The following is a 57,671-nucleotide window of genomic DNA, read 5'->3' on the forward strand; positions in this document are numbered from 1 at the left end:
CTCCGAGGCGCCGAAGCGCAGCCGGCCCCGCACCCGGGTGCCGGTGAAGAACGCCGTCGCCTGCTCGTGCACCTCCAGCAGCCTGCGGGCGAAGCCCAGCATCGCCTCGCCGTCCTCGGTCAGCTCCACGGAGTGGGTGTCCCGGGAGAACAGCTGCCGTCCGGTGGCCTCCTCCAGCCGGCGCACATGCTGGCTGACCGTGGACTGGCGCAGCCCGAGCCGCCGGGCGGCCTGCGTGAAACTCAGCGTCTGCGCCACCGCCAGGAACGTGCGCAGGTGGGTGGGGTCGTACACGGCGGCAGCGTACTCCTTGTCATCGCGGAACACGATGACAGTCAGAGTGGTATGCGGGATTCCCGATCGGTGCGGGGAAGAGGACGATGGAGAGGGGTCCTCCGGGCTCCCGCACGTACGTGACGAACTGCAAGTGGAGCACCGTGAAACGCCTGCGCTGGCCGAGCTGGATGCCGATCGACCCCTACATCGTGCTGCTGCTCGGCACGGTGGGCCTCGCGGCGCTCCTCCCGGCCCGGGGCACCGGCGCCGACGTCGCCTCCGGGGCTTCCACCGCGGCGATCGCCTTCCTCTTCTTCCTCTACGGCGCCCGGCTCTCCACCCGTGAGGCGCTGGACGGCCTCAGGCACTGGCGGCTCCACGTCACCGTCCTGGCCTGCACCTTCGTCATCTTCCCGGTGCTCGGTGTGGCCGCCCGCGGCCTGGTGCCGGTGGTGCTGACCCAGCCGCTGTACCAGGGGCTGCTGTTCCTCACCCTGGTGCCGTCCACGATCCAGTCGTCGATCGCGTTCACCTCGATCGCTCGCGGAAACGTGCCTGCCGCCATCTGCGCGGGCTCGTTCTCCTCGCTGGTCGGCATCCTCGTCACCCCGCTGCTGGCGGCCGGGCTGCTGGGCAACGACGGCGGCGGGTTCTCCGCGGACTCAGTGGTGAAGATCGTGCTCCAGCTGCTGGTGCCGTTCCTGGCCGGGCAGGTGCTGCGCCGCTGCGGAGTCAAAAGGGGCCGCGCGGAGCGCGTCGAGCAGGGTGGTGGCGGGCGACGGGCGGGCGACTTCGTCGCCCGGCACAAGAAGGTCCTCGGCCTGGTCGACCGCGGCTCGATCCTGCTGGTCGTCTACACCGCGTTCAGCGAGGGCATGACCCGGGGCATCTGGCACCAGGTCAGCCCCGTCCGGCTGGCCGCGCTGCTCGGCGTCGAGGCCGCCCTGCTGGCCGTCATGCTCGTCCTGACCTGGTACGGCGGCCGGGCGCTCGGCTTCGGCCGGGAGGACCGGATCGCCATCCAGTTCGCCGGGTCCAAGAAGTCCCTCGCCTCCGGTCTGCCGATGGCGAGCGTCCTGTTCGGCGCCCATGCCTCCCTGGCCGTGCTGCCGCTGATGCTCTTCCACCAGATGCAGCTGATGGTGTGCGCGGTCATCGCCAAGCGGCGCTCCCACGACCTGGACGAGCCCACGCAGGCGTCAGCCGCCCACGTGGTCCAGGGGCAGCCACAGGACCGTGTCCTTCGCTGACCGCGACACCTTCGGGTCGGCGAGTTCCTCGTCGGTCAGGGCGCGGTCCCAGACATGGACGTCGTCGATCGCTCCGGTGAAGAAGGCCCGGCTGTCCATGCGCTGACCGATGTGCACGCCGAAGGGCGAGTTGCGGCTGACGGAACCCGGCACATCGGCGACGGTGGACTGCATACCGTCGACGGACAGCGACAGCAGGCCGCCACCGCGCCTGAGGACGGCGTGATGCCACTGGCCGTCGTTGTACGCGGTGTCCGTGCGCACGTACGCGGTCTGCGGTGCGGCCGCACCGTTCCGCACGGTGATCAGGCCCTGCAGGCGGTGGTTCGCCGGCTCGCCGCGCACCCACACCTGCGGCTGGGTGGTGCCGACGCCACCCATCCAGAGCAGCGGCTGCTCGCCGGTCGTGGCCGTGTACCGGAACCACAGGGAGGCCGTGAAGTCCCCGCTGCCGAGCGGAAGCCCGGGGCGGTACGGCAGGCGTACGGCATCGTCGCTGCCGTCGAACTCCAGCGCGCCGCCCACCACGCCGTCCGTCTCCTCGGCGCCGCCGAGCACCGCGGCCGGGCGGGCGTGCGGGGCGAGGTCGGCGGTGTGCGGGTCGGGGCCGCGGCGCGGGGCGAGCCAGTCCTCGGTGAAGCGGGCGAAGCGGATCTCGTCGCGTGCGTCGACCGCCCCGCCCTCGTACATCAGACCCGCCGTGTCGTGGTCGACGCGCACCAGGTCGGAGTAGCCGGACCAGTCCGTGGTGACGACCGTGCCGCGGTCCACGCTGTCCCAGGTGCGGCCGCCGTCGTAGGAGGAGCGGATCATCATCGTGCGGCGCCGGTCGGGGTCGCCGGGGCAGGAGAGCAGGATGCGGTCGCCCAGGCGCAGGATCGAGCCCTGCACCTGCGGGGTGTAGAGGTCCGGGAGGTCGCGGAAGGGCGCGGCGAAGCTGCCGCCGCCGTCCCGGCTGACGGCCTGGGTGCGGTGGCCGAGGTCGGTGCCGTCCTGCTCCCGGCCGCTGACCAGGACCGAGCCGTCGGTGCGTTCGGCGAGGGTGAGTTCGGAGGGCTTCTGCCGGAAGGTGCCGTCGGCGGCGATCGGCCAGGTGTCGGTGGCGCCGATCCGCCAGTGGCCGCCGTGGTCGTCGCTGACGATGAGCGCGGCGTGGTTGGCGGTGACCCGGCTGCCGTTCCACGTCTCGGTGTTGACCCCGAAGACCAGCCGGCCGGCGTACCGGCCGCGGGTGAGCTGGATGCCGTGCACGGGGCCGGTCGCGTACCAGGAGTTCCAGTCCGCGGGCAGGATCTCCGGGCTCAGATCGCGCGGCTCGGACCAGGTCAGTCCGTCGTCGTCGCTGTACTGCAGATGCGGGCTGCGGTCACAGGGCACCGAGCAACTGGCGCTGTCCGTACGCCCGGTGTTGTACGTCTCCGCGAGCCAGATCCGGCCGGTGTCGCGGTCCACCATCGGCGCCGGGTTGCCGTGGGTGTCGCCCGCTCCCTCGTTGACCACCCGCAGCGGGCCCCAGGTGCGGCCGCCGTCGGTGGAGCGCTTGACCACGATGTCGATGTCGGCCGCGTCTCCGCAGTTGAGCACCCGGCCCTCGGCGAACGCGAGCAGCGTGCCGTCGGTCGTCCGGACGATCGCCGGTATGCGGAAGCAGGCGTAGCCGGGATCCTGGGACGCCTTGAAGAGGATCTGCTGCTCGAAGTCGGTTGCGTCGGTGGCGGGTTGGGCGTGTGCCGGGTGCGGCAGCACTAGCAGAGCGGCCGCCGTGAGGGCGGCGGCCAGGCAGCTTCTGAGACGGGCGCTGATTCTTGACGGCATGGTGCGACCTGCCCTTCATGCGTCGAGACATGTGGACATCCGGACATCCAACGTCCAACATGCGCCTCTCAGACGGTAGTTGGGGCCTCTGGCGCCTCACAAGAAGCGTGCAGCTACTTCAGAGGGCTCACGGGCGCAGAACGACCTTCCCGAGGTTGGCCCGTGTCTCGATCACCTCGTGCGCCTTCGCCGCGTCCTCCAGCGCGAACTCGCCGTGCACGGCGGGCTTCAGGGTGCCGTCGGTGAACAGCCGCCACAGCTCCTGCCGCCACTGCTCGTACAGTTCCGGCCGGCCGCGGGCGATCAGCGCCATCTGGAAGCCGATCACCGACTTGGCGCCGACCAGCAGGTCGTACGCCTGGATCGTGCCGCCGCCCGAGCTGTAGGCGACCAGACGGCCGTGCGGGGCGAGCGCGGCGAGGGCGGGGGTGAGTAGATCGCCGCCGACCGCATCCAGTACACAGTCGACAGGCTCCCCCCAACTGTCGTCGCCATATCGAATACAGTCGTCCGCGCCCAGCGAGCGGACGAAGTCCGCCTTCGCCGGATCGGAGACGGCGCCCACCACCCGGCCCGCACCCCGCGCCCGCGCCAGCTGCACCGCGAGGTGCCCGACCCCGCTCGCCGCGGCCGTGACCAGCACCGCCTCGCCCGCCACGGGGCGTGCCGCCGCCAGTGCGCCGAGCGCCACCAGTCCGGCGCGCACCAGGGCGACCGCGTCGACGGGGGTGGCGCCGTCGGGTACGGGGGAGGCCAAGGCCTCGTGCAGCAGGGCGAAGCCGGCGTACCCGTGGCCGAAGCACAGCCCGGTGACCCGGTCGCCGGCGCGGAAGCGGGTCACGCCCTCGCCGACGGCCACCACCTCACCGGCGATCTCGCCGCCCAGCGGGATCGGTTCGGCGGCCTCGGTGACCTTGCGGACGACGGGCAGGGTCACGCCGACCGCCTCGCAGCGCACCAGCAGCTCACCTGCGCCGGGCTCGGGGACAGGTGCCTCCTCCAGGAACAGGGGACCGCCGGTGGACTCGTACCGGACGCGACGCATCGCAACCTCCAGGAGCGGGGATGGTCGTTGGGAGTACCCATGAATTCGTTGGGAGTCCCAACGGTAGCGGTGGTTCGTTGGGAAGTCCAATGATTCTTCGGTAGGCTGCCCGTATGGCCGAAGCACCCCTCCCCGCCATCCGCGCCCTGCCCAGCTGGCTCCTCGGCCGGGCCGCGGCCCGCGGCCGCTCCCTGGTCGCCGACGCCCTGGCGGCCGAGGGCATGAAGATGTGGCACCACGTGGTCCTCTCCGCCGTCCGTGATCTCGCCCCCGTCGCCCAGGCGGACCTCGGCCGCAGCGTGGGCCTCGACCCCAAGGACCTGGTCGGCGTCCTCAATGACCTGCAGTCCGCCGGCCTCGCTGTACGCGCCCCCGACCCCAAGGACCGGCGCAAGAACGCCGTGTCCCTCACCGGCGACGGCGCCCGCCTGCTCACCCGCTGCGAGAAGGCCGCGCGCGAGGCCAACGACGAACTGCTCGCCCCGCTGTCGCCGGCCGAACGCGATCAGTTCATGGGACTGTTGATCCGGATTTCCGGCACGGACGGCTGATGACGGCTAACGTTCCGTCATGACCGCAGCTCCCGTGCTCGATCCGCAGCGCACCGCCCTCGTCCTCGTCGACCTGATGGACCGCATCGTCGCGCTGCCCCTGGAACCCCGCAAGGGCACCGAAGTGCTCGCCACCGCCGAGGAGTTGGTGGCCGCCTTCCGTGCCGCCGGGGCGCTCGTCGTCCTGATCCGGGTCGAACGCCCCGCGGTCGCCGAACAGCCGCCCGGCAGCGGGCTGGTGGCGGGGCTGCTCAGGGACGGCGACCTGGAGGTCGTCAAGCGCACCATCGGCGGCTTCCAGGGCACGGGCCTGGACGATCGGCTGCGCGAACGCGGCATCCGCACCCTGCTGTTCGGCGGCATCGCCACCAACCTCGGCGTCGAGTCCACCGCCCGCGCCGCCGCCGACCTCGGCTACGACCTCGTCTTCGTCGAGGACGCCATGGCCGCGTTCACCGCGCCGGAGCACGAGGCGTCGGTCAGGCTCGACTTCCCGCGGCTCGGCACGGTCGTGACCGCCTCCCAGGTGCGCCTCGCGACCCGCTGACCCCTCACACCAGCAGCCCGCCCCCGTCCACGGTCACCACCGACCCGGTGCTGTAACCGCCGCGCATCAGGTACAGGTACGCCTCCGCCACATCCGCCGGCTCGCCGACCCGCCCCACCGGCAGCGACTCGGCGGACGACCGGAACAGCCCCTCCCGCTCGGCCTCCGGCAGCTCCCGCCACAGCTCCGTACGCACCACCCCCGGCGAGACCACGTTGACCCGGACCGGCGCCAGCTCCAGGGCCAGCGCCCGGGTCAGCGACTCCATCGCCCCGCACAGCGCCGCCGCGGCCGTCGTCCCCGGCATCGGCCGCCGCCCGGCGGTCCCGGTGGTCAGCACCACCGAGCCGCCCTCACGGATCGAGCCGGCGCCGTACTTCACGGCCGTGTACGCACCCCACAGCCGCGTGTCGAGGAACCTCCGGGCCCGCCCGAGATCCGCCTCGGCCAGGCTCTGCAGCAGCAGCGACTCACCGGCCGTGTACACCAGGTGGTCGAAGCCGCCGATCCTCTCGAAGAAGCCGCGCACCGCGGCCTCGTCGTTCGCGTCCAGCACCCAGCCCTCGGCGTTCCCGGGCAGCCGCTTCAGCGCCGCGTCCACACTCTCCTGCCGGCGCGAGGCGACCACCACCTCGGCGCCCTCCCGCGCCGCACCCTCGGCAACCGCGAGCCCGATGCCCGACGTACCCCCGATGACGACGACGCGCTGTCCCTGCAGATCCATGATGCGTTCCTTCCTTGTCCTGCCTGGTGCGTCCAGCCTGCGATCGCGCCCGCCTCGCCGTCCAAGACCTCTTCCGTCCGCGGCGATACCCTGAAGGCATCGCCACCGGTACGACGGAAGGGGCGGCCATGGACCTGGACCTGCGGAAGGTCCGCTACTTCGTGGCGGTCGCCGAACTGCTGCACTTCGGCCGCGCCGCCGAGCAACTGCACATCGCCCAGCCCGTCCTCAGCCGTCAGATCCGCGCACTGGAGAAGGACTTGGGCGCGGAGCTGTTCGTACGCGACAGCCACGGCGTGACGTTGACGTCGGCCGGTCGTCAACTCCTGGACGACGCACGGCATCTGCTCGCGAGCGCGGACGCCGCACGCCGCCGGGTGCGGCGGGCCGCCCGCGGCCCGGGGCGCTTCGTCGTCGGGTTCCGCGCCGGGGTGGTCGTCACCCGCGCGCTGCGGGACTTCGGGGCCGCCCACCCGGACGTCGACGTCCACGCGCGCCGAGTCGAGTGGGACGACCAGGAGGAGCTGATTCTCGACGGCACCGTCGACATCGCCTACGTACGACGCCCGGTCCGGGACCGGGGACTGAGGCTGCTGCCGCTGTACGGCGAGGCACGCGTGGCGATGCTGCCCGCCGACCACCGGCTCGCCGGCAAGCAGGAGCTGTGCCTCGCCGACCTGGTGGACGAGCCGAGGCTCAGCTACGCCCACCCGGGCCCCGACGACCTGCCGATCCGCACGATCGAGGAGAAGTTCGAGTGCGTGGCGAGCGGAGCCGGCATCACGCTCGTACCGGAGTCCGTCGCCCTGCAGTACTCCCGCCCGGACATCACCTACGTGCCGGTGCCGGACGCGGAGCCCGACGAGGTGCTCCTGGCCTGGGAGGCACGCCGACGCTCACCGCTGATCGCCGGGTTCGTCACCGCCGCCCAGGCTCAGGCGGAAGCGGCCGGCTGAGGCGGGGCCCCTGCGGCGCAGGGGGCGCTCCCCGCCGTTCGGGGCCCCGCCGCCGTGTCGCGGGGGACCGGTCAGCCCTGGGCGGCCGCGGCCCGCAGGGCGATGCGGTCCTCGCCCGCGTACACGTTCATCGAGCTGCCCCGCAGGAAACCCACCAGGGTCAGACCCGTCTCGGCGGCCAGGTCCACCGCCAGCGACGAGGGCGCCGACACCGCCGCCAGCACCGGGATCCCCGCCATCACGGCCTTCTGCGCCAGCTCGAACGAGGCTCGGCCCGAGACCAGCAGGATCGTCCGCGACAGCGGCAGATCCCCGTTCTGCAGCGCCCGCCCGACCAGCTTGTCGACCGCGTTGTGCCGGCCCACGTCCTCCCGTATGTCCAGCAGCTCCCCGTCCTCGGTGAACAGGGCGGCCGCGTGCAGCCCCCCGGTCCGGTCGAACACCCGCTGGGCCGCCCGCAGCCGGTCGGGGAGGCTCGCCAGCAGCTCGGGGGTCACCCGGACCGGGGGAGTGTCGGCGATCGGCCAGCGCGCGGTCGTCCGCACGGCGTCCAGGCTGGCCTTGCCGCACAGCCCGCACGAGGACGACGTGTAGACGTTCCGCTCCAGGGTGAAATCGGGGAGGGCGATCCCCGGGGTGGTGCGGACGTCGACCACGTTGTAGGTGTTCGAACCGTCTACGGTCGCCCCGGCGCAGTAGACGATGTTCTGCAGATCGGATGCGGTGGCCAGTACGCCCTCGCTCACCAGGAACCCCGCCGCCAGCGCGAAGTCGTCGCCCGGTGTGCGCATGGTGATCGCGAGCGGCTTCCCGTTCAGCCGGATCTCCAGGGGTTCCTCGGCGACGAGCGTGTCCGGCCGGGTGGAGACCGCCCCGTCCCGGATGCGGAGCACCTTGCGTCGTTCCGTGACTCGTCCCATGTCCTGATCAGCCCCGGTTCTGTACGTGCTGGTAGCCGAAACGGCCCTTGATGCAGAGGTTGCCGTGAGTCACCGGATTGTCGTGCGGTGAGGTGACCTTCACGATCTCATTGTCCTGCACATGGAGCGTGAGGTTGCAGCCCACCCCGCAGTAGGCGCACACCGTGGTCGTCTCCGACTGCCTCGACTCGTCCCAGGTACCCGCCGCCCGCATGTCGAACTCGGATCTGAACGACAGCGCCCCCGTCGGGCACACCTCGATGCAGTTCCCGCAGTACACGCAGGCGGAATCGGTCAGCGGCGCCTCGTGCTCGACTGCGATCCGCGCGTCGAAACCGCGCCCGGCGACCGAGATCGCGAAGGTGTTCTGCCACTGGTCGCCGCAGGCGTCGACGCACTTGTAGCACAGGATGCACTTGTCGTAGTCACGCACATACAGCTCGTTGTCGACCTTCGGTTCCTCGTGCAGCCGGGCCGCGCCGGGGCCGAAACGGTCGGGCTTCGCCTCGTACTCCTTGATCCACTCGGCGACCTTCGGGGTCGTCGACAAGTCGACCGAGGATGCCAGCAGCTCCAGCACGATCTTCCTGCTGTGCCGGGCCCGCTCCGTGTCCGTACGGACCTCCATCCCGGGCTCCGCCCTGCGCGAGCAGGCCGGCACCAGCGTCCGCGACCCCTCCACCTCCACCACGCACACCCGGCAGGCGTTCTTCGGCCGCAGCGTGTCGCCCTCGCAGAGGGTCGGGATGTCCTTCCCCGCCGCCCGGCACGCGTCCAGGACGGTCGAGCCCTCCGGGACCCGGGCCGGCTCGCCGTCGATCGTGAACTCCAGCAGACGGCGCGGGATCCCCAGCGGTGTGACGGTCATTCGTATGCCCCCAGACGGTCGATGGCGGATTCCACGGCGTTCCACGCGGTCTGCCCCAGACCGCAGATCGAGGCGTCCCGCATCGCCCGGCCCACCTCGCGCAGCAGGGCGATGTCGTCGGCGGCCCCGGCCCCCGTGCGCTCCACGATCCGGCGCAGCGCCTCCTCCTGCCGGACCGTCCCGACCCGGCACGGCACGCACTGCCCGCAGGACTCGTCGCGGAAGAACTCGGCGATGCGCAGCAGCAGGCGGGGGAGCGGCACGGTGTCGTCGAAGGCCATGACCACGCCGGAACCGAGCGTGGTCCCGGCCTCCCGGGTGCCCTCGAAGGTGAGCGGGACGCCGAGTTCGTCCGGCCGTACGAAGCCGCCGGCCGCCCCGCCCAGCAGCACCGCCCGCAGCCCCTCCCGCACACCGGCCAGCTCCAGCAGCTCGCCGAGCGTCGCCCCGAACGGCAGCTCGTACACGCCGGGCCGCTCCACACTGCCCGACACGCAGAACAGCTTGGGGCCGGTGGACCGTCCGGTGCCGATCGCCGCGTAGGCCGGGGCGCCCATGGTGAGGATCGGCAGGACGTTGACCAGCGTCTCCACGTTGTTCTCCACCGTGGGCTTGCCGAACAGGCCCTTCTCCACCGGGAAGGGCGGCTTGGAGCGGGGTTCGCCCCGGTAGCCCTCGATGGAGTTGAACAGGGCCGTCTCCTCGCCGCAGATGTACGCGCCGGCGCCGCGCCGGATCTCGATGTCCAGGCGGTAGCCCTGGCCGAGGATGTCGTCGCCGAGCAGACCGCGGGCCCGGGCCTGGTCGATCGCATACTGCAGACGGTGTACGGCTCGCGGGTACTCGCCGCGGATGTAGACGAAAGCCCGGTGCGCGGATATCGCATACGACGCGATCGTGATCGCCTCCACGAGCGCGTACGGATCGCCCTCCATGAGCACCCGGTCCTTGAAGGTGCCCGGCTCGGACTCGTCCGCGTTGCACACCAGGTAGTGCGGGTGGTCCGGCTGGGACGCCGTGGCCTGCCACTTGCGGCCGGTCGGGAAGGCCGCGCCGCCGCGCCCGACCAGACCCGAGTCGGTGACCTCCCGGATCACCCCGGCGGGACCCAGCTCGAAGGCCCGGCGCAGCGCCGTGTAGCCGCCGTGCGCCCGGTAGTCGTCCAGCGAGGACGCATCCACGACACCGACCCGGCGCAGCAGCAGCGACGGGTCGCCCGCCTGGGGCACGGCCGCCACCGCCGGTGGCTCCTCGGGTGCCGCGTCCGGCGCGCTCGCCGCGAGGACGGCCGCCTCGACCGCCGCCGGCGCCGACACGGCCGTACGCACCGGATCGCCCGCCCGGATCGCCAGGGCCGCCGGGGCCCGCTCGCACAGGCCCAGACACGGGCTGCGCTCGACACTCACCCCGCTGCCCGGGCCGAGCCGCGCCTCGATCCCGGCACACAGGTCGCCCGCCCCGGCCGCCGTACAGGCGAGGTCGGTGCAGACGTGCAGCACGGTGGCCGGGCGGGGCCGGACGGAGAACATCGCGTAGAACGTGGCCACCCCGTACGCCTCCGCGGGCGGCACGGTCAGCCGCCGGCACAGATAGTCGAGGGCGCCTTCGCTGATCCAGCCGATCCGGTCGTTGACCGCGTGCAGCCCCGGCAGCAGCAGATCGCGCCGGTCGCGGGCCGCACGGCCGCCGCGCGCCCACCTCAGGTCGGCGTCCGTGCGGTCGGCGCCCTCCCAGGAGGACTCCGGGGGGCCCAACAAGGCGTCCACGGCGGCCCGTTCCTCGTCCGTCGGCTTGCTGTCGCCGAAGTGCAGATCCACGCCCTCACCCCACGTACGTAACGGCCGGCAGCTTCTCGATCCGGATCGCCGACGCCTTGAACTCCGCCGTCCCCGCGATCGGGCAGTTCGCCTCGATCGTCAGCTGGTTGGTGTCCACCTCGTCGGGAAAGTGCATGGTCATGAAGGCGAGGCCGGGCCGCAGCGCGGTGTCGACCCACACCGGCGCCACCACCGACCCGCGCCGCGAGGACACCCGCACCTCCTCGCCGACCACGACCCCGTACCGCTCGGCGTCCTCCGGGCACAGCTCGACGTACTCGCCGCGCCTGAGCGGAGAGGCGAAACCGCCGCTCTGCACACCGGTGTTGTACGAGTCCAGGCGCCGGCCGGTGGTGAGCCGGATCGGGTACTCCTCGTCCGTGAGGTCCACCGGCGGATCGTGCTGCACCAGCCCGAAGGGTGCCGCCGCTCCCCGCCTCTCGGGGTCCTTCTCCCACAACCGGCCGTGCAGATAGGTGGGTTCGAGCCGCTGGGTGCTCGGGCACGGCCACTGGATGCCCTGGTGCTCCGCCAGCCGCTCGTACGTCATCCCGTAGTGGTCCGGCGACACCGAGCGCAGCTCGTTCCAGACGGCCTGCGCGTCGGCGTACTTCCAGTCGTGGCCGAGCCGGGCCGCCAGCTCGCAGATGATGTCGATGTCCTCGCGGGCCTCGCCGGGCGGGGTGACCGCACGCCGGACGCGCTGAACTCGCCGCTCGCTGTTGGTGGTGGTGCCGTCGGTCTCCGCCCAGCCCGCGGTGGCGGGCAGCACCACGTCCGCCAACTCGGCCGTCTTCGTCAGGAAGATGTCCTGCACCACGAGGAAGTCCAGCGCCCTGAGCCGCCGTACGGCCTGCTCGCTGTCGGCCTCCGACTGCGCCGGGTTCTCCCCGATGCAGTACACGGCCCGCAGCGAGCCCTCCTCCATCGCCTCGAACATCTCCGTCAGGTTCAGCCCGTAGTGCGGCTGGATGACGGTGTCCCAGGCCGACTCGAACTTCAGCCGGACATCCGCGTCGAGGATGTCCTGGAAGCCGGGCAGCCGGTTGGGGATCGCGCCCATGTCGCCGCCGCCCTGCACGTTGTTCTGCCCGCGCAGCGGCTGCAGTCCGGAGCCGTAGCGGCCGACATGGCCGGTGAGCAGGGACAGGTTGATCAGGGCGCGGACGTTGTCGGTGCCGTTGTGGTGCTCGGTGATGCCGAGCGTCCAGCACAGCTGGGCCCGCTCGGCGCGGGCGTAGGCGTGCGCCAACTCCCTGATGGCGCGGGCCGGTACGCCCGTCACCTTCTCCGCGAGCGACAGTGTCCACGGCTCCACCAGCCTGCGGTACTCCTCGAAGCCCGACGTCGCCCGCTCGACGAACGCCTCGTTGACCAGGCCCGCGTGGATGATCTCCCGGCCGATCGCGTGCGCCATCGGGATGTCGGTGCCGACGTTCAGCCCGAGCCAGCTCTCGGCCCACTCGGCGGTGGACGTCCGACGCGGGTCGACCGCGTACATCCGGGCGCCGTTCCTGATTCCCTTCAGCGCGTGCTGGAAGAAGATCGGGTGGGCGAAACGGGCGTTGGAGCCCCACATCACGATGACGTCGGTGTGCTCGATCTCCTCGTACGACGACGTGCCGCCGCCGGACCCGAAGGCGGCCGACAGGCCCGCGACGCTGGGTGCGTGGCACGTCCGGTTGCAGGAGTCGACGTTGTTGGTGCCCATCACGACCCGGGCGAACTTCTGCGCCACATAGTTCATCTCGTTGGTGGCGCGGGCACAGGAGAACATCCCGAACGCCCCCCGGTGCCGGTCGAGACCTCGCGCGGCCCGGTCCAGCGCCTCCTCCCAGCTCGCCTCCCGGAACGGCTCGTCGCGGGAGTCGCGCACCAGGGGGCGGGTGAGCCGGGTGTACGTCTTCGGTTGCCGGTTCCTCATGCGGCGCTCCTCAGCGCGAGCAGGTCCGAGATGGCGTGCACCGTGCGCAGGGTGGGCACCGGCACGCCGGTGATCTCCGCCAGTTCGACGACGGCCGCGAGCAGCACGTCGAGTTCCAGCGGCTTGCCGCGCTCCAGGTCCTGGAGCGTGGAGGTGCGGTGGTCGCCGACGCGTTCCGCGCCCGCGAGCCGCCGTTCGATGGAGACGCCGACCTCACAGCCCAGCGCCTCGGCGACGGCGAGGGTCTCGCGCATCATCGTCTCGATGACCCGGCGGGTGCCGCCGTGCAGGCACATCTGCCGCATCGTGGCGCGGGCCAGGGCGCTGATCGGGTTGAAGGAGATGTTGCCGAGCAGCTTGACCCAGATGTCGCCGCGCAGGTCCTGCTCCACCGGGCACTTCAGGCCGCCGGCCCTCATCGCCTCGCTGAAGTCCAGACAGCGCGGCGAGATGCTGCGGTCGGGCTCGCCGATGGAGAACCGGGTGCCCTCCAGGTGCCGTACGACACCCGGCGACTGGAGTTCGGTCGCCGCGTAGACGACACAGCCGACGGCCCGTTCGGGCGCGAGGACGGCGCTGACGGCGCCGCCCGGGTCGACGCTCTCGACGCGGTGGCCGTCGTAGGGGCCGCCGTGCCGGTGGAAGTACCACCACGGGATGCCGTTCTGGGCGGCCACCACCGCCGTGCGCTCGTGCAGCAGCGGCTTGATCAGCGGCCCGCACGCCGCGTACGCGTTGGCCTTCAGGCCGAGGAAGACGAAGTCGGCCGGGCCTACCTCGGCCGGGTCGTCGGTGGCGTGGGCGTGCGCGGTGAAGTCGCCGCGCGGGCTGAGCACACGTACGCCGTGCTGCCTCATGGCCGCGAGATGCGGTCCACGGGCGATGAGGTGCACATCGGCGCCCGCGCGGTGGAGCGCGGCACCGACGTAGGCGCCGATCGCACCGGCGCCGAGGACTGCGACTTTCACGGGAGCACTCCGTTCGGTTTGAGGGATACCGCGGAGGTGGGGGGAGGAGGATCCGGAACCTGTGAGGGCCGGCAGTCAGCCCGACGGCTGAATCCTGTCGACGAAATATTGTCTACAGTATGGAGCCATGCGCCAGCAAGGGTCGTGCGGCGACCGTTGAGCGCATTCCGCATACCGTTCACCGCATACGGTCGACCCCGCGCCTTCTCAACTCCCGCGCCCCGCCCTACCGTTCGGGGTTCATGAGCAGCCCCCCACTGGCACCCCCGGGCTGGAGCCGCTGGCTCGTCCCGCCCGCCGCCCTCTCCGTCCACCTGTCCATCGGCCAGGCCTACGCCTGGAGCGTGTTCAAGCCGCCCCTCGAGTCCGCGCTGAAGCTCGACGGCACCCAGAGCGCGCTGCCCTTCCAGCTGGCGATCGTGATGCTCGGACTGTCGGCCGCGTTCGGCGGCACGCTCGTCGAGCGCAACGGGCCGCGCTGGGCGATGACCGTGGCCCTCGTCTGCTTCTCCTCCGGCTTCCTGATCTCCGCGCTCGGCGCCCAGACGAAGCAGTTCTGGCTGATCGTCCTCGGCTACGGCTTCGTCGGCGGGATCGGCCTCGGCATCGGCTACATCTCGCCCGTCTCCACCCTGATCAAGTGGTTCCCGGAGCGGCCCGGCATGGCCACCGGCATCGCCATCATGGGCTTCGGCGGCGGCGCGCTGATCGCCTCGCCCTGGTCGGCGCAGATGCTCGAGTCCTTCGGCACCGACCACTCCGGGATCGCGCTCGCCTTCCTCGTGCACGGGCTGTCGTACGCCGTCTTCATGACGCTCGGCGTGCTCCTCGTGCGCGTGCCACGCACCGAGAGGCCCGTCGAGGGCGCGCCGGCCGCGGGCGGCGGCGTGCAGGTGTCCGCCCGCAGCGCGGTGCGCACCCCGCAGTTCTGGTGCCTGTGGGTCGTCCTGTGTATGAACGTGACGGCCGGCATCGGCATCCTGGAGAAGGCCGCGCCGATGATCACGGACTTCTTCGCGGACAGCTCCACCCCCGTGTCGGCCTCCGCGGCCGCCGGATTCGTCGCGCTCCTGTCGGCCGCCAACATGGCCGGCCGGATCGGCTGGTCGTTCACCTCCGACCTCATCGGGCGCAAGAACATCTACCGCGTCTACCTCGGCGTCGGCGCGCTGATGTACCTGCTGATCGCCCTGGTCGGGGACTCGGCGAAGCCCCTGTTCGTGCTGTGCGCGCTGGTGATCCTCTCCTTCTACGGCGGCGGCTTCGCCACGATCCCCGCCTATCTGAAGGACCTCTTCGGCACGTACCAGGTCGGTGCCATCCACGGCCGCCTGCTCACCGCCTGGTCCACGGCCGGGGTGCTCGGCCCGCTGATCGTCAACTGGATCGCCGACCGGCAGAAGGAGGCCGGGAAGCACGGCCCGGCGCTGTACGGGCTGTCCTTCGGCATCATGATCGGCCTGCTCGTCATCGGCTTCGTGGCCAACGAACTCGTCCGCCCCGTCCATGCCCGCCACCACATCCCCGCCCAGAGGGAGGCCGCCGATGACCAGCGACAGCAGCCCGCCGCCTAGCCGCCGCGGCCTGATCGCCCTCGCCTGGCTGTGGGTCGGGGCGCCCCTCGCCTACGGGCTGTACGAGCTGGTACACAAGGCGACACAGCTGTTCACGGGATGAGTGCTCGGGCGTCCGAGCGTCTGAGGGAAGCCGACAACACGGGCGCCCGAATCCTGTGGCTTCACCTGCCGTCGTACTCGCGAGTCACTGATCAGACTGGTGGATCCCGCTACCCACGGCAACAAGGGGATCCCCGACATGCACGGCACGCGCATCGCCGCCATCGGTCACTACCAGCCCGCCAAGGTGCTCACCAACGAGGACCTGGCGGGCATGGTCGACACCAGTGACGAGTGGATCCGCAGCCGGGTGGGCATCCGGACCCGGCACATCGCGGGCCCGGACGAACCGGTCGACGAACTCGCCGCGCACGCCGCCGCCAAGGCCCTGGCCGCCGCCGGGCTCACCGCGCAGGACATCGACCTGGTGCTGGTGGCCACGTCCACGGCGATCGACCGCTCCCCGAACACCGCCGCCCGGGTGGCCGCCCGCCTCGGCATCCCGCAGCCTGCCGCGATGGACATCAATGTCGTCTGCGCCGGCTTCACCCACGCGCTGGCCACCGCCGACCACACGGTCCGGGCGGGCGCCGCGAGCCGTGCGCTGGTGATCGGCGCCGACAAGATGTCCGAGGTCACCGACTGGAGCGACCGCACCACGTGTGTCCTGGTCGGCGACGGCGCCGGGGCCGCCGTGGTCGAGGCGTGCGCACCGGGGCAGGAACCGGGGATCGGGCCGGTGCTGTGGGGGTCGGTGCCGGAGATGGGCAACGCGGTGCGCATCGAGGGCACGCCGCCCCGGTTCGCGCAGGAGGGGCAGAGCGTCTACCGCTGGGCCACCACCCAGCTGCCGCCCATCGCCCGGCGCGCCTGCGAGAAGGCCGGCATCGAACCCGCCGACCTCGCCGCGGTGGTGCTGCACCAGGCCAACCTGCGCATCATCGAGCCGCTCGCGCAGAAGATCGGCGCCGTCAACGCCGTGATCGCCCGCGACGTCACCGAATCGGGCAACACCTCGGCGGCCAGCATTCCGCTCGCGCTGTCCAAGCTGATCGAACAGGGTGCGGTCCGCAGCGGCGACCCGGCCCTGCTGTTCGGCTTCGGCGGCAACCTGTCGTACGCCGGGCAGGTCGTACGGTGCCCGTGACGTACTCGACTCCCGCTGCCTCTGGCTTTTGTGCACCGTAGACTGTAGACGAAAGACAATCCATAGTGGGCAGTCCACCGTGTACTGCATACAGGCTGCTGTCTACGGCTGCCCGCCCAGGAGGGGGACCGCGATGTTGCCGACCGGACTGCCGCAGGGAGCCGTGCCCAAGCTGGAACGGCCCGGCCCGTTGCGCGACCGTGTCTACGAGGCACTGCTGGAGCTGATCACCACCCGCGCCCTGCAACCCGGCCAGCACCTGGTCGAGAGCGAACTCGCCGGACACCTGGGCGTGTCCCGGCAGCCGGTCCGCGAGGCGCTGCAGCGGCTCAACACCGAGGGCTGGGTCGACCTGCGCCCCGCCCAGGGCGCGTTCGTCCACGAGCCCACCCAGGAGGAGGCCGACCAACTCCTGACCGTCCGCACCCTCCTGGAGGCGGAGGCGGCCCGGCTGGCCGCCATCACCGCCGACAAGGCGGGCATCAACGCCCTGGAGGAGCTGTGCGCCGAGGGTGAGAAGGCGGTCGCGGCCGAGGACGTGGACCGTGCGGTCGCCCTCAACGCGGCCTTCCACGCCAAGGTGATGGAGATGGCGGGCAACACGGTCCTCGCCGAACTGGCCGCCCAGGTCGACCGCAGGGTCCGCTGGTACTACACGCCGGTGGCGCGGCAGCGCGGCCGGCAGTCGTGGATCGAGCACCGCGAGCTGATCACCGCGATCGCCTTCAACGACGCACAGCGCGCCACCCACCTGATGCGCGAACACACGGAGCACACGCGGCGGTCGTACCACGAGCGCAACAACGCCTGAGTCCGAGAGGCCCCCGGAGACACCTCCGGGGGCTTCTCGGTCTGCTCACCGTTGTCCTGGGTGGAGCGGCGGGAGGTCCTGTTGTCAGGACGAGGTCCGCAGGCTCACCCCCGGTACGGCCGCAGCTCCGCTGTCCCGGCCCGGTTGCCGTAGCAGCAAGGCGATGGCCGCTGCCACCATCGACACGCAACCGGCCAGTGCGTACGCCCCGTTGTAGCCCCAGGCGCCGACCACCATCGAGCCCAGGCCGCCGCCGAACAGGCCGCTGACGAGTTTGCCGCTGTACACCAGGCCGTAGTTGGTGGCGTTGTAGTTCTCGCCGAAGTAGTCCGGGGTCAGTGCGGCGAAGAGCGGGTAGAAGGCGCCGCCGCCGAAGCCGGAGAGGAAGGCGAAGAACAGGAACAGCCACTCGCTCTTGATGTCGCCCGCCCAGATCACCCCGAACTGGGCGAGACCCAGGACGACGATGACGAACACGAGGGTCGGCCTGCGGCCCCAGCGGTCGGACAGCCAGCCCACGACACCCCGGCCGACGCCGTTGATGACCGCCATCACGCCCATCGAGGAGGCCGCGACCAGCGGGCCGAAGCCCACGTCCTTGGCGAAGTCGACCTGGAACGAGATACCGAAGATGGAGACTCCGGCGGTCATCACGATGGAGATCCACATCAGCGGGAGCATGCCCGTGCGGACGGCCTCCCGAGGCGTGAACTGCCGTACGGCAGGGGGGTTCTTGGCGAGGCTCGTCGCGTTCTTGGTGTCACCGGAGAACGTGAGCGGGTCGATGTCGGCCGGCCACCAGTTCTTCGGCGGGTCCTTGAAGAAGAACGCCGTGGCGAGGACCACGATCATGATGTAGCAGCCGATGAGGTCCAGGACCCGGTGGTAGTTCGCGGTGTCGAACGCGTAGTTGAAGATGAAGATGAACGGCAGGGAGCCGTACGCGAAGCCGCCGTTGACGAAACCCGTGCGGGCGCCGCGCCGTTCGGGGAACCACTTGCCGACCATGTTGATGCACGTCGCGTACACCAGCCCGGCGCCGATCCCGCCGACCACGCCGAAGCCCAGGATCGCCAGCCACACGTTGCCGAGGTGCGAGAGGGCGAGGAAGCCCACCAGGCACATACCGGATCCTGTGTACATCGCCCTGCGTGCGGTCAGCATTCCCTTCTCCCGCAGCCAGCCCGCCGGGAAGGCGATGCCGGCCTGGAAGAACACCCAGACGCTCAGGATCCAGAAGGTGTTGGACTGCGTCCAGCCGTGCGCGTGGGAGAGGGTGTCCTCCGCGGAGCCGTAGGCGTACTCGAAGACGCTGATCGCCATCATGGCGATCCACGGCAGGTACACCATCAGCTTGCGGGAGTGGCCGAGGATGTCCCGGTCGCTCTCCCCGATCCGGTACACGCGCCCGTGCCCGTCGGTCACTTCACGGTACGGCCGCGCGCCTGCGCCGGTGCTGTTCGTGGCTATCGGGTCTGCCGTCATGTCACGCCATCTCCTCGCCGAGCGGGTGCGGGTTGGGGACGATGCGCCGGGCGTTCGGCCTGCCCGGCGCCTTGAGGAAGAGGGCCAGCACCGCGGAGGCCAGGCCGATGGAGCCCGCGAGGACGAACGCGCCGTGGTAGTCCCACTCGCCGACGACGACCGCGCCCAGACCGGAGCCGACCAGGCCCGAGATCAGCTTCGAGCTGTAGACCATCCCGTAGTTGGTGGCGTTGTTGTTCTCACCGAAGTAGTCGGCCGTCATGGCCGCGAACAGCGGGAAGATCGCCCCGCCGCCGAACCCGGAGACCATCGAGCAGAACAGGAAGAACGGCATGCTGCCCATCTGGCCCGAGACCAGCACCCCGAACTGCGCGGCACCCAGCACCAGACACACGATGATCAGTGTGTTGCGGCGGCCGTAGCGGTCGGAGATCCAGCCGATGACCCCGCGCCCGGTACCGTTCACGATGGCCTTCAGGGACATCGCCGTGGCCACGATCCCGCCGGCGAAGCCCATGTCCTTGCCGAACGGCACCTGGAAGGCGATGCCGAAGATGTTGATGCCGGCCGTGCACAGCAGACAGAACCACATCATCCACAGCACGGGCGTGCGGGCCGCCTCCTTCGGCGTGTACTGCTTGATCGCCGGCGGGTTCTTCTCCAACGCCCGGCGGATCCTGGGGTCTTCGGTGGCCTTGAGCGGATCGACGTGCGGCGGCCACCAGTTCATCGGCGGGTCCTTGAAGAACCAGCCCGCCGAGGCCACCACCAGACACAGCCCGACACCGACCGAGGCCAGCAGCACCCGGTAGTTGCCCAGGTCCAGCACCGAGGTGAAGAGGAACACGAACGGCACGGACCCGTAGGCGAAACCGCCGTTCACGAAGCCCGTCTTGCCGCCCTTGCGCTCCGGATACCACTTGCCGACCATGTTCACGCAGGTCGCGTAGACCAGACCGGCGCCGATGCCGCTGCACATGCCGAAGCCGAGATAGGCGACGACCACGTTCGGCGCGAACGCCAGCGCCAGATAGCCCAGCAGCGTACCCACCGCGCCGATCAGCATGGCCGTACGGGCCGGAAGCCGTCCGCTCTCCCGCAGCCGCCCGGCCGGAAAGGCCACGGCCGCCTGGAAGAACACCCAGACGCCCATCAGCCAGAAGATGTGCCCGCTGCTCCACAGATGCGCCTCGTGGAGCGTGTCCTCCGCCGACGTGAACGCGTACTCGGCGGAGCTGATGCCCATCATGCCCACCCAGGGCAGGACGACCATCCACTTCCGGGTCCGGCCCATCAGATCGACGTCCGACTCGCCGATCCGGTACACGCGGCCGTTGCGGTCCGTCACCTCCCGGTAGGGGACGGACGTCGTACAGTCGGTGGTTCTCATCCCTGCTAGCACCCCTTGCGTCGAAAGCTCTGGCCAGCGCCCCCTGTCCAATGCCTTTCGTGCGCGCACGGGTCCCGGGCCCGGCCGACGCGCACCGTCGGCCGGACCCCTCCTCACTCACCTCATGAACCGCCCCCCAACAGTCCTGCCGCCCGCGCCCACCGGTATTTCGCGCCGAGCACGGCCACCGGCCGCTCGGTGGTGTACGGGTACGCCACGACCCCCCGCTCGAACAGGTACTGGCAGGCCTCCTCGACCTCGACGTCCCCGGCGAGGGACGCCACGACCGGCTTCTCGACGCCCCGCTCGCGGAACTCGGCGACCACGCGCGCGGTCAGTTCGGCGAACACCATCGGCGGGGTGACGATGGTGTGCCAGTAGCCGAGGACGAGCGCGTGGATCCGCGGGTCCTCCAGGCCGAGCCGGATCGTCGCCTCGTACGTCGACGGCGGCTCGCCCCCCGTGATGTCCACGGGGTTGCCGGCCGCCCCGAACGGCGGGATGTACCGGCGGAACGCCTCGTCCAGGTCGGGCGGGATCTCCATCAGGGACAGCCCGTTGTCGGTCACCGCGTCGGACAGCAGCACGCCGCTGCCGCCCGCCCCGGTGATGATCACGACGTTGTCGCCCTGGGGAGTGGGCAGGACGGGGAGGGCGCGGGCGTACTCCAGCATGTCGTTCAGGCCCGGCGCCCGGATGACGCCCGCCTGCCGCAGGATGTCGTCGTACACCGCGTCGTCGCCCGCGAGCGCCCCGGTGTGCGAACCGGCCGCCTTCGCGCCCGCCGCCGTACGGCCCGCCTTCAGCACCACGACCGGCTTCTTCGGCACGGTCGCACGGGCCGCCGCCACGAACGCCCGCCCGTCCTTGAGGTCCTCCAGGTGCATGGCGATGCACTCGGTGTGCGGGTCCTCGCCGAACCAGGTCAGCAGGTCGTCCTCGTCCAGGTCCGACTTGTTGCCGAGGCCGACGATCGCCGACACGCCCGTCTTCGTGGTGCGGGCGAAGCCCAGGATGGCCATGCCGATGCCACCGGACTGCGAGGTCAGCGCCACGCCCCCCTTCACGTCGTACGGCGTGCAGAACGTGGCGCACAGGTCCTGCCAGGTGGAGTAGTAGCCGTAGATGTTGGGGCCGAGCAGGCGGATGCCGTGCCGCTCGGCGATCCGCACGATCTCCGCCTGGAGTTCGTGCTCGCCGGTCTCCGCGAAACCGGACGGGATGAGGACGGCGTTGGGGATCTTCTTCCGTCCCACCTCCTCCAGGGCCGCGGCCACGAACGGGGCGGGAATGGCGAAGACGGCCACATCCACCTCACCGGGAACGTCCGTGACACTCTTGTACGCCTTGCGGCCCAGAATGTCATCGGCCTTGGGGTTCACCGGATGGATCTCCCCGGAGAAACCGCCGTCGATGAGGTTGCGCATCACCGAATTGCCGATCTTGCCCTGCTCGTTGGAGGCACCGATGACGGCGACGGAGGAGGGCTGCATCAGCCGGCGCATGGACGTGAGGATCTCGTCGCGGGTGTACGTCCTCCTCGGTACCGGCTGCTGCTCGGCGAGGATCACCCGGATGTCGGCCGCGACCGCGCCCTCCGCCGTCGCGATCACCGGGTTGAGGTCAACCTCGGCGATCTCCGGGAAGTCAGCGACCAGTTGGGACACCCGCCGGATCTGCTCGGCGACCGCCCACCGGTCCACCCCCGCCTGCCCGCGCACCCCGCGCAGGACCTCCGCCGCCCGGATGGAGTCGAGCATCGACAGCGCCTCGTCGGCTGACACGGGCGCGAGCCGGAACGTCACGTCCTTGAGCACCTCGACCAGCACCCCGCCGAGCCCGAACGCCACGACCTTCCCGAACGTGGGGTCGGTGACCGCGCCGACGATGACCTCCTGCCCCTGCGGCAGCAGCTCCTGCACCTGCACGCCCTCGATGCGTGCGTCCGCGTCGTACGCCCGCGCGTTCTCGATGATCCGGTGGAACGCGGCCCGTACGTCCGCCGCGCCCTCCACCCCGACGACCACACCGCCGGCGTCGGTCTTGTGCAGGATGTCCGGGGAGACGATCTTCATCACGACGGGCCCGCCGAAGCGTGCCGCGTACGCCACGGCCTCGTCGACGTCGGTCGCCAGCTCCTCGCCGGGTACGGCGATCCCGTACGCGTCGGCGATCACCTTGCCCTCGGGCGCGGTCAGCGCGGTACGGCCCTCGGCCCGCACGGCGTCGAGGAGCGAGCGCACCTTCAGCACCCGGTCTTCGGCCATCACGTCAGATCACTCCGTTCGACTTCAACAGGCGCAACTCTTCGTCGCCGAGGCCCAGTTCGCCGATGTAGACCTCTGCGTTGTGCTCGCCGAGCAGCGGTGAACCGGTCACCTCGACGGGGGAGTCGGAGAGCTTGAGCGGGCTGCCGACCGTGACGAACTCGCCGCGCTCGGGGTGCGGGACACGCACCACCATCTCGTTGGCGGCCAGCGACTCGTCCTCGATGATCTCCTTGGTGGACAGGATCGGCCCGCACGGGATGTTGTGCGCGTTCAGCCTCTCCAGCACCTCCCACTTGGGGAGCGTGGACGACCACTCCTCGATCAGCTGGAACATCTTGCTCAGCTTCGGCAGCCGGGCCTCGGGCGTCGCCCACTCGGGGTCGCCGGCGAGTTCGGGCCGGCCGATGAGTTCGCTGATCGGCTGCCAGCCGACCGGCTGCACGATGACGTACACGTAGTCGTTCGGGCCGCCCGGCGCGCACTTGACCGCCCAGCCGGGCTGACCGCCCCCGGACGCGTTCCCGGACCTGGGAACCTCGGTGCCGAAGTCCTCGTTGGGATATTCGGCGAGCGGGCCGTGTGCCAGGCGCTGCTGGTCGCGCAGCTTCACCCGGCAGAGGTTGAGCACGGCGTGCTGCATGGCCACATTGACCCGCTGACCGCGCCCGGTGTGCTCCCGCTGGTACAGCGCCGCGAGTATCCCCGCCACGGCGTGGACGCCCGTGCCCGAGTCCCCGATCTGGGCCCCCGTCGCCAGCGGTGGCCCGTCCTCGAAACCGGTGGTCGACATCGACCCGCCCATGGCCTGCGCGACGACCTCGTACGCCTTGAAGTCGGTGTACGGGCCGTCCCCGAACCCCTTGATGGAGGCATAGACGATCCGAGGGTTGATCTCCTTGATGCGGTCCCAGGTGAACCCCATCCGGTCGACCGCGCCCGGCCCGAAGTTCTCGACCATGACGTCCGAGCGCCGGATCAGCTCGGTGAGGATCTCCTTGCCGCGCTCGGTCTTGGTGTTCAGCGTGATGCTCCGCTTGTTGCAGTTGAGCATCGTGAAGTACAGCGAGTCGACGTCCGGCAGGTCCCGCAGTTGCTTGCGGGTGATGTCGCCGCTCGGCGCCTCCAGCTTGACGACGTCGGCGCCGAGCCAGGCGAGCAGCTGGGTGGCGGAGGGACCGGACTGCACGTGCGTCATGTCCAGGACGCGGATGCCGGTCAGTGCCTTGTTGGTCACCGGGGTCACCTCACTTGTACATGGTCTGGTTCATGGTTCCGGGGGCGTACGCGTCCGGGTCGACCCAGACGTTGATCAGCGACGGCTTGCCCGACTCGCGGGCCCGGCGCAGTGCGGGGCCGATGTCGGCCGGATCGCGGACCTCCTCGCCGTAACCGCCCAGCATCTGCGCGAACTTGTCGTACGCCACGTCGCCGAGGGTGTTGCCGACCCGCTCGCGCTCCTTGCCGTACTTGGCGGCCTGGCCGTAACGGATCTGGTTCATCGAGGAGTTGTTGCCGACGATGCCGACGAACGGGAGGCCGTAGCGGACGAGGGTCTCGAAGTCCCAGCCGGTGAGGGAGAACGCGCCGTCGCCGAACAGGGCCACGACCTCCTTGTCGGGGCGTGCCTGCTTGGCGGCGAGCACGAAGGGCACGCCGACGCCGAGGGTGCCGAGCGGGCCCGGGTCCATCCAGTGGCCGGGGGACTTGGGCTGCACGACCTGCCCGGAGAAGGTGACGATGTCGCCGCCGTCGCCGATGTAGATCGAGTCCTCGGTGAGGAAGTCGTTGATCTCGCTGACCAGGCGGTACGGGTGGATGGGCGAGGCGTCCGACCTGAGGCTCGGCAGCCGCTTCTGGAGGGCGGTCTGCTCGGCGGCGCGCAACTCGTCCAGCCACTCCTTGCGCTTCGACGCGCCCCCGTTGAGACGTCCCGAGGCCGCCTCGGTCACCGACTTCAGCACCAGACCGGCGTCGCCGACGATGCCCAGGTCGATGTCCCGGTTCTTGCCGACGGTCCGGTAGTCCAGGTCGATCTGTACGACCGTGGCGTCGGGGGAGAGGCGCTTGCCGTAGCCCATGCGGAAGTCGAACGGGGTGCCGACGATCACGATGACATCGGCGTTGGAGAAGGCGTACCGGCGGGAGAGCTGGAAGTGGTGCGGGTCCCCGGGCGGGAGGGTGCCACGGCCGGCGCCGTTCATGTACGCCGGGATGTTCAGGGTGCGGACCAGGTCGATGGCGGCCTCGGTGCCGCGGGTCGTCCACACCTGGCTGCCCAGCAGGATCGCGGGCTTCTCGGCGTGCACCAGCAGGTCGGCGAGCTTCTCGACGGCCTCCGGGTCGCCGGCGGAGCGGGTCGAGGCGCGGTAGGCGCCGGCCTTCGGTATCCGCGCCTTGTCCGCCGGGACCTTGGCGTCCAGTACGTCGCGCGGTATCTCCAGGAAGGAGGGGCCGGGCGCGCCGTGGTAGCACTCGCGGAACGCCATGGACACCATGTCGGCGGCGCGCGCTGTGTCGGGTACGGTCGCCGCGAACTTGGTGATCGGCGCCATCATGTCGACGTGCGGCAGGTCCTGGAGTGACCCCATCTTGTGCTGGGTGAGCGCCCCTTGGCCGCCGATCAGCAGCATCGGCGACTCCGCGCGGAAGGCATTGGCGACCCCGGTGACGGCGTCGGTCGTCCCTGGACCGGCGGTGACCACCGCGCAGCCCGGCTTGCCGGTGATGCGGGCGTAGCCGTCGGCGGCGTGGGCGGCCACCTGCTCGTGGCGTACGTCGACGACTTCTATGCCCTCGTCGACGCAGCCGTCGTAGATGTCGATGATGTGGCCGCCGCACAGGGTGTAGATGCGGTCGACCCCCTCCGCCTTCAGTGCCTTGGCAACGAGATGACCACCGGAGATCACGTCCTGGGTGTCGTCGGGCATGGCGAGGTCCTTGTCCCTTCGTACGGGGTTGGGAACGCACTCGTCGTACGTCGTCGACTGTCGGCAGTACATTGCATACAGTCGACGAATACTGTATGAAGCTTGTTATCCCGCATCCAGTGGGTGGTGTCCAGGGGGCGTGCGGCACTTTTAAGACAGGAGCCGGAATGGACCTGTACGAACACCAGGCAAGGGAACTCTTCGAGGAACACGGCATCTTGGTGCCGAGGGCCGAGGTGACGGACTCGCCCAAGGAGGCCCGCGAGATCGCCCGCAGGCTCGGCGGCCGGGTCGTAGTGAAGGCGCAGGTCAAGACCGGTGGCCGGGGCAAGGCGGGCGGTGTGAAACTCGCCGCCGATCCGGCCGCGGCGGAATTGACGGCACGCCAGATCCTCGGCATGGACATCAAGGGCCACACGGTCGGCAAGGTGATGCTGGCCCAACCCGTCGACATCGACAGCGAGTTCTACGTCTCCTACGTCCTCGACCGCGCGGCGGGCCGCTTCCTGGCGATCGCCTCGGCCGAGGGCGGCATGGAGATCGAGGAAGTGGCCGCGACCCGGCCGGAAGCGGTCGCGCGGATCCCCGTCGACCCGGCCGAGGGTGTCACCTCCGCCAAGGCGGGTCAGATCGCCGAGGCGGCCGGGCTGCCGCCGCAGACCGTCGACGTCCTCGTACGGCTGTGGCAGGTGCTGGTCCGCGAGGACGCGCTGCTCGTCGAGGTCAACCCGCTCGTGCGCACCGCCCAGGGGCACATCCTCGCCCTCGACGGCAAGGTCACCCTGGACGACAACGCCCGCTTCCGACAGGCACGTTGGGGGGACGGGACGCAGGAGCACCACGATCCGCTGGAGGCGGCGGCCGCCGCCCGCGGCCTCAACTACGTCAAGCTCGACGGCGAGGTCGGCGTCATCGGCAACGGCGCGGGCCTGGTCATGTCGACCCTCGACGTGGTCGCCGGCAGCGGTGCGCGGCCCGCCAACTTCCTCGACATCGGCGGCGGCGCCTCCGCCCGGATCATGGCCGACGGCCTTTCGGTGATCCTCTCCGACCCGGCCGTGAAGTCCGTCTTCGTCAACGTCTTCGGCGGGATCACCGCCTGCGACGCGGTCGCCGACGGGATCGTGGCGGCTGTCGACAGTATCCGGCTGACCAAGCCGCTGGTGGTCCGCCTCGACGGCAACAACGCCGCCCGCGGCCGCGCGATCCTCCAGGAGCGCGCGCACCCGCTGGTCGAACAGGCCACCACCATGGACGGCGCCGCCCGGCGGGCCGCCCAACTCGCCCGCACCGCCTGAGGAGAGGGAACATGGCCATCCACCTCACCAAGGAGAGCAAGGTCCTCGTCCAGGGCATGACGGGCGGCGAGGGCATGAAGCACACCCGGCGCATGCTCGCGGCCGGCACGCACGTCGTCGGCGGCGTCAACCCGCGCAAGGCCGGGCGGACCGTCGACTTCGACGGGCAGGTCGTTCCCGTCTTCGGGTCGGTCGCCGACGGTATACGGTCGACCGGAGCCGATGTCACCGTCGTCTTCGTCCCGCCCGCCTTCGCCAAGGCGGCCGTCACCGAGGCCGCCGACGCCCGCATCCCCCTCGCCGTCGTCATCACCGAGGGCATCCCGGTCCACGACACCGTCGCCTTCACCACGTACGCCGCCGAGCGCGGCACCCGCGTCATCGGCCCCAACTGCCCCGGCCTGATCACCCCCGGCCAGTCCAACGCGGGCATCATCCCCGCCGACATCACCAAGCCGGGCCCCGTCGGGCTCGTCTCCAAGTCGGGCACGCTCACCTACCAGCTCATGTACGAGCTGCGCGACATCGGCTTCTCCACCTGCGTCGGCATCGGCGGCGACCCCGTCGTCGGCACCAGCCACATCGACTGCCTCGCCGCCTTCCAGGACGACCCCGACACCGAACTCGTCGTCCTCATCGGGGAGATCGGCGGCGACGCGGAGGAACGCGCGGCCGCGTACATCCGCGAGCACGTCACCAAGCCGGTCGTCGGCTACATAGCCGGGTTCACCGCACCCGAGGGCCGGACCATGGGCCACGCGGGCGCCATCGTCTCCGGCTCGGCGGGCACGGCCCACGCCAAGCAGGAGGCGCTGGAAGCGGCCGGGGTCCGGGTCGGCCGGACCCCCACGGAGACCGCTCGGCTGGTACTGGAGACGCTTCGGCGCGGCTGACGCGCTTCCCGCCCTGCCTCCACCCCGCCCCACCCCGCCCCGACCGTGCACCGAGAGCGGAGCTGACGTATGGCACCCACCCTCACCCCGAACCAACCGCCCCCCACCCCGACCCCGGTCCTGAAACCCGGCACCTCTTACACCCACGCCTGGCAGCGGTGTCTCGCCGTGGCCCCCGAGGCCTTTCGGGACGACCGTGTCCTCAATCTCTGGGGCGCCGCCTGGCAGACCGACGGGCGGACCCTGCCCGCGACCACCCCGGTCGACGGCACCCCCATCGCCGGCGCACCGCGCCTCGACGGCACCACCGCCCAGCGGGCCGTACGCGCGGCCCTCGACCAGCACCGGGCCTGGCGGCACGTCCCGCTGCCCGAGCGGCGGGCCCGGATCGCCGCCACCCTGGACTCCCTCGCCGAGCACCGCGAACTGCTCGCCCTGCTCCTCGTCTGGGAGATCGGGAAACCCTGGCGGCTCGCCCTCGCGGACGTCGACCGGGCGATCGACGGGGTGCGCTGGTACGTCGACGGCATCGAGCCGATGCTCGCCGGCCGGGCCCCGCTGGACGGGCCGGTGTCCAACATCGCCAGCTGGAACTACCCGATGAGCGTGCTCGTGCACGCCCTGCTGGTGCAGGCGCTGGCGGGCAACGCGGTGATCGCGAAGACCCCGACCGACGGGGGCGTGGCCTGCCTCACCCTCGCCTCGGCGCTGGCCGCCCGCGAGGGCGTTCCCGTGACCCTGGTCGGCGGCAGCGGCGGCGAGCTGAACCGGGCGCTGGTGCGGGCGCCGGAGATCGGCTGTGTCTCCTTCGTCGGCGGCCGCGGCGCCGGTGCGGCCGTCGCCACCGCCGTCGCCGACCTCGGCAAACGGCACATCCTGGAACAGGAGGGACTCAACACCTGGGGCATCTGGGGCTTCTCCGACTGGCCCCAGCTCACCGCCCTGATCCCGAAGCTCTTCGACTACGGCAAGCAGCGCTGCACGGCCTACCCGCGCTTCGTCGTCCAGCGCTCCCTCTTCGACTCCTTCCTGGCCGCCTACCTCCCGGCGGTCGCCACCGTCCGCGTCGGCCACCCCCTCGCCGTCACCGACCCCGGCGACCCGCCGCCCGAACTGGACTTCGGACCGCTGATCAACGCGGCCAAGGCCAAGGAACTCACCGACCAGGTCGCCGAGGCCGTCGACCGGGGCGCCGTACCCCTGCACCGCGGCCGGCCCGACGAGGCGCGCTTCCTGCCCGGCCAGGACACCTCGGCCTACGTCCGGCCGGTCACCCTCCTCAACCCGCCGCCCTCCTCCCCCCTGCACCACGCGGAACCCTTCGGCCCGGTCGACACGATCGTCCTGGTGGACACCGAGGCCGAGCTGCTGGCCGCCATGAACGCGTCCAACGGTGCGCTGGTGGCGACCCTGTCCACGGACGACCCCGCCACCTACGGCCGGCTCGCCCCGCAGATCCGCGCCTTCAAGACCGGCCACGGCAGGCCGCGCTCCCGCGGGGACCGCGACGAGCTGTTCGGCGGGTTCGGCGCCTCCTGGCGCGGCGCCTTCGTCGGCGGCGAGCTGCTGGTGCGGGCCGTCACCCGGGGCCCGGCGGGGGAGCGGCTGCCCGGGAACTTCCCGGAGTACCAGCTCATGCCCTGATCGGGTGCGGACCGTACGCGTTCCGTCACGTCAGGTAGGAAGCGCGGCCGGGGTGCTCCAGGCGCCCCGGCCACCGCTCCACGGGACGGATACGCAGGTGAAACGCGCTCCGAAACCTTGGTATTGTTGTCCATGTCGCCGCGGGGAACAGCCCCCGCAAGGCGACAGACACCTAGTCCGGGTGGCGGAATGGCAGACGCGCTAGCTTGAGGTGCTAGTGCCCTTTATCGGGCGTGGGGGTTCAAGTCCCCCCTCGGACACAGAGTAGGGACGTTCGCGAGATCGTCCCGGTGCGTTCACGAACGACCGGTCGGGCCATGCGGCTCGCCGGTTTTTCGTCGTTTCTGGTCCTCGCCACGCCTCAGCGCACTGATGGCGGTATGAACGCGGATCAGCATGGTCGGACTGCGGTACCGCCGATCAAAACGAAGAGCACGACACAGGATGATTCCGACCGGTTGGACCAGGAGTGGTTGGTCCCCCGCTGGATCAGCACGTCCCCAGCGGTCATCTTTCGTTCAGCTGCGTCCAGCACCGCCCAGATCTCACCGCGTAGTACGACCACGTAGTCGAGTGAGGCAGTGCTGTGGAACATCCGGGAACGGATCTCGCCGCCGTCGTCCCAGTGGCTGTCCGGCGGGAACTCCACCACCCTGCAGACCGATCCGGTGGCCGGCGGGGAAATCGACACCTGATCCATGACGCCGTCGTCCATCGGACCGGAATTGTCCACCGGCACGTTCTCGTGGCGCCAGAAGTCGGTAGCAACGAACGTCGGAGTGTCGGCGACGACCTGCATGTGCGGGCACAGTTCGTCCGACAGGAACGTCGACCGGCCGCGCTCGTCCAGACCGGTCACGAGCCTACGAAACCGTTGCACGGAGGCTGCGGGGTCAATCTTGCGCTTGGACATCGGAATGTTCTCTGGCATGACTCGGCTCCCGGAGTGCCGGTGATCAGGGCACGAGTGAGAGGCCGCCGTCGGCGACCACGACCTGGCCGGTCACGTAGGTGCTGCGCATCAGGCCGATGACGATTTCGGCGATCTCCTCGGGGCGGCCTGTGCGGTGCAGTGGTGCCTTTTCGGTGACCAAAGATCGCAGCTCCGCCCAGTCCTCGGTCCAGCGAGTCTCAATGAAGCCAGGCGCCACCACATTGACCCGCACGTGCGGTCCGAGCGCCCAGCCGAGCAGCTTGCACATGTGGTGCACCGCCGCTTTGCTGACCGCATAGGGCAAGCTGCTGCCCCCGGTGTCCACACCGGCCAGCGCGCCCACGACGATCAAGTTGCCCTGCCCGCCTCTTTTCAGCAGCGATTCGGCAGCTCGCACGAAGCGCCAGGGCCCCAGCACGTTCATGCGCAGGATGTCCTCCCATACCTCGTCAGTGACGGCCTGGATGTCCGAATGCGGGATGCGGACAGTAGTGCCTGCCGCATAGACGACCGTGTCCAACCGTCCGTAACGGTTCTCCACCGCCGTGACGACGTGCTGAGCCGCGTCAGCCTCGCCGAGATCCGCTTGGAGGAACAAGCCGTCATGCAGGCTCGCCGCGACGGCCTTGCCCTCCTCGACGCTCTTCGACCCCACGACAACGACTCTGTAGCCCTCCTCGTCGAGCCGCGTGGCGACGGATGCACCGATCCCCGTCGATCCGCCCGCGACGACGGCCACCGGATTACCGCTCGCATTGGCTTTTTCTGCCATACCCGCGTTACTCCCTTGTGCCAGCGGGCTGCTCCCGCGCCACGCCTCGTTCGTTCGGAAAGGACGAGCCCGCAAGCTTCGCGTCTCGACCAACGAGTCACGGCTCCGACTCGTCGACTACGAGAGAAGGTCTGCCGGAATGTTGCAATTGTCGCTCGCACTGACCTCAGGGCAAGCTACTGACAGCCCATGGATGCGGCAGCTTCCCGCCGCCTGAAAGGTCGCGCTACCGATCAGACGGTGCCTGCGAGCCGCCACTCGGCTTGCACGCCGGCATGACCTTCAGGTTGCGGCGATAGAATTGCGTTCCGGTGAGTCGGTCCGGCCGATGAAACAACGCCTTCCACTTGATACGGCTGCGGAACTCCCTGGGCGCGGGTCCAGTCGAGTGCCGCGGGTCGTGGAGTGGGTGTGACGCATGCGCGATGCCATGTTCCACGACGCCCTCGAAGATCTCCCCGAGTCCGGGGACGAGGCGTACGCCACCGTCGACGCTCGCGGCGTGCTGACGAGCTGGGGCTCAGGCGCTCAGCGACTGCTCGGCCACACCGCGAGGGAAGTCCGCGGGCAATACGGTGCCGACCTTCTGTACACCCGCGCCGACGCCACTCGGCTCGCCGAGCGCGCCCGAGTACGGCGGACGGCCGTTCTCGGCCAGGTCGTCCTGCGGCATCGGGACGGTAGCCCCGTCGAGGTCGGGATGTGGGCCCATCCCCTGGTGACCACCTCCGGTGAGCCGTATTGGCTGCTTCAGGCGGAGAGCGCCGATGCCGTCCGGCGGAAGAACCTCGGGCGGGCACTGCTGAGGGGGCTGTTCACCGAATCCCCTTTCCATATCGACGTGTTCGATACTGACCTGCGCTACGTCGCACAGAACGCGCGACGTCTGAAGGGTTTCCGCGACCAGGACTTTCTCGGGCGGCCCATGTGGGAGGTGGCGCCGGTCGGGATGCTGGACATGGCGGCGTTTGAGGAGCGGCAACGGAAGGTCCTGGCCACGGGCGAGGCGCTGGTTGCCACGGAGGTCCGCGCCCGGCCTCCCGACGATCCGGATCGGCAGCAGGTCTTTTCGGAAACCATCGTTCCCTTGCGAAGCGAGTCAGGGGAAGTGATCGGTCTGGCGCACGCCGTTTTCGAGGTGACCGACCGGGTCCGGGCCCGCGAACGGTTGGCGCTGGTCAACGATGCGAGCGCGAAGATCGGCAGTAGGCTTGACGTCCTGTACACCGCCCGCGAGCTGACCGACGTGGCGGTGCCTGTCTTCGCCGACCACGCCTACGTCAACCTCCTGGACCCGGTCCTCGGCGGGCAGGAGCCAGTCGCCGGACCGATCGCCGAAGGAACAGCGCTGCGCCGTGCGGCGAGTTCCAGTGTCCCGGAGGGCCCGGGGGAGCCGGTGGTCGCCACCGGAGATGTCGACCCTTTCAGTTCCGGAACCGCCTCACTGTTCTCCCGGGCGCTGGTCAGCGGGGAACCCCTGCTGCTGGGAGGCGACCAACTGGGCGCTGAACTGGCCCTGGTCGACCCTCAACGGGCTGCGCTGGTACATGCCTACGGAGTGCACTCGTGGCTGCTGGTGCCGATGTACGCGCGCGGCGCCCCGCTGGGGACGGCGGTCTTCCTGCGCTTCAGGGGCGATCATCCGTTCGAGGCGGACGATGTACTGCTGGCCCAGGATCTCGTGGCGCGTGCCGCGGTGTGCATCGACAACGCCAGGCGGTACACCCGGGAACGGACGACGGCGTTGGCACTGCAACGCAGCCTGCTGCCCCAGCGGATGCCGGTGCTCGGTGCCGTGGAGACGGCGTCGCGCTATGTACCGGCAAGCGGCAGCACGGTCCTGGGAGGTGCCTGGTTCGACGTGATCCCGCTGTCGGGGGCACGGGTGGCGCTGGTGGTCGGAGACGTGGCCGGACACGGCCTGCACTCGGCGGTGACCATGGGGCGGCTGCGTACCGCAGTGCGCACCCTCGCGGATCTCGATCTGCCGCCGGAGGAACTGCTCACCCACCTGGACGACCAGGTGAACCGCTTCCAGGACGAGCACACGGAAGATTGGACCGGCGGCGCGGCTGGGACCCGTTGCCTGTACGCGGTCTTCGACCCCATCTCCCGCCGGTGTGCCGTGGCCCGGGCGGGTCATCGGCCACCCGCCCGTATATCGGCCGACGGGCAGGTCGAGGAGCTCGACCTGCCCGTCGGCCCTCCCCTCGGCCAAGGCGGAGCACCCTTCGACTGCGGCGAAGTGACCCTGCACGACGACGACCTTCTGGTCCTCTGTACCGGCGGCCCAGGGGACGCGTGGCACCCGAGCACCGACACGAACCTGACCTGGCTCCGCGAGGCCCTGCCCGACGGCCAAGGCACCGCTTCCGCCTCGCTCGACGACATCTGCAACGCTCTGATCCGGCATCTACCGCCGTCCCCTCCGCAAGATGACTTGGCGCTGCTCGTGGCGCGGGTCCGCGCGCTGGATCCGGACCGGCACATCGCGTGGGAGCTGCCGACGGATCCCGAGTTCGTGGCCGAGGCACGGAAGTTGGCCGGCCGCAGGTTGTCCGAGTGGGGATTGGAAGACCTGGAGTTCACGACGGAACTGATCGTCAGTGAGCTGGTCACCAACGCCATCCGCTATGGGAGCCCGCCGATCATGTTGCGGTTGATCCAGGACCGCAGCCTGATCTGCGAGGTCTCCGACGGCAGCAGCACCTCTCCACACATCCGGCGCGCGGTGGAGACCGACGAGGGGGGCCGTGGGCTCTACATGGTCGCGCAGTTCGCCCAACTGTGGGGTACTCGCTACCACGCCCGTGGCAAGACCATTTGGGCCGAGCAGCCGATTGGCCTGCCATGACCACACCCAGCAGCATAGTGAGGAACTTCAGGGAGAGGCTGGTGACCGAGGCGAGTCGACGCCACCCTCGATGATCACGCGGGAGTCATGTTTGCCCGGCGCCCACCCATCGCGGTTGAGTGAATCCGCAACTATCTGTGAAGTGATCTTGGTGTGGCCGGGAAGTGCACGCTCATTTGGCCGCATCGTCGCTGGTCAGTGGGACTCGTGAACGATCCACAGAGTGAAAGGCCTGGTCAACATGGTGACCAGGCCTTTTTCGTGCTCCTGAGGGATTCTTGAGTCGGCGAGGATTCGAGGGGAGCTGAGGATCATGGATGCACCGGCGGCCGGCCACCATGAACCGAGTGATCCCCTCGACACCGGAGAGGCCGTGGCGGTGACGGCTCCGGACGGAGTGCTCACGGGCTGGAGTGCCGGTGCGCGGCGGTTGCTCGGGTACTCCGCCGCCGAGGCGGTGGGCCGGCCGGCGGCGGACCTGCTCGCTTCGCCCCTCCCCGGGGCCGCTCTCGAGAGACTTGCCGGGCAGGCGGGCTGGGCCGGGCCGGTGGTGCTCCGCGACCGTGGCGGACGCTCCGTGGAGTGCAGCCTTCGGGCGCGTCCGCTGGCCACCGGTGACGGGCGGACCGGCTGGTGCCTGGAGGCCGTACCCGCGCAGGACGGAGAGACAAGAGAGGACGGCCGCGACACGGACACGCTGCTGCGCTGGTCGTTCGATCAGTCCCCGTTCGCCCTGGCCGTCTACGACCCCGAGGGCCGGTTCCTCCGGGCCAACCCCCGCATGGAGCAGCAGCTCGGAGCGTCGGAGCGGGAGCTTCGCGGGCTCCGGATCACCGAGCACATGCCGGACCCCCGGTTCCAGCGTCCTGAGCAGGCCGTCGACCGGGTGGCGGCGACCGGTGTGCCGGAGCACATCGAGAACCATGTGCGGGTACCGGGTGAACCGTACGCACACGCCTGGATCGTGCACGTGGACCCCCTCAAGGACCCGGCCGGACTGGTGCAGGGCGTGCAGGTGGCCGCGCTCGACTTCTCGGAGCAGTCCGCGGCCCGCGAGCGGCTGGCGCTGCTCAACGAGGCCAGCACGCGCATCGGCAGCAGCCTGGACGTGGCCCGTACCGCCCAGGAGCTGGCGGACGTGGCCGTGCCCGTGTGCGCGGACTTCGCCTCGGTCGATCTGCTCGACGCCGTGCTGCACGGCGACGAGCCCGCGCCCATCCCCGTCGGCGCCCCCCTGATGCTGCGGCGCACGGCGATCCGCTCCCACGTGCCGGGCATCGTAGAGGCCGGCGACCTGGCCCGCTACCCGGCCTTCTCACCCCTCGAACGCTGCCTGGCCACCGGCCGCGGCACCGTGCACCGGATCACCGACCCCGAGGTCGTACGGTGGCTGTCCCAGGACACCGACCGGGCCGACTGGGTGAACCGGAACCGCCCGCACTCGCTCATGGCGGTGCCGCTACGCGCCCGCGGCGTGAACCTCGGCGCCGCCCTCTTCACCCGTCTGGACCCGACGACCCCGCCGTACACGGAGGACGACCTGCGGATCGTCGAGGAACTCGCGGCACGGGCAGCGGTCTGCATCGACAACGCCCGCCGCTACACGCGCGAGCGCACCACCACCCTCGCCCTGCAGCACAGCCTGCTGCCCCAGGGGATTCCCGAGCAGGCCGCCGTCGAGGCCGCCGGCCGCTATCTGCCCGCGGGGTCGCAGGCCGGGGTCGGAGGCGACTGGTTCGACGTGATCCCGCTCTCCGGCGCCCGCGTCGCCCTGGTCGTCGGCGACGTCGTCGGCCACGGACTCCATGCCTCCGCCGCCATGGGACGCCTGCGTACGGCCGTCCGCACGCTCGCCGACGTCGACCTGCCCCCTGACGAACTGCTCGCGCACCTGGACGACCTGGTCATCCGCCTCAGCACCGGCCTGGAGACCGCGGCCGAGCCACCGACCTCCGACCTCGGAGCCACGTGCCTGTACGCGGTCTACGACCCGGCCTCCCGCACCTGCTCCCTAGCCAGCGCCGGCCACCCCTGGCCCGCTCTGGTCACCCCTGACGGCACGGTGGACTTCCTCGAACTGCCCACCGGCCCGCCCCTGGGCCTCGGCGGACTGCCCTTCGAGTCCGTCGACGTCGAACTTCCCGAAGGCAGCCTCCTCGCGCTCTACACCGACGGCCTGATCGAGGCCCGCGGCCAGGACATCGACGCCGGGCTGCGCGCCCTGCGCTCCGCCCTCGCCGACCCTGCTCCCTCGCTCGAGACCACCTGCGACATCGTCCTCAAGGCGCTGCTCGACGGGCGCCCCGCCGACGATGTCGCGCTGCTCGTCGCTCGCACCCGGGCCCTGGACAGCCGGCACATCGTCCAATGGGATCTGCCCGCCGATCCGGCTGTCGTGGCGGAGGCCCGCTCACGCACGGCCGCCCAGCTCCACACCTGGGATCTGGACGAGTTGGCCTTCGTCGCCGAACTCGTGGTCAGCGAGCTGGTCACCAACGCGATCCGGCACGCCGCCCCGCCCATCCGGCTGCGGCTCATCAAGGACCGAACGCTGATCTGCGAGGTCTGCGACGCCAGCAACACCGCACCGCACCTGCGCCGAGCCCGCATCTTCGACGAGGGCGGACGCGGCCTGATGCTGGTCGCCCAGCTCACCGAGCGCTGGGGCACGCGGCACGCCGCCACCGGCAAGACCATCTGGGCCGAGTTGCCGTTGGCGTCGGCGGCCCCCGTGGCGCCGACGTCCGGTACTACGTGAGCCTGGCGGTGAGCTGACCCAGCGTCTGTTGTGCTTCCGGCAGCGCGCGGCGCAGGAATCCGGGCTCCTGCTCCGCCAGCCGTGTCAACAGCTCGACGGCCTCCTGCGCGGCCGCTGCCGCCTCCGCCTGCTCGACCCCGGCATGCGAACGGGCGAAGGCGAAGGCATGGAGGGCGGTGCCGAGTTCCAGTGCCCGGGCCGTGGGCGAGGCCGCCGCAAGAGGGCGTACGCGGGCCAGGGCCTGGGCGGTGAGCTGCACGGCCTCGTCGGCGCGTCCCGCCAGCGCCAGACAGATGCCCAGATTGGCCTGAGCGGCGATCAGTTGCGGCTCGTAGGGGATCGGGTCCTCCTCGGCGAGAGGAGCGGCCACCGCGACCGCCTCCTCGGAGGTCTCGATCGCCTCCTCCAACCGCCGGGGGAGCCGCAGGAGCTGGGTGCCCGAGCTGGTGAGCTGGTGGCCGAGGAAACTGAGGAGGGGTGCCGCACCGCCGAGGGCGGGACGGCGTGCGATCTCGATGCCGCGATCGAGCAGGGCCAGACCGTCCGCCGGCTCGCCCAGCTCGCTGCGCACCGTACCCAAGCCGCTCAACGCGGCAGCGAGATTGAGTTCGTCCGCGGGGCTGGTCACCGGGAGCCGTTCGAAGATCTCCGCCGCCTCCTCGGCCGCGGCCTGGGCTGCCTCGGCCGAGCCGAGGGCGAGGTAGGACAGCGTCAGCAGCATCCGGACCGTGCCCAGGGCGGACTTCTGGGCCGCGCTCGGCTGCTCCCCGAGTCGCCGCAGCTCGTGCTCCGCCTCCTCCAGCGGCGGGACCGCCTGCGGGCGCAGCCCCGCTTGCGCGTGGCGCAGCCCCAGATTCGAGAGTGCTTCGGCGAGTGCGACGCGGGACTCGGGCCCGTCGGCCTGCTCCGCCAGTGCGCGCCGGATCGCGACGGCTTCCCCGGCGGCGTCGACGCACTCGTCGTAACGGCCGCTGTTGTGCAGGTGGTTGCTCAGGAGCTGCAACAGCTGTGCCCGCTGAGGGTCGTGAAGAACCCCGTCGGCCTCGGCGCGCTTCCGGCGGATCGTCAGGGCGCGTTCCACTGCCCGCAGCCCCTGCGGCCGCAGCGAGCAGGTCCCGGCGAGCCCACCGATCATGGTGAGCCGCTCGACCAGTTGGGCCTCGAACCGCGCGGGAGACTTCTCCGCCAGCCTCTCGTCGATGTCCACGGCCCGCTGCAGTGCGGCCACGGTCTCGGCCTGGCGGCCGAGGAAGTTGAGGCAGACGGCCTCGTGCATGCAGTAGCGCGACAGTCCTGGAAGGTGTGCGTCGGGGGTGGCCTCGGCCAGGGGGCGCTGCAGCTCGATGGTCTCCCGCACCGTGGCGAGCGCCTCCTCACCCTGACCGAGCATGCGCTGCTGGACCGCGAGGTTGTTGAGGCACAGGGCGAGTCCCGGGTTCGTGCTCGTCGGTGCCTCGGCCGCCAGGGCGCGGTACGTCTCCGCCGCGGAGAGGTAGTGGGCGACAGCCTCTTCGTGCTGCCCGGTGGCGGCCAGACAGCCGGCCAGGGTGGCGAGGCTCATCGCGACGTCGTCCTGGAACGCCGTCGGGTGCTCCGCCTCCAGGGCGGCGTAGAGGTCGGCGGCCTGTCGGGCGGCCGACACGGCTCCGTCGGGATCGCCCCTTTCCGCACGCTGGTTGGCGAGGTTGTGGAGAACCATGGCCTGCCGGTCGCGGAAGGCGCCGGGCTCGTCGGCGACCAGGCTCTCGCACAGCTCGACCGCCTCGCCAAGGGCCTCCTCCGCCTCGTCGTGGAGGCCGGCATCACCGAGTTCCAGCGCGAGCGAGTTGAGGCTGTTCACGAGATCCGAGCCGTGCGCCCTGGGCCGCTCACCGGCCGGCCTTCTGCGCAGGGCGACGGTACGGCGCGTCGCGGCCAGCGACTCCTCCGACCGGCCCAGCTCCCCCAGACGCTGGGCATGGACGCCCACACAGCCGGCCAGGGCCACGCCGTACGCGTCCGGGTGCTTCGCCGCGAGTTCCTCGTAGTTCTTCACTGCCTCCTCGGCGGCTTCCAACGCATCCTCGTAGTGCCCTGTGGCGGCACGATAGTTGGAGAGGAGCAGCAGATTGTTCGCGAGCGCGTCGTCCGCGTCCTCTGCCCCCAGAGCCACCACCTCTCGAAGGTGATGCGCCGCGCACTCGGAGGAATTCCGCGCGTCCTCGGGCCTGCCGAGACCACCCTCGGCCATCGCCCGGGTGTTCAGCGTCTGGGCCAGGCGCCGGCGCGGGCCGTGTGGACTCAGGCCGACGGGTGCCGCTTCCGCGTCCACGACGGCCTGGGCGATGTCCACGGCCTCGGTAGCGGTGGTCAACGCCTCGGCCCTCAGGCCGAGTTCGCTCTGACCGACGGACACGTTGTTGAGCGCGGCTGCCAGCTCCGCCCGCGCGCCGTCCAGGCCCTCGGCGACCAGCGGCCGGAGCAGATCCACCGCCGCCTGCGCCGCCGCCAGCCCTTCTGCTCGAAGTCCCATCTCCAGGCGGTTCTTGGAGAGTTGGCGGAGTCGTCGGGACAGCTCCAGTTCGCGCCGGGCCTGTGCCGCTCGTTTCTGTGCGACCGCCCGCGCCCGGAACAGTCTGCGCGCTCCGCGGGTCAGCGGTCCTGGGGAATCCACCGCGTCTGCCTTTGCCGCAGGATGCAAATCCGCGATGCGTTCGAGCAGGTGGACACCGAGTTCGGTCAGGTTGTAGGTGGAGTCCGGCAGGTGGTCGGCCAGGCGCTCCAGCTCGGTGATCGTGGTGTCAGGGGCCGCCGCGTGGTGGGTGAGCGCGGCGATCAGCGGCTCGGGGATCTCCACCTGGGTGGCGGCGTCCATCGCGGGGAGGGCCAGCCGGGGCAGGTGGGCGCCGCACATCAGCGTCACCTGCGGGGCGAGTGTCTCGCGCAACGGCGGGTGCCCGGCGGCCCGGGTCACAAAGGCCAGCAGCCGGGCGGCCTGCGGGTCCGTGAGGTCCGGGCTGTCGAGGACAGCCGTGGCCAGGTGAGGACGGGTCAGCAGACGGCGGCCGACCAGGCGCTCCGCCAGTCGGTCCGGCTGCAGAGTGCCCCAGGGACGGCCGGGATCACCCGGGCACAGGGCGCGGATCCAGTGGCTGGCCCGATCGAGGACGTCGGAGGTCTGCCCGTTCAGGGCGGGTACGCGGCTCAGCAGGGCGAGCCCATGCTGCTCGTCGGCCGGCTCGACCAGCATGGCGAATGCCATGGCGTCCTTGAGGCTACGCCGGGAGAGTCCCAGGCCGTGGGCGACGGCAGCCTGCTCCCAGTACCACGTCTGGTGCTCCAGCAGCCGGTCTTCCGCATCCAGTGACCGGTCATCCGTGTCCCTTGACCGGTCATCCGGCCCCGGCGCAGCCTCGGTCGCCGAGCCGGATCCCTTTGACGCGGCATCCAGAAGGTCCGCCAGGGCGGTCATGTGGAGGGTGAGCGCGTTGCTCCAGCCGCTGCCGCGCAGCTCCGGCGGCGTGATCGACGCGGCCAGCTCCGCCCAGTCGGCGCGAGGCCGCGGCCCGACCGAGGGCAGCGCGTCCGCGAAGGCCTGGAGCGCCTCCCGGTACGCCGCTTCGCGGGCCGTGGGGTTGGGCAGCAGCGCCGGGAGGTCGGTGACCTCGGCGGCCCCCAGCAGGTGCTTGCCGCTCCCCGGGCCGCGCCGGGCGCTCTGCCACCATTCGCCTGCGGTGCGGGCCAACAGCAGCAGTTTGAACGGCTCCGCGCGCATCGGATCGGCGGCGGCCTTCAGCAGGGCGTCGAGCTGAGGGACCCTGATCTCCGCCAGGTCCAGCACCACCAGCACCGGATCGACTGCGTGCCGCAACCGGTCCAGTTCCTCCGGAGGGGCGTCGAATCCGGGCCAGATCACCTGCCATGGCCGTGGTTTCGCCGCCCCCGGCCCTTTCCGACCCGTGCGGCCGAGATTCGCCTGCAACTGGAGTGCCAGGCGGGTCTTGCCCTGGCCGCCCGGGGCATGGACGAGCCAGACGCCGGGCCCGTCCTGCGCGCACCAGTCCTCAAGGCGTTGGAGCAGTTCCCCGCGTCCGTGGAAACCCACCACCTGACGTGAGGGCTCCAGCAACGCCGCCGGCGAGAGCAGCGTCTCCTCCTGCTGTCCCGCACCCGCCCCTGCCACCCCGCCGAGTTCGCGGAACTCGGTGACCTCCAGAGTCGTGGAGTCCGCCCCGTACTCCTTCAGGGCGCTGCGGAAGGAGTCGCTGCGGTGGAGCATGTAGGCGGGAACGGCGTGCAGTGTCCCGAACCCGGAGTGGGCCGGGTCGACCGCCATCACACCGATGATCTGCTCATCGCAGACCAGGGCGGCGCCGGACAGACGCGCCCACGGGGACCGGGACCCTTCGGCATCCGTCCAGGTCGGCGGGGTCTGGCTCAGATCCATGACGTAGCGGTTGGCGACGAGACCGCTGCCGGGGTTGATCCGACCGCTCAGCTGTTTCAGCTCGGGTGTGCCTTTCCCTTTTTGCGCGTTACCCGATGCCGGGGGGCGCTTCAGCTCGGCCACCTTGGGCACGCCCCAGGTCTGGCACTCCTGCTGGGGCAGCCAAGTGCCCAGCCGCCCCCACGGTTCGGCTCTGCCCGCGGGGGGCTGCCAGGCGGGGTCGTCGATCCGGGCCAGGGCCGCGTCGTCGCGTCCGTTCGGCGTGCCGCGCCAGACGACGGTCCCGTGGTAGACCAGCTTCCGTCCGGGGCGGAACAGCTTTACGGGTGTGCCCTCCGGGCCGACCACATGAGCGGATGTCAGCACCAGCTGGGGACCGACGACATAGCCGGAACCCTGGGCCTCCGACGAACCGACCGCCACCACGCGATTCCGATCCATGGTTCCCCCACAGGATCTGTTGGACTCGATCGAACTGCCGTGCTCCGACTCGGGTCCGCCACGGCGGAGTCGGAGGTGCGGGCGAGCTACTCCTCGGTCTCGCTCACGTCACCCGGGCCGAAGGGGTCGCTCGTGTCGACTCCGATCCGTGCCTCCGTACCGTCCGTACGGCGGGGCGTCAGCGTGAACGAGATCCGGTGCGTGTGGGCTCGGGCCACGCCGGCTTCCGCGTCCGCCGTGACCGCCCAGACCCGGAAGCCGCCTCTCGCCCTCGCGTCCGCGCGCAGCTCGACCTCGAACTCCATCTGTACCGGTCCGACGCTGAACTGCCAGTCCTGTCCCGCCCCTTGCGCGGCGGCTCTGGTCAGCTCCTCCCGCACCGCAGTGACCGCGTCAGCCAAGCCGATCTCCATGGAACGCCCCCCAGCGTTGGTCCAGCCGCCTTGTCGGCACAGCGTAGAAGCCTGGGGGCGGTCGCAGTGCCGAAATGGCAACACCCGGCGATCTCATGGGCGATGACGCCGTCCGCCGGGAAAATGCGTGGCCCTCTTCGTTGTGTCTTCCGTACTGTCGACGGCGACAGAACATCGCGCGCTGCCCTGTGGGGCGGTGCGCCTCCGTGATTCAAGAGGGGAGCCCGGCCGTGCGTGACCGTACCGCCGTCGTCGTTCCCCCTTCGCGGTCCGAGGTGATCCTGGTGTCCTCGTCCGTCCGGTGCCCGCTGCGCGGCCGGCACCGGATGCCCGTGACGACGCTCTGACCCGGTTCGCTCACTCGTACGACCCGTCTTGCGGGTCGGTCAGGCTCGGTGTGTCCTCGTCCGGGAAATCGCGCTGCCCTTTTTCCTGATCCTCAGAAAGGCCCTGGGCCGTGCGCACCAACCTCAGCAACCTCGCCGCCGTCCGTAACCTCGGCATCCTCGCCCACGTCGACGCCGGCAAGACCACCGTCACCGAGCGCTTCCTGTATGCGACGGGGACCACCCACAAGCGCGGCGAGGTCCACGACGGCACCACCGTCACCGACTTCGACCCCCAGGAACGCGACCGTGGCATCACCATCTTCGCCGCCGCCGTCAGCTGTGGCTGGGACGGCCACCGCATCAACCTCATCGACACCCCGGGCCACGTCGACTTCGCCGACGAGGTCGAGCGTTCGCTGCGCGTCCTCGACGGGGCGATCGCCGTCTTCGACGCGGTCGCCGGCGTCGAGCCGCAGAGCGAGTCGGTGTGGCGGCAGGCCGACCGGCACGGCGTACCCAGAATCGCGTTCGTCAACAAGCTGGACCGTGCGGGCGCCGACCTCGACCGGGCCGTCGACTCGATCCGGGAGCGGTTGCATCCCGCCCCGCTCGTCGTCCAGTTGCCGATCGGGGCCGAGGACGGCTTCACCGGCGTCGTGGACCTGGTCCGCATGCGCTCCCTGGTCTGGGACGGCGGTGACGGTACGGCGGTGGAGGGGCCGGTTCCCGAGGAGCTGGCGGTAGAGGCCCGGCGGCGGCGCCGGGTGCTGGAGGAGGCGGTCGCGGAGCTGCATCCGGCGGCGTTGGAGGAGTTCTGCGCCCGGTCGGTTCTGTCCGAGCCGACTCTGGTCGCCGCGCTCCGGGACCTCACCCGTACCGGGGACGGTGTGGTCGTGCTCTGCGGCTCCGCCTATCGCAACCGCGGCATCGAACCGCTGCTGGACGCGGTGGTTGCCTATCTGCCGTCGCCGCTGGACGTGCCCGCCGTACGCGGTGTCCACGAGGACACCGAACAGCGGCGGGCCGCCGACCCCGAAGCGCCGTTCGCGGCGCTCGCGTTCAAGGTGAACGCGGGCAGCACCGGGCGGCTGACCTGTGTGCGCGTCTACTCGGGCACCATCGAGAAGGGAGACACCGTGTGGGACCCCGGCACCGGGCGCACCGAGCGGGTGGCGCGGATCCTGCGGCTCATGGCGGACCGGCATGTCCAGCTGGACCGGGCGGTCGCCGGTGACATCGTCGCCCTCGCGGGCCTGAAGTCGGCGCGGGCCGGTTCGACGCTCTGCGATGCCGGCGCCCCGCTGCTGCTGGAGCCGGCCGTGGTCGCCGAGCCCGTGGTGTCCGTCGCCGTCGAGGCGCGCCGTGGCACCGACACCGGGCGGCTGGTGAATGCGCTGGCGCGGCTGGCTGAGGAGGATCCCTCGCTGGTGGTGCGCACCGACGACGAGACCGGGCAGACCGTGCTGTCCGGGATGGGCGAACTGCATCTGGAGGTCGCGGTGGAGAAGATCCGCCGGGACGGTGGACCGGAGGTTGTCGTGGGGCGTCCGCGGGTCGCGCACCGGGAGACCGTCGTGGGTGGGGTGCGCGGGCTGGTCTACCGGCACGTCAAACAGGACGGCGGGGCCGGGCAGTTCGCGCATGTCGTGTTCGATGTCGAGCCGCTCGGGGCCGAAGTCGGCGTCACCGGCTTCGAGTTCCGGTCCGTCGTGGTCGGCGGGCGGGTGCCGCAGGAGTATGTGCGGGCGGTGGAAGCCGGCTGTCGGGACGCGCTGGCCGAGGGGCCGCTCGGTGGTCACCCGGTGACCGGGCTGCGGGTCACGCTGACCGACGGCTCCACCCATGTGAAGGACTCCTCCGACATGGCCTTCCGCACCGCCGGGCGGCTGGGACTGCGCGAGGCGCTGCGCGTCTGTGCGGTCGCCCTGCTGGAACCGGTGGCCGAGGTCACGGTCACCGTGCCGGAGGACGCGGTCGGCGGGGTGCTCGGTGACCTGGCCGCTCGGCGTGGCCGGGTCACGGGGTCCGAGAGCCGGGGCGGCTCGGCGGTGCTGACCGCCACCGTGCCGCTGGCCGAACTGTTCGGCTACGCGACTCGGTTGCGGAGCCGGACTCAGGGGCGGGGTACCTTCACCGCCCGTCCCGCGGGGTATGCGGCGGCACCGCAGCCGGTGCCGGTCCGGTAGTCGTCACCCTCGCCTGTGTGGGCCGCGCCACGCGCTGCGCGTGGCGCGGCTCCATGCCTGCGGCGCAGCTGCGGGTGCGTGGGGGCCCGGGTCGCGCCTGCTGTGTGTCGTGGGTCGGGGCCGCGCCGGGGGGTGTCCGTCCTCGGTCCGGCGCACTGTGGGGCCGAGAGGTACCCCGGGTTTGCGCCGGCCGCTGCGGGCGGACACCCCCCGACACGTCCCCTTCCCGCCGTGCGCGGGTGCGGCGCCGTACGGGCGCGTCGTGTCGGGTCGACCGGGCGTTCAACGCTGTCTGCGTCGTGTCGGGACGACCGTGCGTCGAGCGCTGTCTGCGTCGTGTCGGGACGACCGTGCGTCCAGCGCCGCCTGCGCCGCGTCGGGCCAACTGTCCCTCCAGCGCCGCCTGCGCCGCGTCAGGCCAACCGTCCGTCCAGCGCTGCCTGCCAAGTCGGTGAAGGCATCGAACCGGCCATCGGCAGCCGCTGGCCGCCCCGGGTGAAGAACGCCGCCAGTGGGAGGACCGCCGCGCCCACGGTCACCGCGTCCGGTCCCAGGTGGCCCAGTTCGATGCCGACCCGGTTCGAGGGGAAGCGGAGGGCGTGTGCCAGGGCGTGGGCGCGGACCTCGTCCAGGAAGGCGCCGCCCAGTTGGAGGCCCGCCCAGCCGCCGATCAGGACGCGTTCGGGCTGGAAGAGGTTGATCAGGTCGGAGAGGCCGGCGCCCAGGTACTCGGCGGTCTCGGTGAGGACGGCCGTCGCCACCGGGTCGGGCTTGCGGTCGTTCGAGGGGCGTGCCGCGGCCAGTAGTTCGGTCAGGGCCTTCTCCTCGTCGGCCTCCGACGACGGCTGCCCGCCTGCCTCCTGCCAGCGTGCCACCAGGGCCTCCGCGCCCGCGTACGCCTCCAGGCAGCCCACGGCGCCGCAGCGGCATCGGCGCCCGCCGACCCGTACCGTCAGATGTCCCCACTCCACCGCCCGGCCCTGGGCCGCCTCCTCGGTGACCACACAGGCGCCGACGCCCGAGCCGAACAGGATGACCACCGCGTTGCGGGCGCCGCGTCCGGCGCCGAACCACATCTCCGCCTGCCCCAGGGTCTTCGCCCCGTTGTCGATGAAGTACGGCACATGAGCGGGTAGTTGTCCGGTCCGGCGGAGCATCCTCTCCAGTGGGACCGCGTCCCAGCCGATCGTCTGGCCGTGTACGACGGCGCCGTCCTGGCCCGCGTCCTCGATGATGCCGGGCACGCCGATGCCGACGCCCAGCAGGTCGGTGGGGGAGAGGCGGGCCGTGGTGAGCACCTCGGTGATGCCCTCGTGCACACGGCCTACGACGGCGTCGACGTCGTAGCCGTGTGGTCCCAACGGGCGCTCTGTGCGGGCAAGTTCACGTAGCCCGAGGTCGAACAGCTCCACGTGCACCCGGGTCTCGCCCATGTCGACCCCGATGAGCCGGCCGCTGTCCGGTCGTATCCGCAGCAGCCGGCGCGGTCGGCCGGCGTCGGAGCCGACGCTGCCCGCCTCCTCCACCAGGCCGTCGGCCAGCAGTTCGGCCACGACGTTGCTGACGGAGCCCGAACTCAGCCCGGTCGCCGGACCGAGGGCATGCCGGCTCATCGGGCCGTCGAAATACAACCGTTGCAGAACGGCGCCCCGGCTCTCCCGCCGCAGGTCACGCACCGTACGGCCGCCCTGCCCTGCCACCCGACCTCCCTGGTTCGCGCCCCATGTCGGCCCGCCGGACCGGATGTCGTTGCCGGATCCCTTGACGAGCGTTTCTCTTGAGGTTTAACTCACATCCTAAATTAAGCCATGAGGGGCTTCGGGAGCCGAACGGGGTGTCGGCTTCGGCGAGCGCCCCTCGGGGTTCTCGACTCCCCGAAAGGGACACCAGGAGCCATGCGCAGCATCCGAGCCGCGGCCGTAGGCGCCGTCACCATGTCTCTCGCCCTCGCGGCCACGGCCTGCGGAGGCGGTTCGTCCAGCGGCGGAGGGTCCAACGACTCGCCGAAGACGCTCACCTACTGGGCCTCCAACCAGGGGGCCAGTATCGCGGTCGACAAGAAGGTTCTGCAGCCCGAACTCGACAAGTTCGAGAAGCAGACCGGCATCAAGGTGAAGCTTGAGGTCGTGCCCTGGTCCGATCTGCTCAACCGGATTCTGACGGCGACCACGTCCGGTCAGGGCCCGGACGTGCTGAACATCGGCAACACCTGGAGCGCCTCCCTGCAGGCCACCGGCGCGCTGCTGCCGTGGGACGCGAAGAACTTCGAGAAGATCGGGGGGAAGGAGCGGTTTGTCGACTCCGCGCTCGGGTCCACGGGTGCGCAGGGCAAGGATCCGGCCGCCGTACCGCTGTACTCGATGGCGTACGCGCTCTACTACAACAAGCAGATCTTCGCCGACGCGGGCATCTCCAAGCCCCCGGCCACCTGGGACGAGCTGATCGCCGACGGGAAGAAGATCAAGGCCAAGGGCAAGTCGGTCCTCGGCGCCGAGGGCGCGAACGTGTCGGAGAACATCCACCACGTCTTCGTCTTCGCCAAGCAGCACGGCGCCGACTTCTTCACCGCCGACGGCAAGCCGGACTTCACCGATCCCAAGGTGGTCGACGCGGTCAAGCAGTACGTCGACCTGATGGCCAAGGACAAGGTCATCCCGACCGGCGACGCCGAGTACGCGCAGAACCAGTCCGTCAGCGACTTCGCCAAGGGCAAGCAGGCCATGCTGCTGTGGCAGTCCGCCGCTGCCAACCTCAAGTCCCAGGGCATGAGCGAGGACGCCTACGGCATCGCCCCCGTACCCGTGCAGTCCGGCACCCCCGGCACCGGCGCCCAGACCAACTCGATGGTCGCCGGCATCAACATGGCGGTCTTCAAGAACAGCCACAACCTCGACGGCGCCACGAAGTTCGTGAAGTTCATGACTAGTGACGAGGAGCAGAAGGTCCTCAACACGGCCTACAGCACCGTACCGCCGGTCAAGACCGCCCAGGAGGACGCCGCCTTCAACTCCCCGGACACGGCGGTGCTGAAGCAGACCCTCGCCACCAGCGCGGCCGCGCTGCCGCAGGTCGCCGCCGAGTCGCAGTTCGAGACGGCGGTCGGTACGGCCGTCAAGGAGCTGTTCGCCGACGCCGCCGGCGGACGCGCGGTGACCGCCGACTCCGTCAAGGCCGCGCTGGAGAAGGCGCAGCAGCAGATGCCGGCGGCCTGAGCACGATGACGACCACCGCTCTGAAGGAGCCGGTGCGCGATACCTCCCCCGGTGCGGCGCGCGAACCCCGCCGCCGCACCGGGCGGATCCGCCGCGTCGGACTGCCGTATCTGCTGCTCCTGCCCGCCCTGCTCCTCGAACTCCTCGTCCACCTGGTGCCGATGGCCATCGGCATCGTGATGAGCTTCAAGGAACTCACCCAGTTCTACATCCGCGACTGGGGCAGCGCCCCCTGGTCCGGCTTCGGCAACTACAAGGTGTCGGTGGACTTCGACGCCCCCGTCGGCGAGGCCCTGCTGCACTCCTTCTTCGTCACCGTCGGCTTCACCCTGCTGTCCGTCGCCCTGTGCTGGCTGATCGGCACCGCCGCCGCGGTGTTCATGCAGGACACCTTCCGCGGCCGCGGTCTGCTGCGCGCGCTGTTCCTGGTGCCGTACGCGCTGCCCGTCTACGCGGCCGTCATCACCTGGGTGTTCATGTTCCAGCACGACAACGGCCTGGTGAACCACGTCCTGCACGACCAGCTGCACCTCACCGACAAGCCGTCGTTCTGGCTGATCGGCGACAACAGCTTCTACGCCCTGCTGACCGTGTCCGTGTGGAAGGGCTGGCCGTTCGCCTTCCTCATCGTGATGGCCGGACTGCAGAACATCCCGCGCGAACTGTACGAGGCGGCCGCGCTGGACGGCGCCGGCATGTGGCAGCAGATCCGCCGCATCACCCTGCCGTCCCTGCGCCCGGTCAACCAGGTGCTGGTCCTCGTGCTGTTCCTCTGGACGTTCAACGACTTCAACACGCCGTACGTGCTGTTCGGCAAGGCCGCCCCCGAGGCCGCCGACCTCATCTCGGTGCACATCTACCAGGCCTCCTTCGTCACCTGGAACTTCGGCACCGGATCCGCCATGTCCGTCCTGCTGCTGCTGTTCCTGCTGGTCGTGACGGGCCTGTACCTCCTGTTCACCTCACGCGGACGGAGGGCCGCCGATGTCTGACTCCCCGATGGCGCCGCCCCGTTCGTTCCTGTGGTCCCGGCGGATCTTCCTCACCCTGCTCACCGGATTCGTGCTCGTGCCGGTGTACGTGATGGTCTCCAGCTCGCTGAAGCCGCTCGCGGACGTCACGGGCAAGTTCCGCTGGCTGCCCAGCGGGCTGACCTTCCGGCCGTACATCGACATCTGGTCGACGGTCCCGCTCGCGAAGTACTTCGTGAACTCGCTGATCGTGGCGGGCGCGGCCACGGTCTGCTCGGTGGTCATCGCCGTGTTCGCCGCCTACGCCGTCAGCCGCTACGACTTCCGCGGCAAGCGGGTCTTCACGGTGACCGTGCTGTCGACGCAGATGCTCCCGGGCATCCTCTTCCTCCTCCCGCTGTTCCTGATCTACGTCAACATCGGCAACGCCACCGGCATCGCCCTGTTCGGCTCCCGCGGCGGCCTGATCCTGACGTATCTGACCTTCTCCCTCCCGTTCTCGATCTGGATGCTGATCGGCTACTTCGACTCGGTGCCGCGCGACCTGGACGAGGCGGCGCTGGTGGACGGCTGCGGCCCGCTCGGCGCGCTGCTCAGGATCGTCGTACCGGCCGCCGTCCCCGGCATCGTCGCGGTTGCCGTGTACGCCTTCATGACCGCGTGGGGCGAGGTGCTCTTCGCGTCCGTCATGACCAACGACACCACCCGCACCCTCGCCGTCGGCCTCCAGGGCTACTCCACCCTCAACGACGTCTACTGGAACCAGATCATGGCCGCCTCGCTCGTGGTGAGCGTGCCGGTGGTCGCCGGGTTCCTTCTCCTGCAGCGCTATCTCGTCGCCGGACTGACGGCGGGCGCCGTCAAGTGACCAACACCCCGCATTCCGAAGGGACTTCCGTGTCCGAACGCATCGACCTCGCCGCACTACCGCACGACTTCCTGTGGGGCGCGGCCACAGCGGCGTACCAGATCGAGGGGGCCGTCGCCGAGGACGGCCGTTCACCGTCGATCTGGGACACCTTCTCGCACACCCCGGGGAAGATCGCGAACGACGACAACGGCGACGTCGCCTGCGACCACTACCACCGCTGGCGCGAGGACATCGGCCTGATGCGGCAACTCGGAGTCGACGCCTACCGGTTGTCCGTCGCCTGGCCGCGCGTGTTCCCGGGCGGGGACGGACCGCTGAACCCCAAGGGGCTCGCCTTCTATGACGAGTTGGTGGACGCCCTGCTGGAGGCGGGCATCACCCCGTCCGTCACCCTCTACCACTGGGACCTGCCGCAGGTGCTCCAGGACCGCGGCGGCTGGCCGGAGCGGGCGACCGCCCTCGCGTTCGCCGACTACGCCTCGACCGTCGCCGAACGCCTCGGCGACCGCGTCAAGTTGTGGGCCACCCTCAACGAGCCCTCCTGCTCGGCCTGGATCGGCCACCTGGAGGGCAAGATGGCCCCCGGCTGGACCGACCTCACCGCGGCCGTACGCGCCTCCTACCACCTGCTCCTCGGCCACGGCCTCGCCACCCAGGCGATCCGCGCCGCCGTCCCCGACGCGCAGGTCGGCATCGTCAACAACCTCTCCACCGTGCACCCCGCCACCGACCGCCCCGAAGACCTGGCGGCCGCCCGCCGCCACGACGGCCATGTGAACCGCTGGTGGCTCGACCCGGTGCACGGCCGTGGCTTCCCCGCCGACATGGTCGAGGCCTACGGAGTCGAACTGCCCATCGCCGATGGCGATCTGGAGACGATCGCTGCCCCGTTGGACTGGCTCGGCCTGAACTACTACTTCCCGGCGTACGTCGCCGACGACCCCGACGGGCCGGCCCCCCGCGTCCGCTCCGTACGCCGCCCGGACGTCCCGCGCACCGGCATGGACTGGGAGATCGACCCGAGCGGCATCGAGACACTGCTGCTGCGCCTCACCGAGGAGTACGGCGCACGGAAGATCTACGTCACCGAGAACGGCTCGGCCTACCCGGACGTGGTCCGCCCCGACGGCACCGTCGACGACCCCGAGCGCCAGGACTACCTGGAGCGGCACCTCGCCGCCTGCGCCTCGGCGGCGCGCAAGGGCGCCCCGCTCGCCGGCTACTTCGCCTGGTCGCTGCTGGACAACTTCGAGTGGGCGTACGGCTACGCCAAGCGCTTCGGACTCGTTCACGTCGACTACCGCACCCAGGTGCGCACCATCAAGGGCAGCGGACACCGGTACGCCGACATCGTGCGTGCCCACCGCGGCCAGGTGCGCCGGGCCGCCTGAGCCGGGGCCCGGAAGGCCGGTGGGCGCGGGTGCGGGAGCCCGTGCCCACCGGCCCGTACCTCACTTGGAACCTCTGAACTGTCATGCACGCGCCAACACCCGTCTCGTGAGGAGAGCCGCATGCCATCCCGTATCCCGCGCACCCTGCTCGCCACCCTGTCCACCGTGGCCCTGCTGGCATCGGGCCCGCTGCTGGCCACCCCCGCCCACGCCGCCACCGTCTCCTGGGACACCGACCGCGCGGCCGGCGCCTACGCCGTGAACCCGGCCGCCGTCACCGCCTCCGGCAGCGAGAACGCCGGCACCACCCCCGACCTCGCCGTCGACGGCAACGGTGCCACCCGCTGGTCCAGCAACTTCGCCGACGACGCCTGGATCCGCGTCGACCTCGGCTCCACGATCCGCATCGACCGGGTCGTCCTGGACTGGGAGGCCGCCTACGGCAAGCGCTACGTCCTGGAGGTCTCCAGGAACGGCACGGACTGGACCCCCTTCTACACGGAGACCGCCGGCACGGGAGGCTCCGTCACGGCCCACACCTACCCCCAGGAGGTCACCGGCCGCTACGTCCGCCTGCGAGGCCTCGAACGCGCCACGCCCTACGGCTACTCCCTGTGGAGCTTCAAGGTCTACGGCGGCGAACCGGCCCCGGCGTCCACGACCCGCACCAACCTCGCGCTGAACCACCCGGCGTACTCGAACTACTACCAGCACGCGGGAAACTCACCGGCGTTCGTCACGGACGGCGGCTGGCCGGCCGATCTCAAGGGAGACCTGACCCGCTCGTCGAGCGACTGGAACGCGGACCGGTGGGTGTCCGTGGACCTGGGCGCGCAGTCGACGATCGACACGGTGGACCTGTACTGGGAGTCGGCGTATGCGGTCGACTATGTGGTGCAGGTGTCGGACGACAACCGCACCTGGCGCACGGTCTACGAGCCGTCGTCCACCGACATCGCCGCCCGTCGCGCCGACGTCAAGTCCCCCTCCGACGCGGCCGGCCTGCACGACACGATCAAGCTTCCCTCGCCCGTGACCGGTCGCTACGTCCGGATGCTCGGCAAGGAACGCCGCTCCTTCTACAACCCCGCGCCCGCCACGGCCCAGTTCGGCTACTCCCTCTACGAGTTCCAGGTCTGGGGCACCGGCGGCAGCGCCGCGGCCGCCTACCCGGCTCTCCCCGCCGACCAGTCGGGCACGTACCGCACCACGTTCTTCGACGACTTCACGGGCGCCTCGCTCGACCGCTCGAAATGGCGGGTGGTGCGCACCGGCACGGAGATGGGCCCGGTGAACGGCGAGTCCCAGGCGTACGTCGACTCCACGGACAACGTCCGCACCGCGAACGGCAGCCTGATCCTGAAGGCCAAGTACTGCAAGGGCTGCACGCAGGCGGGCGGGGGAACGTACGACTTCACGTCGGGCCGCATCGACACCCATACGAAGTTCGACTTCACGTACGGGAGGGTCAGCGCCCGGATGAAGGTGCCGGTCGGCGACGGGTTCTGGCCCGCCTTCTGGCTGCTCGGCAGCAACGTCGACGACCCGTCCGTGTCCTGGCCCGCCTCCGGCGAGACCGACATCATGGAGAACATCGGCTACGGCGACTGGACGAGCACGTCCCTGCACGGCCCGGGCTACTCGGCGGACGGCAACATCGGCGCCCGCCAGACCTACCCGAACGGCGGCACGGCGGACCAGTGGCACACGTACGCCGTCGAGTGGACACCGACGGCGATGCGGTTCTACGTCGACGACCGCCTCGTCCAGGAGACGACCCGCAACGTCCTTGAGTCCACTCGGGGCCAGTGGGTCTACGACCACAACCAGTACGTGATCCTCAACCTGGCCCTGGGAGGCGCGTACCCGGCCGGCTGGAACAAGGTGACCAGTCCTTACTGGGGGCTGCCGCAGGCGAGTGTGGACAAGGTCGGGGGTGGGGGAGTGCAGGCGGAGGTGGACTGGGTGCGGGTCGAGCAGAAAGGCTGACCGTGTTCACGCCGCCGTGTGCTCGTCGCGCATGTTCCTGACGTACCGGCTCAGGGCGTCGGCGCTGTGGAAGACCCGGTAGTCGCTGGCCTCCAGCGCCTCCTGCTCCGCGGGAGTGGTGTCGGTCGCGAGCACGACGGGCGTGCCCACCTCTTCCTGGAGACCGTGCGGCCAGTAGGCGGCGGCGATGGTGATGGCCTCGCCGCTGCGCGGATCGATGACCTCGCTGTCCAGCTCGGGGTGGGCGAACCCGGCTTCCGCCAGTTCACCGAGGAGCGCGGCGAGCCCGGGGACCTCGTCCACCGCGGAGGGTTCGGTCACGGCCACCGCGGTCGGCGGGAGGGCGCTGCGCGTGGACGGGACGAGGTCCACGGGGGCCGGGCCGTCGTGCAGCGTCTCCAGGAAGTCGTTCGCGGCATAGGACAGCAACTCGCGCCGCGCCGCCAGGAAGTCCGGGTAGTTCTCCACGCGCCACAGTTCCGGATCCATCGGGATCCACTGGGACTCGAGCGCACCCGGGGCCCGCATCGTGATCTCGGGGAGGTAGTCCGCCGGATTCCTCGCCCCGACCCGCAGGTTGGTGTCCTGCGTGAGGAAGCAGAAGTTGGCGACCGCGTTGATCTCGGCCCGGTTGTAGCCGTGCTCGCGCAGGCGCGCCTTGGGAAAGATGTGGTGCACCTGGAGGGAGTTCAGCCGGCCGAGCATGCCGTCGCGCAGCGGCACTCCGCTGCCGAGGTCCTGAGCCTTGTGGACACGCGTGAGCATGTAGAGCAGTGGATAGAAGCGCGATCCCATGCTGGAGCCCACGAAGTCGTCGGGGCGCACCTCCAGGGTGCCCCCGCGGCTACGCCGCAGCACGTCGATGAGCCGCTCCACCCCGCCGTCGTCCAGCGCCTGCAGATCCTGGTTGAGGGCCGTTTCGGTCGCGCCGGTGTGCCGGCCCCACAGGAAGCTGTGCACGTACCAGTAGAACAGCCGGTCACGGGTGAGGGCGTCGGGGAAACGGCCGCCGTGCAGGTGCAGCAGACGGCTCATGACCGGGAAGGCGCCTCGGCCGCTCAGCACCTTGCCGTGGTCGAGGCCGAGCCGGCCGCCGAGCGTGTTGAGGACGTGGGCGACGGAGTCGATGGTCTCCTTCAGGCCCGCCTGGAAGTGCGGGACCCTCACCTCGGCCAGCTTCGAGAACTGCGCCTCCCCGGTGAGGACCGCGTTGACGTTGCGCAGCAGCCAGTCGAGCTTGAAGTCGAATCCCGCGGCGGACCAGCTCGCCAGGGCCTCGTTCATGGTGGGCCGGGCCTCGGGCCAGGAGGCGCAGATCGCGGCCAGGGCGAGATCGCCCTTGGAGAGCTTGGTGCCGCCCGAGTTGACCCGGTTGAAGATCTCGACGACGACGTCGATCGTCTTGTCCTCGCCCGTCACCTCGTCGATGTGGACGTCGCGTTCCTTGATCTGGGTGATGCGGTTCAGCCGCTCCACGTAGACGGCCTGCACCTGCGTGTCACCCTCGGCGAGCTGGGTCACGGTCAGCAACTGGCTGCCGAGACCGCCCTGGAGCAGCGCGGTGACGTCGACCCACTGGGGGTTGTCCTTCATCTTCGCCGGCGCGTAGAACTCGAACGCCTCGGTCTCCAGGTTGAAGTGAAGACCGGTCAGCGTGGACGGGTTGCCCTCGAAGAAGCGGGGAAGGTGGCCGCGAGTGACCCCGTAGAGCGTGGTGACCCGCTGCTGGCCGTCCAAGAGGAGATGGACCGTACCGTCCCTGCCGAAGTCGCCCCCGCGCGTCTGGGTCGTCTCGGCCTTGGTGCTCCACGTCAGGAAGCCGCCGATCGGATAACCGCGGTACAGGGACTGGAAGAAGCCGCGCACCTGGTCGCGCGTCCAGACGTAGCCGCGCTGGAATTCCGGCAGCGCGATGTCGCCGGAGTCCACCTTGTCGAGAATCTGGGAAATACGCACTTGCTTCCTGCTCTCCGGGCCCGGCGGCTTCCCCCCACCAGGATTTCCATGCGATCTGCACAAAGTATCAGTCGTCCCACGTCGACACGGGTGGAACGGAGGCGTGCGGTGCTGCGGCGATCAAGCCGGGGCCTGTCTCGTATAGCCGCGGCACACCCTGCTGGTCGTGGTGGACGGCGAGGGGGGCGTCGTCGGGACCGGGGCGCTGGACTCGCGGGGGCCGGGGTCGCCGCCGAATCCGCGGTGGCTGGCCGAGCGGTATCCGTCGGGGGAGACGGCGCAGCTGCGGCGGGTGTATGTGCGGCCCGGGCATCGACGGCGGGGTATCGCACGGGAGTTGGTGGCGCAGCTGGTGGAGTTCGCCGTCGCGGACGGCGGGTACCGGGCCCTGTATCTGCACACCGATCCCGCCGTGCCGGGTGCCGAGGCGTTCTGGCGGTCGATCGGGACAGCCGTGCACGACGTCGGGCCGTCGGCGGTGAACAAGGCATCGTACACTTCGAGATAGCGCTGGGCGAGAGGGGATGCGTCTCTCCCGTGTGCTCGCCGGGCTGACCCTCGTCCCGCTGCCGGCCGGCTGCCTCGCCTCTGGCGGAGACGCCATGCCACCCGTCCTCGCCGCGCTCCTGGTCGTCGGTGTGCTGGGCCTGGCCGCCGCCGCGTGCGCGATCGTACGAGGCCAGTCCGCGCGGTCGTAACCACACACCGTCGTACGCGCACGCGGAAGGGCCCGGACCAGCAACCGGTCCGGGCCCTTCGCGCCATCCCTCAGCGCGCCGCCAACTCCAGCACCATCGGCTCCGGCTCGGTGACCGTCTCCTCCGCGGTCGCACGCGAGTTCCGCCACAGCCACAGCACATCCCGGCCGAACGACCACACCAGCGAGCCGAGGGACAGGAGGGCGATGCCCAGGTTGGCCATGTGCGGCAGCAGGTCCGCGCCCGCCAGCAGCAGGCAGATGCCCTGGAGCGCGGCGACCGTCTTGCGCGCGAAGGACGGCGGCAGCGGGGCGTTCAGCCAGGGGGCGACGCGGGCCGCGGCGACGAACGCGTAGCGCATGCCGCCGATCAGCAGCACCCACGGGCCGAGTTGCATGGACACGTACACGCTCAGCACCAGGATCAGGAACGCGTCGACCTCCATGTCGAAGCGGGCGCCGAGCGCGCTGGAGGTGCCGGTGCGGCGGGCCACCTTGCCGTCCACGCCGTCCAGGAGCAGGGCGACGGCGGTCAGGGCGACCAGCAGGGTCACCGGCGGTGCGCTCTCGAAGGAGTCCGCGACCAGCGCGGTCACCCCGCCGACCAGGGTGGCCCGGCCGAGGGTGACCCGGTTGGCGGGACCGAAGGAGCTGAGCCGGGAGCGGTGCAGGGCGCGGGAGAGGACCGCCCAGGTGGCGAACGCGAAGGCGAGCCCGGTCAGCCAGCCGGCCGGCCCCATGCCGATGGCCGTGCCGAGCAGGGCCAGCAGCAGGATCTGGACGCCCGCTCCCACGGCGGTCTCCTGCTGGAGCCTTGCGTCATACATGTTGTTCAGGGCCACCGCGCATTCCTCCGGCCGAGTGACAGAGTCGATCAACGCCGCGTACTGTGCGCGGCCTGTGCACTTCTCGGTACGTGAACAACTTCCCTATCGTTCAGGAGGATGCCGATGAACCACTCGGCCCGCGCGTTCTGGCTCCGCTCACCGGGGCACGGAGAGATCCGCGACGTCGCCCTCGCGGGGCCGGCCGAGGGCGAGGTGCTGGTCCGCACGCTGTACTCCGGGGTCAGCCGCGGCACGGAGACCCTGGTGTTCCGGGGCGGGGTGCCGGAGTCCCAACACGCCGTGATGCGGGCACCGTTCCAGGAGGGCGACTTCCCCGGGCCGGTGAAGTACGGCTACCTGAACGTCGGCGTCGTCGAGGAGGGGCCGCGGGAGCTGGTCGGCCGCACGGTGTTCTGCCTGTATCCGCACCAGAGCCGTTACGCCGTTCCGGTGAGCGCCGTGACCGTCGTACCCGAGCGGGTACCCGCCGAGCGGGCCGTGCTCGCCGGGACCGTGGAGACCGCGGTGAACGCCGTCTGGGACGCGGCGCCGCTGATCGGCGACCGGATCGCGGTGGTCGGCGGCGGCATGGTCGGCTGCTCGGTGGCCGCGCTGCTCGCCCGCTTCCCCGGCGTACGGCTGCAGCTGGTCGACGCCGACCCGGCCCGCGCGAAGACCGCCGAGGCCCTCGGCGTGGACTTCGCCGCACCCGGGGACGCCCTCGGCGACTGCGACCTCGTCGTCCACGCCAGCGCCACCGAACAGGGCCTCACCCGCTCCCTCGAACTCCTCGCCGCCGAGGGCACGGTCGTCGAACTGAGCTGGTACGGCGACCGGCGCGTCGCCCTGCCGCTCGGCGAGGCCTTCCACTCGCGCCGGCTCACCGTGCGCAGCAGCCAGGTCGGCACTGTCTCCCCGGCCGCCCGCGCCGGCCGCGGCTACGCCGAACGGATGGCGCTCGCCCTCGACCTGCTCGCCGACCCGGCCCTGGACGCGCTCATCACCGGCGAAAGCGCCTTCGAGGAGCTGCCGGAGCTGATGCCGAGGCTCGCCGCCGGCGAGATCCCGGCCCTGTGCCACCGCATCAACTACACCGGCAGCGGCCTGACCTGAGAAAAGAGTGAGAGGAGGCTGAACACGGGGAAGCGAAGAGCCGTACTACACGGCATCCCCCCGGCAGGGAACCGCAGGGGGCACCAGACGCGCCGCACCTGGAGGGTCGTCCGTTGTTCAGCATCACCGTCCGCGATCACATCATGATCGCCCACAGCTTCCGCGGCGAGGTGTTCGGGCCCGCGCAGCGACTGCACGGCGCCACGTTCCTCGTGGACGCGACGTTCCGCCGCGAACAGCTGGACGAGGACAACATCGTCGTCGACATCGGCCTGGCCACACAGGAACTGGGTGCCATCACCGCCGAGCTGAACTACCGCAACCTCGACGACGAGCCCGAGTTCGCCGGGATCAACACGTCCACGGAGTTCCTGGCCAAGGTCATCGCC

The 57,671-nt window shown here is 70.7% G+C and carries 43 protein-coding genes, 1 tRNA gene and 1 pseudogene (2 of these 45 cut by a window edge); 24 read left to right on the forward strand and 21 right to left on the reverse strand.

Going from position 1 to position 57,671, the window contains the following annotated elements; genetic code table 11:
- Positions 1 to 294: the start of a LysR substrate-binding domain-containing protein gene (locus BEK98_RS35755; protein ID WP_094221018.1), read on the reverse strand. Its footprint begins 585 nt before the window's first position; only the first 294 of its 879 coding nucleotides appear in the window; its start codon is at positions 292 to 294; the stop codon falls past the left edge of the window.
- Positions 295 to 464: 170 nt separating this feature from the next.
- On the opposite strand from BEK98_RS35755, the gene BEK98_RS35760 reads away from it, so the two are divergent.
- Positions 465 to 1,526 carry a bile acid:sodium symporter family protein gene (locus BEK98_RS35760; RefSeq protein ID WP_179852088.1) on the forward strand — a complete coding sequence of 354 codons (1,062 nt, stop codon included), beginning with the start codon at positions 465 to 467 and terminating at the stop codon, positions 1,524 to 1,526.
- On the opposite strand, the gene BEK98_RS35765 is transcribed toward BEK98_RS35760, so the two are convergent.
- Positions 1,476 to 3,341, reverse strand: a complete 1,866-nt coding sequence (locus tag BEK98_RS35765; RefSeq protein ID WP_094220898.1) for a sialidase family protein — start codon at positions 3,339 to 3,341, stop codon at positions 1,476 to 1,478. The two genes, BEK98_RS35760 and BEK98_RS35765, sit on opposite strands and share 51 nt — an antisense overlap.
- Before the next feature lie 127 nt (positions 3,342 to 3,468).
- Entirely contained in the window at positions 3,469 to 4,386 is a 918-nt protein-coding gene (locus tag BEK98_RS35770) for a quinone oxidoreductase family protein (RefSeq protein WP_094220899.1), read from the reverse strand.
- A gap of 113 nt (positions 4,387 to 4,499) precedes the next feature.
- Here BEK98_RS35770 and BEK98_RS35775 point away from each other — a divergent pair, with 113 nt between their 5' ends.
- Positions 4,500 to 4,937, forward strand: coding sequence for a MarR family winged helix-turn-helix transcriptional regulator (locus BEK98_RS35775; RefSeq protein WP_094220900.1), 438 nt, complete (start codon positions 4,500 to 4,502; stop codon positions 4,935 to 4,937).
- A gap of 19 nt (positions 4,938 to 4,956) precedes the next feature.
- Positions 4,957 to 5,484, forward strand: coding sequence for an isochorismatase family protein (locus BEK98_RS35780; protein ID WP_208643323.1), 528 nt, complete (start codon positions 4,957 to 4,959; stop codon positions 5,482 to 5,484).
- 4 nt (positions 5,485 to 5,488) lie between these two features.
- Here the strand turns inward: BEK98_RS35780 and BEK98_RS35785 are convergent, their stop codons facing one another.
- Entirely contained in the window at positions 5,489 to 6,208 is a 720-nt protein-coding gene (locus BEK98_RS35785; protein WP_094220902.1) for an SDR family oxidoreductase, read from the reverse strand.
- A gap of 128 nt (positions 6,209 to 6,336) precedes the next feature.
- On the opposite strand from BEK98_RS35785, the gene BEK98_RS35790 reads away from it, so the two are divergent.
- Complete coding sequence (locus BEK98_RS35790) at positions 6,337 to 7,164, forward strand: LysR family transcriptional regulator (RefSeq protein ID WP_094220903.1); 828 nt, start codon at positions 6,337 to 6,339, stop codon at positions 7,162 to 7,164.
- Positions 7,165 to 7,235: 71 nt separating this feature from the next.
- Here BEK98_RS35790 and fdhD read toward each other — a convergent pair whose 3' ends face one another.
- The 5 genes from fdhD to BEK98_RS35815 are packed head-to-tail and all read right to left on the reverse strand — an operon-like array spanning position 7,236 to position 13,661.
- Positions 7,236 to 8,084, reverse strand: coding sequence for a formate dehydrogenase accessory sulfurtransferase FdhD (fdhD, locus tag BEK98_RS35795; RefSeq protein WP_094220904.1), 849 nt, complete (start codon positions 8,082 to 8,084; stop codon positions 7,236 to 7,238).
- A 7-nt stretch (positions 8,085 to 8,091) separates the two neighbouring features.
- Positions 8,092 to 8,952, reverse strand: a complete 861-nt coding sequence (locus BEK98_RS35800; RefSeq protein ID WP_094220905.1) for a 2Fe-2S iron-sulfur cluster-binding protein — start codon at positions 8,950 to 8,952, stop codon at positions 8,092 to 8,094.
- Positions 8,949 to 10,769: an NADH-ubiquinone oxidoreductase-F iron-sulfur binding region domain-containing protein gene (locus BEK98_RS35805; RefSeq protein WP_094220906.1), complete on the reverse strand. Its 1,821-nt coding sequence runs from the start codon at positions 10,767 to 10,769 to the stop codon at positions 8,949 to 8,951. Before BEK98_RS35805 ends, BEK98_RS35800 begins: the two co-directional genes overlap by 4 nt.
- 4 nt (positions 10,770 to 10,773) lie before the next feature.
- Positions 10,774 to 12,693 (reverse strand): molybdopterin oxidoreductase family protein, encoded by a 1,920-nt coding sequence (locus tag BEK98_RS35810; RefSeq protein WP_094220907.1) that lies wholly within the window; start codon positions 12,691 to 12,693, stop codon positions 10,774 to 10,776.
- Positions 12,690 to 13,661 (reverse strand): 2-dehydropantoate 2-reductase, encoded by a 972-nt coding sequence (locus BEK98_RS35815; protein WP_094220908.1) that lies wholly within the window; start codon positions 13,659 to 13,661, stop codon positions 12,690 to 12,692. Before BEK98_RS35815 ends, BEK98_RS35810 begins: the two co-directional genes overlap by 4 nt.
- Before the next feature lie 242 nt (positions 13,662 to 13,903).
- Between BEK98_RS35815 and BEK98_RS35820 the strand changes: the two genes are divergently transcribed.
- From BEK98_RS35820 to BEK98_RS35830, 4 genes are all read left to right on the forward strand, one after another.
- Complete coding sequence (locus tag BEK98_RS35820; protein WP_094220909.1) at positions 13,904 to 15,235, forward strand: OFA family MFS transporter; 1,332 nt, start codon at positions 13,904 to 13,906, stop codon at positions 15,233 to 15,235.
- The gene (locus BEK98_RS51010; protein ID WP_279635495.1) at positions 15,207 to 15,338 is read left to right on the forward strand and encodes an MFS transporter small subunit; all 132 of its coding nucleotides are present in this window, start codon (positions 15,207 to 15,209) and stop codon (positions 15,336 to 15,338) included. Before BEK98_RS35820 ends, BEK98_RS51010 begins: the two co-directional genes overlap by 29 nt.
- 138 nt (positions 15,339 to 15,476) lie before the next feature.
- Positions 15,477 to 16,424: a beta-ketoacyl-ACP synthase III gene (locus BEK98_RS35825; protein WP_094221020.1), complete on the forward strand. Its 948-nt coding sequence runs from the start codon at positions 15,477 to 15,479 to the stop codon at positions 16,422 to 16,424.
- Positions 16,425 to 16,557: 133 nt separating this feature from the next.
- A complete protein-coding gene (locus BEK98_RS35830) occupies positions 16,558 to 17,235 on the forward strand; it encodes a GntR family transcriptional regulator (RefSeq protein WP_094220910.1) in 678 nt (225 codons plus the stop codon).
- A gap of 84 nt (positions 17,236 to 17,319) precedes the next feature.
- Here the strand turns inward: BEK98_RS35830 and BEK98_RS35835 are convergent, their stop codons facing one another.
- The 5 genes from BEK98_RS35835 to BEK98_RS35855 all read right to left on the reverse strand — a co-directional run bounded on the left by BEK98_RS35835 (position 17,320) and on the right by BEK98_RS35855 (position 25,307).
- A complete protein-coding gene (locus tag BEK98_RS35835) occupies positions 17,320 to 18,720 on the reverse strand; it encodes an OFA family MFS transporter (protein WP_208643324.1) in 1,401 nt (466 codons plus the stop codon).
- 1 nt (position 18,721) lies between these two features.
- Complete coding sequence (locus BEK98_RS35840) at positions 18,722 to 20,110, reverse strand: OFA family MFS transporter (protein ID WP_094220911.1); 1,389 nt, start codon at positions 20,108 to 20,110, stop codon at positions 18,722 to 18,724.
- Between the two features lie 122 nt (positions 20,111 to 20,232).
- Positions 20,233 to 22,377: an acetate--CoA ligase family protein gene (locus BEK98_RS35845; protein ID WP_094221022.1), complete on the reverse strand. Its 2,145-nt coding sequence runs from the start codon at positions 22,375 to 22,377 to the stop codon at positions 20,233 to 20,235.
- Positions 22,378 to 22,381: 4 nt separating this feature from the next.
- Entirely contained in the window at positions 22,382 to 23,614 is a 1,233-nt protein-coding gene (frc, locus tag BEK98_RS35850; protein WP_094221023.1) for a formyl-CoA transferase, read from the reverse strand.
- A gap of 10 nt (positions 23,615 to 23,624) precedes the next feature.
- Positions 23,625 to 25,307 carry a thiamine pyrophosphate-binding protein gene (locus BEK98_RS35855; RefSeq protein WP_094220912.1) on the reverse strand — a complete coding sequence of 561 codons (1,683 nt, stop codon included), beginning with the start codon at positions 25,305 to 25,307 and terminating at the stop codon, positions 23,625 to 23,627.
- A 167-nt stretch (positions 25,308 to 25,474) separates the two neighbouring features.
- Here BEK98_RS35855 and sucC point away from each other — a divergent pair, with 167 nt between their 5' ends.
- The 4 genes from sucC (at position 25,475) to BEK98_RS35875 (ending at position 29,402) form a co-directional block, all read left to right on the forward strand.
- Complete coding sequence (gene sucC / locus BEK98_RS35860) at positions 25,475 to 26,605, forward strand: ADP-forming succinate--CoA ligase subunit beta (RefSeq protein WP_094220913.1); 1,131 nt, start codon at positions 25,475 to 25,477, stop codon at positions 26,603 to 26,605.
- Positions 26,606 to 26,616: 11 nt separating this feature from the next.
- Entirely contained in the window at positions 26,617 to 27,498 is an 882-nt protein-coding gene (gene sucD, locus BEK98_RS35865) for a succinate--CoA ligase subunit alpha (RefSeq protein ID WP_094220914.1), read from the forward strand.
- Positions 27,499 to 27,567: 69 nt separating this feature from the next.
- Complete coding sequence (locus BEK98_RS35870; protein WP_094220915.1) at positions 27,568 to 29,142, forward strand: aldehyde dehydrogenase family protein; 1,575 nt, start codon at positions 27,568 to 27,570, stop codon at positions 29,140 to 29,142.
- A 175-nt stretch (positions 29,143 to 29,317) separates the two neighbouring features.
- Positions 29,318 to 29,402, forward strand: a tRNA-Leu gene (locus BEK98_RS35875).
- 131 nt (positions 29,403 to 29,533) lie between these two features.
- On the opposite strand, the gene BEK98_RS35880 is transcribed toward BEK98_RS35875, so the two are convergent.
- Both BEK98_RS35880 and BEK98_RS35885 read right to left on the reverse strand, forming a co-directional pair.
- Positions 29,534 to 30,073 carry a cupin domain-containing protein gene (locus tag BEK98_RS35880; RefSeq protein ID WP_094220916.1) on the reverse strand — a complete coding sequence of 180 codons (540 nt, stop codon included), beginning with the start codon at positions 30,071 to 30,073 and terminating at the stop codon, positions 29,534 to 29,536.
- Positions 30,074 to 30,098: 25 nt separating this feature from the next.
- Entirely contained in the window at positions 30,099 to 30,848 is a 750-nt protein-coding gene (locus BEK98_RS35885; RefSeq protein ID WP_094220917.1) for an SDR family NAD(P)-dependent oxidoreductase, read from the reverse strand.
- Between the two features lie 418 nt (positions 30,849 to 31,266).
- Between BEK98_RS35885 and BEK98_RS35890 the strand changes: the two genes are divergently transcribed.
- Together BEK98_RS35890 and BEK98_RS35895 are read left to right on the forward strand one after the other, a co-directional pair.
- The gene (locus tag BEK98_RS35890) at positions 31,267 to 33,702 is read left to right on the forward strand and encodes a SpoIIE family protein phosphatase (RefSeq protein WP_094220918.1); all 2,436 of its coding nucleotides are present in this window, start codon (positions 31,267 to 31,269) and stop codon (positions 33,700 to 33,702) included.
- 313 nt (positions 33,703 to 34,015) lie between these two features.
- On the forward strand, positions 34,016 to 36,460 hold the full coding sequence (locus BEK98_RS35895; protein ID WP_094220919.1) for a SpoIIE family protein phosphatase: 2,445 nt from the start codon (positions 34,016 to 34,018) through the stop codon (positions 36,458 to 36,460).
- Here BEK98_RS35895 and BEK98_RS35900 read toward each other — a convergent pair.
- Together BEK98_RS35900 and BEK98_RS35905 are read right to left on the reverse strand one after the other, a co-directional pair.
- Complete coding sequence (locus BEK98_RS35900; RefSeq protein WP_143684200.1) at positions 36,453 to 41,327, reverse strand: tetratricopeptide repeat protein; 4,875 nt, start codon at positions 41,325 to 41,327, stop codon at positions 36,453 to 36,455. The two genes, BEK98_RS35895 and BEK98_RS35900, sit on opposite strands and share 8 nt — an antisense overlap.
- Positions 41,328 to 41,413: 86 nt before the next feature.
- Entirely contained in the window at positions 41,414 to 41,728 is a 315-nt protein-coding gene (locus tag BEK98_RS35905; RefSeq protein WP_208643325.1) for a trypco2 family protein, read from the reverse strand.
- Between the two features lie 469 nt (positions 41,729 to 42,197).
- On the opposite strand from BEK98_RS35905, the gene fusA reads away from it, so the two are divergent.
- Positions 42,198 to 44,255, forward strand: a complete 2,058-nt coding sequence (gene fusA, locus BEK98_RS35910; protein WP_094220922.1) for an elongation factor G — start codon at positions 42,198 to 42,200, stop codon at positions 44,253 to 44,255.
- A gap of 413 nt (positions 44,256 to 44,668) precedes the next feature.
- On the opposite strand, the gene BEK98_RS35915 is transcribed toward fusA, so the two are convergent.
- Positions 44,669 to 45,955 (reverse strand): ROK family transcriptional regulator, encoded by a 1,287-nt coding sequence (locus BEK98_RS35915; protein ID WP_094220923.1) that lies wholly within the window; start codon positions 45,953 to 45,955, stop codon positions 44,669 to 44,671.
- 195 nt (positions 45,956 to 46,150) lie between these two features.
- Here BEK98_RS35915 and BEK98_RS35920 point away from each other — a divergent pair, with 195 nt between their 5' ends.
- From BEK98_RS35920 to BEK98_RS35940, 5 genes are all read left to right on the forward strand, one after another.
- Positions 46,151 to 47,467 carry an ABC transporter substrate-binding protein gene (locus BEK98_RS35920; protein WP_094220924.1) on the forward strand — a complete coding sequence of 439 codons (1,317 nt, stop codon included), beginning with the start codon at positions 46,151 to 46,153 and terminating at the stop codon, positions 47,465 to 47,467.
- Between the two features lie 5 nt (positions 47,468 to 47,472).
- On the forward strand, positions 47,473 to 48,459 hold the full coding sequence (locus BEK98_RS35925; RefSeq protein WP_094220925.1) for a carbohydrate ABC transporter permease: 987 nt from the start codon (positions 47,473 to 47,475) through the stop codon (positions 48,457 to 48,459).
- A 7-nt stretch (positions 48,460 to 48,466) separates the two neighbouring features.
- On the forward strand, positions 48,467 to 49,306 hold the full coding sequence (locus BEK98_RS35930) for a carbohydrate ABC transporter permease (RefSeq protein WP_094220926.1): 840 nt from the start codon (positions 48,467 to 48,469) through the stop codon (positions 49,304 to 49,306).
- Between the two features lie 29 nt (positions 49,307 to 49,335).
- Positions 49,336 to 50,700, forward strand: coding sequence for a GH1 family beta-glucosidase (locus BEK98_RS35935; RefSeq protein ID WP_094220927.1), 1,365 nt, complete (start codon positions 49,336 to 49,338; stop codon positions 50,698 to 50,700).
- Between the two features lie 120 nt (positions 50,701 to 50,820).
- The gene (locus BEK98_RS35940; protein WP_094220928.1) at positions 50,821 to 52,689 is read left to right on the forward strand and encodes a discoidin domain-containing protein; all 1,869 of its coding nucleotides are present in this window, start codon (positions 50,821 to 50,823) and stop codon (positions 52,687 to 52,689) included.
- 6 nt (positions 52,690 to 52,695) lie between these two features.
- Here BEK98_RS35940 and BEK98_RS35945 read toward each other — a convergent pair whose 3' ends face one another.
- Entirely contained in the window at positions 52,696 to 54,645 is a 1,950-nt protein-coding gene (locus BEK98_RS35945) for a GmrSD restriction endonuclease domain-containing protein (RefSeq protein ID WP_094220929.1), read from the reverse strand.
- Positions 54,646 to 54,793: 148 nt separating this feature from the next.
- On the opposite strand from BEK98_RS35945, the pseudogene BEK98_RS35950 reads away from it, so the two are divergent.
- Together BEK98_RS35950 and BEK98_RS49200 are read left to right on the forward strand one after the other, a co-directional pair.
- A pseudogene (locus BEK98_RS35950) lies at positions 54,794 to 55,200 on the forward strand (GNAT family N-acetyltransferase); the annotation flags it as partial.
- On the forward strand, positions 55,170 to 55,343 hold the full coding sequence (locus BEK98_RS49200; protein WP_167444337.1) for a hypothetical protein: 174 nt from the start codon (positions 55,170 to 55,172) through the stop codon (positions 55,341 to 55,343). The pseudogene BEK98_RS35950 and the gene BEK98_RS49200, both read left to right, overlap by 31 nt.
- A 70-nt stretch (positions 55,344 to 55,413) precedes the next feature.
- Here the strand turns inward: BEK98_RS49200 and BEK98_RS35955 are convergent, their stop codons facing one another.
- On the reverse strand, positions 55,414 to 56,184 hold the full coding sequence (locus BEK98_RS35955; protein WP_094220930.1) for a CDP-alcohol phosphatidyltransferase family protein: 771 nt from the start codon (positions 56,182 to 56,184) through the stop codon (positions 55,414 to 55,416).
- A 108-nt stretch (positions 56,185 to 56,292) separates the two neighbouring features.
- On the opposite strand from BEK98_RS35955, the gene BEK98_RS35960 reads away from it, so the two are divergent.
- Both BEK98_RS35960 and BEK98_RS35965 read left to right on the forward strand, forming a co-directional pair.
- A complete protein-coding gene (locus BEK98_RS35960) occupies positions 56,293 to 57,282 on the forward strand; it encodes a zinc-dependent alcohol dehydrogenase (RefSeq protein ID WP_094220931.1) in 990 nt (329 codons plus the stop codon).
- Positions 57,283 to 57,395: 113 nt separating this feature from the next.
- On the forward strand, positions 57,396 to 57,671 hold the 5' portion of the coding sequence (locus tag BEK98_RS35965; protein WP_094220932.1) for a 6-pyruvoyl trahydropterin synthase family protein. The gene runs 123 nt beyond the window's last position; the window shows 276 of its 399 coding nt (coding positions 1–276); the start codon lies at positions 57,396 to 57,398; its stop codon lies off the right edge, out of view.

The sequence above is a fragment of the Streptomyces diastatochromogenes genome, assembly GCF_002242805.1.
Lineage (GTDB): Bacteria > Actinomycetota > Actinomycetes > Streptomycetales > Streptomycetaceae > Streptomyces > Streptomyces diastatochromogenes.

Bases quoted from the DNA above. Each gene is read 5' to 3' on its own strand.
- BEK98_RS35925 (WP_094220925.1), top strand. From the start codon at position 47,473: ATGACGACCACCGCTCTGAAGGAGCCGGTGCGCGATACCTCCCCCGGT.
- BEK98_RS35810 (WP_094220907.1), bottom strand. From the start codon at position 12,693: ATGAGGAACCGGCAACCGAAGACGTACACCCGGCTCACCCGCCCCCTG.
- BEK98_RS35800 (WP_094220905.1), bottom strand. From the start codon at position 8,952: ATGACCGTCACACCGCTGGGGATCCCGCGCCGTCTGCTGGAGTTCACG.
- BEK98_RS35760 (WP_179852088.1), top strand. From the start codon at position 465: ATGCCGATCGACCCCTACATCGTGCTGCTGCTCGGCACGGTGGGCCTC.
- BEK98_RS35880 (WP_094220916.1), bottom strand. From the start codon at position 30,073: ATGCCAGAGAACATTCCGATGTCCAAGCGCAAGATTGACCCCGCAGCC.
- BEK98_RS35940 (WP_094220928.1), top strand. From the start codon at position 50,821: ATGCCATCCCGTATCCCGCGCACCCTGCTCGCCACCCTGTCCACCGTG.
- sucD (WP_094220914.1), top strand. From the start codon at position 26,617: ATGGCCATCCACCTCACCAAGGAGAGCAAGGTCCTCGTCCAGGGCATG.
- BEK98_RS35785 (WP_094220902.1), bottom strand. From the start codon at position 6,208: ATGGATCTGCAGGGACAGCGCGTCGTCGTCATCGGGGGTACGTCGGGC.
- BEK98_RS35765 (WP_094220898.1), bottom strand. From the start codon at position 3,341: ATGCCGTCAAGAATCAGCGCCCGTCTCAGAAGCTGCCTGGCCGCCGCC.
- sucC (WP_094220913.1), top strand. From the start codon at position 25,475: ATGGACCTGTACGAACACCAGGCAAGGGAACTCTTCGAGGAACACGGC.
- BEK98_RS35930 (WP_094220926.1), top strand. From the start codon at position 48,467: ATGGCGCCGCCCCGTTCGTTCCTGTGGTCCCGGCGGATCTTCCTCACC.
- BEK98_RS35840 (WP_094220911.1), bottom strand. From the start codon at position 20,110: ATGAGAACCACCGACTGTACGACGTCCGTCCCCTACCGGGAGGTGACG.
- BEK98_RS35845 (WP_094221022.1), bottom strand. From the start codon at position 22,377: ATGGCCGAAGACCGGGTGCTGAAGGTGCGCTCGCTCCTCGACGCCGTG.
- BEK98_RS35835 (WP_208643324.1), bottom strand. From the start codon at position 18,720: ATGACGGCAGACCCGATAGCCACGAACAGCACCGGCGCAGGCGCGCGG.
- BEK98_RS35775 (WP_094220900.1), top strand. From the start codon at position 4,500: ATGGCCGAAGCACCCCTCCCCGCCATCCGCGCCCTGCCCAGCTGGCTC.
- BEK98_RS35770 (WP_094220899.1), bottom strand. From the start codon at position 4,386: ATGCGTCGCGTCCGGTACGAGTCCACCGGCGGTCCCCTGTTCCTGGAG.
- BEK98_RS35920 (WP_094220924.1), top strand. From the start codon at position 46,151: ATGCGCAGCATCCGAGCCGCGGCCGTAGGCGCCGTCACCATGTCTCTC.
- BEK98_RS35900 (WP_143684200.1), bottom strand. From the start codon at position 41,327: ATGGATCGGAATCGCGTGGTGGCGGTCGGTTCGTCGGAGGCCCAGGGT.
- BEK98_RS35855 (WP_094220912.1), bottom strand. From the start codon at position 25,307: ATGCCCGACGACACCCAGGACGTGATCTCCGGTGGTCATCTCGTTGCC.
- fdhD (WP_094220904.1), bottom strand. From the start codon at position 8,084: ATGGGACGAGTCACGGAACGACGCAAGGTGCTCCGCATCCGGGACGGG.
- BEK98_RS35870 (WP_094220915.1), top strand. From the start codon at position 27,568: ATGGCACCCACCCTCACCCCGAACCAACCGCCCCCCACCCCGACCCCG.
- BEK98_RS35820 (WP_094220909.1), top strand. From the start codon at position 13,904: ATGAGCAGCCCCCCACTGGCACCCCCGGGCTGGAGCCGCTGGCTCGTC.
- BEK98_RS35895 (WP_094220919.1), top strand. From the start codon at position 34,016: ATGGATGCACCGGCGGCCGGCCACCATGAACCGAGTGATCCCCTCGAC.
- BEK98_RS35780 (WP_208643323.1), top strand. From the start codon at position 4,957: ATGACCGCAGCTCCCGTGCTCGATCCGCAGCGCACCGCCCTCGTCCTC.
- BEK98_RS51010 (WP_279635495.1), top strand. From the start codon at position 15,207: ATGACCAGCGACAGCAGCCCGCCGCCTAGCCGCCGCGGCCTGATCGCC.
- BEK98_RS35960 (WP_094220931.1), top strand. From the start codon at position 56,293: ATGAACCACTCGGCCCGCGCGTTCTGGCTCCGCTCACCGGGGCACGGA.
- BEK98_RS35885 (WP_094220917.1), bottom strand. From the start codon at position 30,848: ATGGCAGAAAAAGCCAATGCGAGCGGTAATCCGGTGGCCGTCGTCGCG.
- BEK98_RS35790 (WP_094220903.1), top strand. From the start codon at position 6,337: ATGGACCTGGACCTGCGGAAGGTCCGCTACTTCGTGGCGGTCGCCGAA.
- BEK98_RS35825 (WP_094221020.1), top strand. From the start codon at position 15,477: ATGCACGGCACGCGCATCGCCGCCATCGGTCACTACCAGCCCGCCAAG.
- BEK98_RS35890 (WP_094220918.1), top strand. From the start codon at position 31,267: ATGCGCGATGCCATGTTCCACGACGCCCTCGAAGATCTCCCCGAGTCC.
- BEK98_RS49200 (WP_167444337.1), top strand. From the start codon at position 55,170: ATGCGTCTCTCCCGTGTGCTCGCCGGGCTGACCCTCGTCCCGCTGCCG.
- BEK98_RS35830 (WP_094220910.1), top strand. From the start codon at position 16,558: ATGTTGCCGACCGGACTGCCGCAGGGAGCCGTGCCCAAGCTGGAACGG.